52 protein-coding genes and 3 pseudogenes (1 of these 55 running past the window's edge) are annotated in these 55,127 nt (G+C 70.4%); 30 read left to right on the forward strand and 25 right to left on the reverse strand.

All coding sequences use genetic code 11. The features are described from left to right. The 8 genes from AB0F13_RS01565 to AB0F13_RS01600 all read left to right on the forward strand — a co-directional run. Positions 1–20, forward strand: the 3' end of a protein-coding gene (locus AB0F13_RS01565) for a TadE/TadG family type IV pilus assembly protein (RefSeq protein WP_362073345.1). Its footprint begins 466 nt before the window's first position; 20 of the gene's 486 nt are visible here — the last part of the coding sequence; its start codon lies beyond the left edge, outside the window; it ends in the stop codon at positions 18–20. Beyond that, a complete protein-coding gene (locus AB0F13_RS01570) occupies positions 17–1,372 on the forward strand; it encodes a CpaF family protein (RefSeq protein ID WP_362073348.1) in 1,356 nt (451 codons plus the stop codon). The genes AB0F13_RS01565 and AB0F13_RS01570 overlap by 4 nt, the downstream gene beginning before the upstream one ends. 46 nt (positions 1,373–1,418) lie before the next feature. After that, positions 1,419–2,357 (forward strand): type II secretion system F family protein, encoded by a 939-nt coding sequence (locus AB0F13_RS01575; protein WP_362074441.1) that lies wholly within the window; start codon positions 1,419–1,421, stop codon positions 2,355–2,357. A 43-nt stretch (positions 2,358–2,400) separates the two neighbouring features. Further along, entirely contained in the window at positions 2,401–3,288 is an 888-nt protein-coding gene (locus tag AB0F13_RS01580; RefSeq protein ID WP_362074443.1) for a DUF5936 domain-containing protein, read from the forward strand. A gap of 388 nt (positions 3,289–3,676) precedes the next feature. Beyond that, the gene (locus AB0F13_RS01585) at positions 3,677–3,865 is read left to right on the forward strand and encodes a hypothetical protein (RefSeq protein ID WP_362074446.1); all 189 of its coding nucleotides are present in this window, start codon (positions 3,677–3,679) and stop codon (positions 3,863–3,865) included. 80 nt (positions 3,866–3,945) lie between these two features. Continuing rightward, positions 3,946–4,695, forward strand: a complete 750-nt coding sequence (locus AB0F13_RS01590; RefSeq protein WP_362073351.1) for a pilus assembly protein TadG-related protein — start codon at positions 3,946–3,948, stop codon at positions 4,693–4,695. Positions 4,696–4,714: 19 nt separating this feature from the next. Beyond that, positions 4,715–5,281, forward strand: coding sequence for a hypothetical protein (locus AB0F13_RS01595; RefSeq protein WP_362073354.1), 567 nt, complete (start codon positions 4,715–4,717; stop codon positions 5,279–5,281). 6 nt (positions 5,282–5,287) lie between these two features. Then, positions 5,288–5,887, forward strand: coding sequence for an OmpA family protein (locus AB0F13_RS01600; protein ID WP_362073357.1), 600 nt, complete (start codon positions 5,288–5,290; stop codon positions 5,885–5,887). A 129-nt stretch (positions 5,888–6,016) separates the two neighbouring features. On the opposite strand, the gene AB0F13_RS01605 is transcribed toward AB0F13_RS01600, so the two are convergent. Beyond that, the gene (locus tag AB0F13_RS01605) at positions 6,017–6,946 is read right to left on the reverse strand and encodes an AraC family transcriptional regulator (protein ID WP_362073360.1); all 930 of its coding nucleotides are present in this window, start codon (positions 6,944–6,946) and stop codon (positions 6,017–6,019) included. A 96-nt stretch (positions 6,947–7,042) separates the two neighbouring features. Here AB0F13_RS01605 and AB0F13_RS01610 point away from each other — a divergent pair, with 96 nt between their 5' ends. The 4 genes and pseudogenes from AB0F13_RS01610 to AB0F13_RS01625 all read left to right on the forward strand — a co-directional run bounded on the left by AB0F13_RS01610 (position 7,043) and on the right by AB0F13_RS01625 (position 9,921). Then, complete coding sequence (locus AB0F13_RS01610; protein ID WP_362073363.1) at positions 7,043–8,092, forward strand: zinc-dependent alcohol dehydrogenase family protein; 1,050 nt, start codon at positions 7,043–7,045, stop codon at positions 8,090–8,092. 45 nt (positions 8,093–8,137) lie between these two features. Next, positions 8,138–8,281: pseudogene (locus AB0F13_RS01615) on the forward strand (AraC family transcriptional regulator); the annotation flags it as partial. 278 nt (positions 8,282–8,559) lie between these two features. Then, positions 8,560–8,823 (forward strand): hypothetical protein, encoded by a 264-nt coding sequence (locus AB0F13_RS01620; RefSeq protein WP_362073366.1) that lies wholly within the window; start codon positions 8,560–8,562, stop codon positions 8,821–8,823. A 225-nt stretch (positions 8,824–9,048) separates the two neighbouring features. Next, positions 9,049–9,921 (forward strand): alpha/beta hydrolase, encoded by an 873-nt coding sequence (locus tag AB0F13_RS01625; protein ID WP_362073369.1) that lies wholly within the window; start codon positions 9,049–9,051, stop codon positions 9,919–9,921. 23 nt (positions 9,922–9,944) lie between these two features. Here AB0F13_RS01625 and AB0F13_RS01630 read toward each other — a convergent pair whose 3' ends face one another. Next, entirely contained in the window at positions 9,945–10,163 is a 219-nt protein-coding gene (locus AB0F13_RS01630) for a hypothetical protein (RefSeq protein ID WP_362073372.1), read from the reverse strand. A gap of 974 nt (positions 10,164–11,137) precedes the next feature. Between AB0F13_RS01630 and AB0F13_RS01635 the strand changes: the two are divergent. Continuing rightward, a pseudogene (locus AB0F13_RS01635) lies at positions 11,138–11,491 on the forward strand (cellulose-binding protein); the annotation flags it as partial. Positions 11,492–11,679: 188 nt separating this feature from the next. Here the strand turns inward: AB0F13_RS01635 and AB0F13_RS01640 are convergent. Then, on the reverse strand, positions 11,680–11,877 hold the full coding sequence (locus AB0F13_RS01640; protein ID WP_362073375.1) for a hypothetical protein: 198 nt from the start codon (positions 11,875–11,877) through the stop codon (positions 11,680–11,682). Between the two features lie 11 nt (positions 11,878–11,888). Further along, positions 11,889–12,740 carry a helix-turn-helix transcriptional regulator gene (locus tag AB0F13_RS01645; RefSeq protein ID WP_362073378.1) on the reverse strand — a complete coding sequence of 284 codons (852 nt, stop codon included), beginning with the start codon at positions 12,738–12,740 and terminating at the stop codon, positions 11,889–11,891. 279 nt (positions 12,741–13,019) lie between these two features. Here AB0F13_RS01645 and AB0F13_RS01650 point away from each other — a divergent pair, with 279 nt between their 5' ends. Continuing rightward, on the forward strand, positions 13,020–13,544 hold the full coding sequence (locus AB0F13_RS01650; protein ID WP_362073381.1) for an ATP-binding protein: 525 nt from the start codon (positions 13,020–13,022) through the stop codon (positions 13,542–13,544). A gap of 29 nt (positions 13,545–13,573) precedes the next feature. Here the strand turns inward: AB0F13_RS01650 and AB0F13_RS01655 are convergent, their stop codons facing one another. Together AB0F13_RS01655 and AB0F13_RS01660 are read right to left on the reverse strand one after the other, a co-directional pair. Beyond that, positions 13,574–14,344 carry a hypothetical protein gene (locus AB0F13_RS01655; RefSeq protein WP_362073384.1) on the reverse strand — a complete coding sequence of 257 codons (771 nt, stop codon included), beginning with the start codon at positions 14,342–14,344 and terminating at the stop codon, positions 13,574–13,576. Positions 14,345–14,593: 249 nt separating this feature from the next. Next, positions 14,594–15,151, reverse strand: coding sequence for a GNAT family protein (locus AB0F13_RS01660; RefSeq protein ID WP_362073387.1), 558 nt, complete (start codon positions 15,149–15,151; stop codon positions 14,594–14,596). A gap of 341 nt (positions 15,152–15,492) precedes the next feature. On the opposite strand from AB0F13_RS01660, the gene AB0F13_RS01665 reads away from it, so the two are divergent. Next, positions 15,493–16,749 carry a hypothetical protein gene (locus tag AB0F13_RS01665; protein WP_362073390.1) on the forward strand — a complete coding sequence of 419 codons (1,257 nt, stop codon included), beginning with the start codon at positions 15,493–15,495 and terminating at the stop codon, positions 16,747–16,749. A gap of 83 nt (positions 16,750–16,832) precedes the next feature. Here the strand turns inward: AB0F13_RS01665 and AB0F13_RS01670 are convergent, their stop codons facing one another. Next, positions 16,833–17,183 carry a DUF192 domain-containing protein gene (locus AB0F13_RS01670; RefSeq protein ID WP_362073393.1) on the reverse strand — a complete coding sequence of 117 codons (351 nt, stop codon included), beginning with the start codon at positions 17,181–17,183 and terminating at the stop codon, positions 16,833–16,835. A 58-nt stretch (positions 17,184–17,241) separates the two neighbouring features. On the opposite strand from AB0F13_RS01670, the gene AB0F13_RS01675 reads away from it, so the two are divergent. Further along, entirely contained in the window at positions 17,242–17,958 is a 717-nt protein-coding gene (locus AB0F13_RS01675; protein ID WP_362073395.1) for an A24 family peptidase, read from the forward strand. Between the two features lie 554 nt (positions 17,959–18,512). Here the strand turns inward: AB0F13_RS01675 and mgrA are convergent. After that, entirely contained in the window at positions 18,513–19,556 is a 1,044-nt protein-coding gene (mgrA, locus tag AB0F13_RS01680) for an L-glyceraldehyde 3-phosphate reductase (protein ID WP_362073397.1), read from the reverse strand. Positions 19,557–19,666: 110 nt separating this feature from the next. On the opposite strand from mgrA, the gene AB0F13_RS01685 reads away from it, so the two are divergent. The 4 genes from AB0F13_RS01685 (at position 19,667) to AB0F13_RS01700 (ending at position 24,760) form a co-directional block, all read left to right on the forward strand. Then, entirely contained in the window at positions 19,667–20,428 is a 762-nt protein-coding gene (locus AB0F13_RS01685) for an isoprenyl transferase (protein ID WP_362073400.1), read from the forward strand. Positions 20,429–20,789: 361 nt separating this feature from the next. Next, complete coding sequence (locus AB0F13_RS01690) at positions 20,790–22,112, forward strand: PhoH family protein (protein ID WP_362073403.1); 1,323 nt, start codon at positions 20,790–20,792, stop codon at positions 22,110–22,112. 399 nt (positions 22,113–22,511) lie between these two features. Beyond that, positions 22,512–23,243, forward strand: a complete 732-nt coding sequence (locus AB0F13_RS01695) for a transglycosylase SLT domain-containing protein (RefSeq protein WP_362073406.1) — start codon at positions 22,512–22,514, stop codon at positions 23,241–23,243. Positions 23,244–23,380: 137 nt separating this feature from the next. Further along, positions 23,381–24,760: an AI-2E family transporter gene (locus tag AB0F13_RS01700; RefSeq protein WP_362073409.1), complete on the forward strand. Its 1,380-nt coding sequence runs from the start codon at positions 23,381–23,383 to the stop codon at positions 24,758–24,760. Positions 24,761–24,827: 67 nt separating this feature from the next. On the opposite strand, the gene AB0F13_RS01705 is transcribed toward AB0F13_RS01700, so the two are convergent. Together AB0F13_RS01705 and AB0F13_RS01710 are read right to left on the reverse strand one after the other, a co-directional pair. Further along, a complete protein-coding gene (locus AB0F13_RS01705; RefSeq protein ID WP_362073412.1) occupies positions 24,828–25,361 on the reverse strand; it encodes an alkyl hydroperoxide reductase in 534 nt (177 codons plus the stop codon). An 11-nt stretch (positions 25,362–25,372) separates the two neighbouring features. Next, the gene (locus AB0F13_RS01710) at positions 25,373–25,927 is read right to left on the reverse strand and encodes a peroxiredoxin (RefSeq protein ID WP_362073415.1); all 555 of its coding nucleotides are present in this window, start codon (positions 25,925–25,927) and stop codon (positions 25,373–25,375) included. A 130-nt stretch (positions 25,928–26,057) separates the two neighbouring features. Here AB0F13_RS01710 and AB0F13_RS01715 point away from each other — a divergent pair, with 130 nt between their 5' ends. Continuing rightward, positions 26,058–27,023, forward strand: coding sequence for a LysR substrate-binding domain-containing protein (locus AB0F13_RS01715; protein ID WP_362073418.1), 966 nt, complete (start codon positions 26,058–26,060; stop codon positions 27,021–27,023). A 133-nt stretch (positions 27,024–27,156) separates the two neighbouring features. Here AB0F13_RS01715 and AB0F13_RS01720 read toward each other — a convergent pair whose 3' ends face one another. Both AB0F13_RS01720 and AB0F13_RS01725 read right to left on the reverse strand, forming a co-directional pair. Then, entirely contained in the window at positions 27,157–27,387 is a 231-nt protein-coding gene (locus AB0F13_RS01720; RefSeq protein ID WP_362073421.1) for a hypothetical protein, read from the reverse strand. Continuing rightward, entirely contained in the window at positions 27,384–28,310 is a 927-nt protein-coding gene (locus AB0F13_RS01725) for an SPFH domain-containing protein (RefSeq protein ID WP_362073424.1), read from the reverse strand. Before AB0F13_RS01725 ends, AB0F13_RS01720 begins: the two co-directional genes overlap by 4 nt. A 241-nt stretch (positions 28,311–28,551) precedes the next feature. On the opposite strand from AB0F13_RS01725, the gene AB0F13_RS01730 reads away from it, so the two are divergent. Then, positions 28,552–30,831 (forward strand): transglycosylase domain-containing protein, encoded by a 2,280-nt coding sequence (locus tag AB0F13_RS01730; protein ID WP_362073427.1) that lies wholly within the window; start codon positions 28,552–28,554, stop codon positions 30,829–30,831. 98 nt (positions 30,832–30,929) lie between these two features. On the opposite strand, the gene AB0F13_RS01735 is transcribed toward AB0F13_RS01730, so the two are convergent. From AB0F13_RS01735 to AB0F13_RS01755, 5 genes are all read right to left on the reverse strand, one after another. Further along, positions 30,930–32,447 (reverse strand): catalase, encoded by a 1,518-nt coding sequence (locus AB0F13_RS01735; protein WP_362073429.1) that lies wholly within the window; start codon positions 32,445–32,447, stop codon positions 30,930–30,932. Positions 32,448–32,594: 147 nt separating this feature from the next. Further along, a complete protein-coding gene (locus AB0F13_RS01740; RefSeq protein ID WP_362074449.1) occupies positions 32,595–34,598 on the reverse strand; it encodes an ATP-binding SpoIIE family protein phosphatase in 2,004 nt (667 codons plus the stop codon). A 668-nt stretch (positions 34,599–35,266) separates the two neighbouring features. Further along, complete coding sequence (locus AB0F13_RS01745; RefSeq protein ID WP_362073431.1) at positions 35,267–35,977, reverse strand: methyltransferase domain-containing protein; 711 nt, start codon at positions 35,975–35,977, stop codon at positions 35,267–35,269. A gap of 79 nt (positions 35,978–36,056) precedes the next feature. Continuing rightward, complete coding sequence (locus tag AB0F13_RS01750; protein ID WP_362073434.1) at positions 36,057–36,743, reverse strand: DUF402 domain-containing protein; 687 nt, start codon at positions 36,741–36,743, stop codon at positions 36,057–36,059. 101 nt (positions 36,744–36,844) lie between these two features. Beyond that, complete coding sequence (locus tag AB0F13_RS01755; RefSeq protein ID WP_362073437.1) at positions 36,845–38,239, reverse strand: class II fumarate hydratase; 1,395 nt, start codon at positions 38,237–38,239, stop codon at positions 36,845–36,847. 108 nt (positions 38,240–38,347) lie between these two features. Between AB0F13_RS01755 and AB0F13_RS01760 the strand changes: the two genes are divergently transcribed. Next, entirely contained in the window at positions 38,348–39,874 is a 1,527-nt protein-coding gene (locus AB0F13_RS01760) for a ricin-type beta-trefoil lectin domain protein (RefSeq protein WP_362073440.1), read from the forward strand. A 160-nt stretch (positions 39,875–40,034) separates the two neighbouring features. Here the strand turns inward: AB0F13_RS01760 and AB0F13_RS01765 are convergent, their stop codons facing one another. Further along, positions 40,035–41,708 carry a fumarate hydratase gene (locus AB0F13_RS01765; RefSeq protein ID WP_362073443.1) on the reverse strand — a complete coding sequence of 558 codons (1,674 nt, stop codon included), beginning with the start codon at positions 41,706–41,708 and terminating at the stop codon, positions 40,035–40,037. Between the two features lie 233 nt (positions 41,709–41,941). Between AB0F13_RS01765 and AB0F13_RS01770 the strand changes: the two genes are divergently transcribed. Together AB0F13_RS01770 and AB0F13_RS01775 are read left to right on the forward strand one after the other, a co-directional pair. Next, positions 41,942–42,592, forward strand: coding sequence for a DUF1707 domain-containing protein (locus AB0F13_RS01770; protein WP_362073446.1), 651 nt, complete (start codon positions 41,942–41,944; stop codon positions 42,590–42,592). Between the two features lie 180 nt (positions 42,593–42,772). Next, the gene (locus AB0F13_RS01775; protein WP_045932326.1) at positions 42,773–43,129 is read left to right on the forward strand and encodes a WhiB family transcriptional regulator; all 357 of its coding nucleotides are present in this window, start codon (positions 42,773–42,775) and stop codon (positions 43,127–43,129) included. 246 nt (positions 43,130–43,375) lie between these two features. Here AB0F13_RS01775 and glpX read toward each other — a convergent pair whose 3' ends face one another. Continuing rightward, entirely contained in the window at positions 43,376–44,407 is a 1,032-nt protein-coding gene (gene glpX, locus AB0F13_RS01780) for a class II fructose-bisphosphatase (protein ID WP_362073450.1), read from the reverse strand. 258 nt (positions 44,408–44,665) lie between these two features. Between glpX and AB0F13_RS01785 the strand changes: the two genes are divergently transcribed. Continuing rightward, on the forward strand, positions 44,666–45,226 hold the full coding sequence (locus tag AB0F13_RS01785; RefSeq protein ID WP_362073453.1) for a DUF4245 domain-containing protein: 561 nt from the start codon (positions 44,666–44,668) through the stop codon (positions 45,224–45,226). 144 nt (positions 45,227–45,370) lie between these two features. Here the strand turns inward: AB0F13_RS01785 and AB0F13_RS01790 are convergent, their stop codons facing one another. From AB0F13_RS01790 to AB0F13_RS01805, 4 genes are all read right to left on the reverse strand, one after another. Beyond that, entirely contained in the window at positions 45,371–45,961 is a 591-nt protein-coding gene (locus tag AB0F13_RS01790) for a malonic semialdehyde reductase (RefSeq protein ID WP_362073456.1), read from the reverse strand. A 164-nt stretch (positions 45,962–46,125) separates the two neighbouring features. After that, positions 46,126–46,377 (reverse strand): exodeoxyribonuclease VII small subunit, encoded by a 252-nt coding sequence (locus tag AB0F13_RS01795; protein WP_362073459.1) that lies wholly within the window; start codon positions 46,375–46,377, stop codon positions 46,126–46,128. Positions 46,378–46,387: 10 nt separating this feature from the next. After that, on the reverse strand, positions 46,388–47,608 hold the full coding sequence (gene xseA / locus AB0F13_RS01800; RefSeq protein WP_362073462.1) for an exodeoxyribonuclease VII large subunit: 1,221 nt from the start codon (positions 47,606–47,608) through the stop codon (positions 46,388–46,390). 754 nt (positions 47,609–48,362) lie between these two features. Next, the gene (locus AB0F13_RS01805) at positions 48,363–49,739 is read right to left on the reverse strand and encodes an APC family permease (protein ID WP_362073465.1); all 1,377 of its coding nucleotides are present in this window, start codon (positions 49,737–49,739) and stop codon (positions 48,363–48,365) included. A gap of 66 nt (positions 49,740–49,805) precedes the next feature. Here AB0F13_RS01805 and AB0F13_RS01810 point away from each other — a divergent pair, with 66 nt between their 5' ends. Continuing rightward, entirely contained in the window at positions 49,806–50,804 is a 999-nt protein-coding gene (locus AB0F13_RS01810) for a 4-hydroxy-3-methylbut-2-enyl diphosphate reductase (RefSeq protein WP_362073468.1), read from the forward strand. Positions 50,805–50,833: 29 nt separating this feature from the next. After that, on the forward strand, positions 50,834–51,598 hold the full coding sequence (gene ppgK / locus AB0F13_RS01815) for a polyphosphate--glucose phosphotransferase (RefSeq protein ID WP_362073471.1): 765 nt from the start codon (positions 50,834–50,836) through the stop codon (positions 51,596–51,598). On the opposite strand, the gene AB0F13_RS01820 is transcribed toward ppgK, so the two are convergent. Beyond that, positions 51,495–52,097, reverse strand: a complete 603-nt coding sequence (locus AB0F13_RS01820; RefSeq protein WP_362073473.1) for a DUF6542 domain-containing protein — start codon at positions 52,095–52,097, stop codon at positions 51,495–51,497. The genes ppgK and AB0F13_RS01820 overlap by 104 nt on opposite strands. A gap of 187 nt (positions 52,098–52,284) precedes the next feature. Here AB0F13_RS01820 and ychF point away from each other — a divergent pair, with 187 nt between their 5' ends. Next, positions 52,285–53,373 carry a redox-regulated ATPase YchF gene (gene ychF / locus AB0F13_RS01825; protein WP_362073476.1) on the forward strand — a complete coding sequence of 363 codons (1,089 nt, stop codon included), beginning with the start codon at positions 52,285–52,287 and terminating at the stop codon, positions 53,371–53,373. 99 nt (positions 53,374–53,472) lie between these two features. Here the strand turns inward: ychF and AB0F13_RS01830 are convergent. Next, positions 53,473–53,679, reverse strand: a pseudogene (locus tag AB0F13_RS01830) (Uma2 family endonuclease); the annotation flags it as partial. Between the two features lie 493 nt (positions 53,680–54,172). Between AB0F13_RS01830 and AB0F13_RS01835 the strand changes: the two are divergent. Next, positions 54,173–54,925, forward strand: a complete 753-nt coding sequence (locus AB0F13_RS01835) for a GntR family transcriptional regulator (protein WP_362074452.1) — start codon at positions 54,173–54,175, stop codon at positions 54,923–54,925. The last annotated feature ends 202 nt before the right edge of the window (positions 54,926–55,127 follow it).

The following is a 55,127-nucleotide window of genomic DNA, read 5'->3' on the forward strand; positions in this document are numbered from 1 at the left end:
GGGCGGTGGGCATGCCATGAGCCTGCGAGCGCGCATCGTCGCCCCGGACACCCCGCCCGACGGCCGTGAGTCGGACCACCTCGTGCCCGTCTACCGCGGGAAGCTGCTCGAAGAGATCGACCTCGCCGAGATGTCCGCGCTCGCCGCCGCCGAGCGGCGCTCCCGCCTGGAACGCGTCCTGGGCCACATCATCAGCCGGGAGGGCCCGGTCCTCTCCACGGCGGAGCGCGACCGCCTCATCAGGCGGGTCGTGGACGAGGCGCTGGGGCTGGGCGTGCTGGAGCCCCTCCTGGAGGACCCCTCCGTCACCGAGATCATGGTCAACGGCCCCGACCAGGTCTTCGTGGAACGGGCCGGCCGCGTGGAGCTCGTACCCGTACGGTTCGCCTCCAACGAACAGCTGATGCAGACCATCGAGCGCATCGTCTCCACCGTCAACCGCCGTGTGGACGAGTCGAATCCGATGGTCGACGCCCGCCTGCCGAGCGGCGAGCGCGTGAACGTGATTATTCCGCCCCTCGCACTGAACGGTGCGACCCTCACCATCCGGCGCTTCCCCCGCGCCTACACCCTGCGCGAGCTCATCGGCATGGGGACCCTGGACGAGCACATGCTGATGCTGCTTGCGGCACTCGTACGGGCGAAGTTCAACGTCGTCGTCTCCGGTGCCACCGGCGCGGGCAAGACAACGCTGCTGAACGCCCTGTCGGGGCTGATCCCGGACGGCGAGCGCATCATCACCGTCGAGGACGCGGCGGAGCTGCAGTTGCAGCAGTCGCACGTCATCCGGCTCGAGTCCCGCCCGTCGAACGTCGAAGGGAAGGGCCGGATCACCATCCGCGACCTCGTACGCAACTCCCTTCGCATGCGACCCGACCGCATCATCGTGGGTGAGGTGCGCGGCGGCGAGACCCTCGACATGCTGCAGGCCATGTCCACCGGTCACGACGGATCGCTGGCGACCGTGCACGCCAACAGTGCCGAGGACGCGCTGATGCGGCTGCGGACGCTGGCGTCGATGTCGGAGGTCAGAATCCCCTACGAGGCGTTGCGCGACCAGATCAACAGCGCGGTGGACTGCCTGGTGCAGCTCGCGCGCAGCGCGGACGGCTCGCGCCGTGTCGTGGAGGTCGCGCTGCTGGACTCCCCGGACGGCGGCGGCTGGGGCGAGGGCTCCCGCCTCGTGACCGTCTGCCACTTCGACGCCGAGCCGATGGGCGCGGACCGCACCGTGCGGGGGACGTTCGCGCACTTCCCCCTCCCGGCGCGGGCGGCGGAGCGGCTCCGGCTCGCGAACGAGTCCGTGCCGCCGGCCTTCGGCGTCGCCGCGTACCCCGGCGAGCTCAACGCCCGAGAGGCCGGGCAGGGGTAGCCGGACATGAACGATGACGAGCCGACACATGGGTGATATGAGCACTATGGGCAACCTCGCTCTGCTGACCGCGGGCGCCACCCTGCTCTGCGGAGCGCTGGCCGTCGCGGGCGTACGGGCGTACGTCACCGGCCGGGACCGCCACCAGGCGCTGGTCGACCGCCTCTCCGACGCCCCCGCCCCGCCCCCGGCCGGCCGGGCGCGGTACTTCAGGCGTACGGACCGGTGGCTGCGCGCCACGCGCTTCGGCGGGCGGCTGGAGCTGCGGATCGCGTCGACGGGGCTGGACGTCACGGTGGGCGAGTTCGTGGCTTGCGTGGTGGGCGCGGCGGCGGGCCTGTGGCTGACGGCCTCCGCCGCTCTCGCGCCGTTCTTCGGCCCGCTGGCGGGGATCGTCGCCATCTGGTCGGCCCACGCCTTCCTGACCTGGCAGCGGCGCAAGCGGATCGAGAGGTTCATCAACCAGCTGCCGGAGCTGTCGCGCATCCTGGCCAACGCCACGCAAGCCGGCCTCGCCCTGCGCACCGCCCTGGGCATGGCGGCCGAGGAGATGGAGGCCCCGGCGGGCGAGGAGCTCGCCAAGGTCGCCGACAAACTCGCGGTCGGCCACTCCGTCGACGAGGCCCTGGGCGAGCTCGCCGAGCGGCTGCCCTCGCGGGAACTGGTGGTGCTGGTGACGACCCTGGTGCTCTCCAACCGCGCGGGCGGCACCGTCGTCAGCTCGCTGCGGAACCTCACGGCGACGCTGGAGGAGCGCAAGGAGACGCGGCGGGAGGTGCGTACACAGCTGTCCCAGGTGACGGTGACGGCTTACGTCGTGCCGCTGATGGGCATCGGCACACTGCTGCTGATGGACCGCATCGCGCCCGGCTCGATCGACCGGATGACGGGGGACTGGCTCGGGCAGGTGGCGGTCGTGGCGGCCTTCGGCCTGTACGGACTGGGCTTCTTCCTCATCCGCCGGATGTCGAAGATCGACGTGTGAGATCGACGTGTGAGGGGGTGAAGGGGTGGCGACGGTGGGCATCATCGGGCTGGTGACGGCACTGCTGGCGGGGGCGGCCGCCGTGGGCGCCTGCTACGGCATCGCGCTCTTCCGCAGCGAGGCCAAGTTACCGCCGGACCTGGCCCTCGCCCTGGAGGTCGGCTCCACCCGCACGACGGCCGTCGGCTCGGCCGTCGACCGGCTCGGCATGCGCTACGCGCCGCTGGTGCTGCGCATGATGGGCGACAAGCGCGTGGCGAAGGTACGGCGGCGCATCGACCGGGCGGGCAACCCGGGCGGCCTGACAGTGGACCGGTACGCGGCCCGGCGCGCCGTCTACGGCGCCCTCGGCTTCGGCGGCGCGCTGGTCGCGCTCGCGAAGGGCCGGCCGCTGCTCGCGCTGCTGCTCGTCGCCTTCGGCCTGTTCTGGATCGAGGTCGGCATCTGGGCGGCCGTCCGCGAGCGCCGCGACGCGATCGAACGGACCCTGCCGGACTTCCTGGACGTCCTCGCGGTCGTCGTGAGCGCGGGCCTGGGCTTCCGGCAGGCACTGGACCGGGTGTCCGAGCGGTACGAGGGCCCGTGGGCGGACGAGCTGCGGATCACGCTGCGCCAGATGGACATGGGCGTCAGCCGCCGGCAGGCCTTCGGCGAACTGCGCAAGCGCAACGACTCCGAGCAAGTCGCCCAGCTCGTCACCGCGTTGCAGCAGGGCGAGGAGCTCGGCGCCCCGATCGTCGATACGCTCATCGAGATCGCGACGGACATGCGCCGCACGGACGCCCAGCTCGCCCGTCGCCGGGCGGCGCGGACGGTGCCGAAGGCGACGATGGTCATCACGACGTTCATGGTCCCGGGAACGGTCATCCTGCTGATTGCGGGATTCTTTCTGGGATCAGGTACGGATTTCGGCTCCATCACGGGGGATTGAGGTGCATCGATGCGCGGACGCATGGATGCGCGGATTCATGGACGTGCCGCCGTCCATGACATGGCCTGTGAGAGGAGACCCAGCCATGCCGAATGCTTCCCAGCACATATCGCCGCACCACGCCGCGCCCTGCTCGGCGTCCGCGGCGACCCCGGCCCGTGCGCCCGGGCCGGTCGAAATGCGTAAAGACCGTGAAGGACCTTCGCGCCTGCAATCGGATGTGGGACATTCGACGTCCGAGGGCGTGGCCGAGCGGGGGTGAGACCCATGGTGTCCCAACTGCCTTGTGGGGGAAGGGAATGGAGTCGTACTCACGCAGTGACTCGTCCGCCGGGACGGACCGACCTGGCGGCCACCGCCCATGGAGGGCAAGATGATGCGGAATCCGATGCAGAAGCGCCTGTGGGAAGACGGTGGACGCCGTGGACGCCGTGGGGACGATCGCGGCCAGACCTCGATCGAGTACTTGGGCATCATCGCCGTGGTCGTGGCGATCATCCTGGTGCTGATGACGACGGACTTCGGCACGATGATCGCCACCGCCATCACCAACAAGATCTCGCAGATCACCGGCTGATACCCGGGCCGGAGCGCCGACTGGGCCACCGGCCGGGGCGCCGACTGGGCGACCGGCCGGGAGCGGGTGCCGCAGGCGGGTTGGGCGGGGGCGATGCGGGGCAGGCCTTCCCCCTGTACATCATGGCGGTGGCCGCCCTGCTCTTCCTGGCTCTCGCCTTCTTCGCCGTAGGACAGGCCGGGGCGAGAAAGAACGGTACGCAGACCGCTGCCGACGCGGCGGCGCTGGCAGCGGCCCAGGACTACCGCGAGCAGTTGCGAACGGGCCTCCTGACGGCTCTCGGCTCGGGGGACGGCGGCTGGGCGGAGTGGCTCTCGGGCCGGGGCGCGGAGCCCGGCAGGGCCTGCGAGGCCGCGGCTTCGTACGCGGAGCTGAACGGGGCCGGGCCGGCCATCACGTGCGGTCAGGGCGGGGTGCCGGGGGAGTTCACGGTGACGGTCACGTCGGCGGAGACGGTGGGGCAGTCGGTCGTACCCGGCACTGAGAGCAGGCACGCCACGGCGACGGCGAAGGCGGAGGTCGCGCCGCGCTGCACGGCGGAGCCGGTGAAGGAGGAGCCCCCGAAGGGCGGACCGGCCGGCGGATCGACTGGGGGACCGGCGGCCGGGCCGACGGCCGGGCCGACGGACGACCTGACGGACAGGCAGAAGGAGACGCCGAAGAACGGGCCGGAGGAGTCTCCCGCCCGGCCCGACGGCGCGAAGCCCACGCCCCCCGCCGCCATCGGCCTCCATCTCACCTGCGGCGACAAGGTGCTGGTCATCGGCCCCGAGCGCCCGGACGCGGTGGTGAAGGCCACGGACCTCTACGCCGTGCACCTCGCCGACTGACCAGCAAAGGAACGGACCGATGAGCTTGAGGATGGCCAGGGCCGGAGCAGTGCTCGCGGTCGTCATAGCCCTCGCGGTGGCCGGCTGCGGGGGCGAGGGCGACGACGGAGAGAAGAAGACCGGCCTCGATGCGGCGAAGGGCACCGCGGCCCCCCGCACCGGTGGCACGGACAAGCCCGTCCCTCAGCCGACGGAGACGATCGGCGAGCTCAAGGGCCCGGAGGGGATCGTCGTCACTCTCCATTCCGCGGTACGCGACAAGGGCGGCTTCGTCACGGTCAACGGAACGGTCTCGAACAAGGGCACCAAGCCCTACACCCCGCTGACCTGGCGCTCGAAGGAGACGGAGCTGAAGTCCCAGTCGTCGGTGTCCGGCGCCTCCCTCATCGACCAGGCCGGCAAGAAGCGCTATCTCGTCCTCCGCGACACGGACGGCGAGTGCCTGTGCACCACGGGCCTCGTCAACATCCGCCCCAGCGAGAGCCGGTCGGTCTTCGCCCAGTTCCCGGCACCACCCGACGACGTCAAGGAGGTCGACTTCCAGCTGCCGGCCATGCCTTCCGTCCGCATCAAGATTTCGGGGTGAAATCCGATGCCGTCGATCACCCGGGCCGTCTGTGGCACGGCCCTGGCCGCCGTCGTCCTCCTCGCCTCGGCCCCCGCGCACGCTGACGGCGGACCCGGCAGCCCCGCGAACACGACACCGCCGGTGAAGACCGACGCGAGCGCGGACGGACTCAGGCTGCGGCCGGGCGCCAAGCTGGCACCCGGCCGCGTCCTCGACATCAAGTCCGTCGTCGAGACGGACGGCGGCGACGAGCGCCGTGAGGACACCAACGTCAACGTCACCTTCGCCTTGCAGGCCGAGGTCCTCTTCGACAAGGACAGCGCCGAGCTGAGCGACGCGGCCAGCGCCCGCATCGGCGTCATTGCCGCGGAAGTACGCAAGCAGCACGCCACGGCCCTGCGCATCTTCGGCTTCACGGACAACCTCGGCTCGGCCGATCATGGCGTCGCGCTGTCGAAGCAGCGCGCCAACGCGGTGCAGCGGCAGCTGGCCAAGGACCTGGGCTCGGCCTCGGTCCGCTACGAGATCCGCGGCTACGGCGAGCAGTACCCGATCTCCGACAACGCGACGGAGGACGGCCGCCGCAAGAACCGCCGCGTGGAGGTCGGTTTCCCGCGGCGGTAGGGAGCGCGGTGCCCGCGGGGGCCGGGGCGAGTCGGCGCTCGTACCGTGCTCCGGGCCCGTCGTGCGAGGCCCCGGAGCGTGGTACGCCGGGATGCCGCCACCGGCCCTGCCCAGGGGCTGTCCGGTGGATCACGCCGGGCTTGCGGCCCCCTGCTTGCGGTACCGACCAGGTGCCACCCCGTATTCCCGCTTGAAGGCCTTGGCGAAGGCGAACTCCGATGTGTACCCAGCCTGTTCGGCGACAGTCCGCAGCGGGGCATCGCTCCCGCGCAGCAGCCGACCCGCCGTCGTCATGCGCCACCAGGTCAGATAAGTCAGTGGTGGCTGGCCGACGAGCGCGGTGAACTGGCGGGCGAACGCGGCGCGGGACAGCGCCGCCTGTGCGCCGAGTTCCTCGACCGTCCAGGGCCTCGCCGGTTCGCCGTGTATGGCGTGCAGCGCGGCCGTGACGGCGGGGTCGCTCAGGGCGGCCGCCCACCCGGTCGGTCCCTCCGGGCGGTCGGTCAGCCACCAGGTGCGCAGCAGATACAGCAGCAAGGTGTCGAGGAGCGCGGGCACGATGGCGTCGGAGCCGGGCTGGGGGTCGGCCAGTTCGGCTCCGAGCAGATCAACAGCGGAGCGCAGTCTGTCGTGGGCGCCGACGCGGGCCGGAAGATGGATGAAGGGCGGCAGATCGGTGAGGAGTGGATGGGCCCGCGACCTGTTCAACTGGTAGGCGCCGCACAGGATGAGTGTGTCATCGCCGTTGACGGGCCCGCGGTGGCGGAGTGTGGGCCAGGAGCCGTCCGGCTCCAGCTGGGCTTCCACCAGCGGGGTTTCGGGCCGGTCGGCGAGGCCGTGACCGTATCCGTGGGCCAGGAAGACGACATCGCCGGGGCCGAGACGGACGGGGTCGGCGTCCTCGGGCGGCAGCAGCCAGGCCGAGCCCTGGAGCACCACGTGGAATCCGGCGCCATCGGAGGTGGGAAAACGCACGCCCCAGGGCGCGTGCTTGACCGTGCGCGAGGAGTGGGGGCGCCCGGTGCGCATGGCGGCGATCGCATCGCTCAGTACGTCCATGACCGCACCCTACTGGCAGCAGAAAAAGACGATGGGACATAAGAGTAAGGGTTTGAGATATGGATCGTCTCCTGTCCGATCCGTACGGTCCTCCTCATGTCAACTTACTCTGCGACCACGGCGGTCACCGACAAGGCAGTCACCAAGGCAGTCACCAAGGCAGTCACCAAGGCGGTCCTCTTCCATGAGATCGGAGGGCCAGAGGTCCTGAAGATCGAGGATGTGCCTCTGGCGCAGCCCGGGCCCGGCGAGGTCCTCTTCCGCGTCGAGGCGATCGGCCTCAACCGGGCCGAGGCCCTGTTCCGTGCGGGCGCCTACTACTACCAGCCGACGCTGCCCGGGTCCCGGCTCGGCTATGAGGCGGCCGGGGTGGTCGAGGCGGTCGGCGAGGGCGTGACCGCGTTCGCCCCCGGCGACGCGGTGATGTCAGCGGCCAACTTCGACTTCGGCGTCCACGGGGTGTACGGCGAACGGGTCGTCCTTTCCGAGGGGTTCGTGGTGCGCAGGCCCGACGGCATGGACGCGGTGACCTCCGCGGCGATGTGGCTGACGTACTCGACGGTTTACGGGGGCTTGGTCGAGACGGGCGGGCTGGCCCCCGGCGATCACGTGGTGATCACGGGCGCGTCCAGCGGTGTCGGTACGGCCGCGGTCCAGACGGCCCTGCGGATGGGTGCGGTCCCGATCGCCACCACGCGCGGCGAGGCCAAACGGCAGCGGTTGCTGGAACTCGGTGCGGCCCATGTGGTCAGCACGGACTCCGAGGACCTGGTGAAGGAGGTCAAGCGGATCACGGGCGGTCACGGCGCCCGGCTTGCCTTCGACGCAGTGGGCGGCCCCGGCTTCGCGGCCCTCGGTGACGCGCTCACACCCGGTGGCACGGCGGTACTCTACGGCTGGCTGGACCCACGCCCCATCCAGCTGTCGATGAACTGGCCGCTCACCGTGCACACTTACGCTAATGGGGTCCTCGCCCGCGAGGAAGACTTCCGCCGCCGCGCCGCCGCCTTCATCGGCTCGGGCCTGACGAGCGGCACGCTGGCACCCGTGATCGCTGAGGCCTTCGATGGCCTGGAGCGCATCACCGACGCGCACCGCCTGATGGAGTCCAACGCCCACACCGGCAAGATCGTGGTGAAGGTGTGAAGTGTCCGGCTAGGTGCTGACGGTCAGGTCGGCCGCCGGCTCGCCGATCCCGGGGTTTCCGTCCACGCCATCGCCGAGCGGTGCAGATTCCGAAGCGCGGCAGGGTTCAGCCGGGCCTTCCGCAGCGAGTACGGGATGACCGCCACGGACTTCCGCGGCATGACGGGTTCGCCCGTCGCGCAGCCGTGAGATGCCGCGCGGGGGAGGCACTCGGCGCGCCGAGTGCCTCCCCCGCCGTTAGCGACGGGCTCGCTCAGCGACGATCCTGGTCTCACCTTCCGAGCGATGGGGCCGACCGGTCCCCCTTCGATGCCCCGGCCGTCGGGCTGGCCATCACCTTGCTGGATGAGGTTGGCTTCGGTCGTTGGCGAGGAGTGCGGGCTTTCTTTGCAACGAGTGCAACAGATAGCGATGTTGTGGCATCCGGAAAGGGAGCGGTGCGAGTGGATACGCGAGTGGATACCGGCATGGAAGGCAGCAAGGCTAGCGAGGGGACGTGGGGTGTGCCCCTGCTCGCCCTCGTGCCGGTCCCGTTGATCAGGTTCCTGACCGGCCTCTCCACGCCGTGGTTGGTCGCGGCCTGGTCCGTGCTGGCACTTGTGGCGGTACTGACGGTCGTGGGGTGGATGAGCGTGGTCCGCGGTGGCGTCCGCGGTGCCAAGGGATGGGGCGCGTGCGTGCTGCTCCATGCCGGGATCGCGCTGCAGGTGGTGGCCCTCGTGTCGCGCTGAGCCCCCGGTTGGTCCTGGGGGCGGCCCGGCTGTCTCCCGACAGAAGGCTCGGCGTGTCGTCATGGAAGCCTCGCCCCGGGCAGGTGCGGGGCGCCAGGCGTTTGATGTGGCCGGAGTCCGGACCGGCAGGGAATCGGCTGTACATGCATGGGTCATGCGCTACATTAGAAACGAGACGCAACGTTGCGTCTAGATGTGATGTGTCGCGGCTACGAAAGGGACACCATGGAGCACTTCGTCGAGGCAGCACCCGGCATACGCCTGTGGGCGGAAGAGCGCGGCGCCGCCGATGCCTCGCCGCTGCTGCTGATCATGGGCGCGCAGGCATCCGGCATGGGCTGGCCGGACGACCTGGTGAACGCGCTCGCCTCCCGGCACCGCGTGATCCGCTACGACCACCGTGACACCGGCCGTTCCCCCTGGGCCTTCGACCAGCGGCCCTACTCCGTCACCGACCTCGCCGAGGACGCGATCGCGGTCCTGGACGGCCTCGGTGTCGAGCGTGCCCACGTCGTGGGCCTGTCCCTGGGCGGCATGCTGGCCCAGCTCCTGATCGCCGACCACCCCGACCGGTTGCTCAGCGCGACGTTGATGGGGACCTGTGCGCTCAGCACCGCCCCCTACCTCCATGCGGACGGGACCAGGACGCCGCCGGCAGAACTCCCGGCCATCGCCCCCCACGTGCTGGAGATGTGGGCCCGCCCCGTCGAGGACCGGGGCCTGGAGGCCGAGCTGGACCGGCGGGTCGAACACTGGCGGGTACTGGGCGGCGATCGGCTGCCCTTCGACGCCGAATACTTCCGCACCCTGGAGCGGAAGGTCATCGAACACACCGGGCACCACGCCACCAACACCGCACACGGCCGTGCCGACTACTCCGGCATGGACCGCACCGAACACCTCGCGAGGACCGAGGTGCCCACCCTCGTCGTCTCCGCCCCCGCCGAACCGGTCTTCCCGCCCCCGCATCCCCAGCACACCGCCCAGGTGATCCGCGGCGCGCGCGTCGTCGAGGTCCCCGGCATGGGCCACGCGCTTCCCCGGGAGGTCCTTGCCCCGCTCACCACCGCCATCCTGAACCACACCGCCGGGTCCTGACATCCGGCGACCGGCGGCGCCCATCAGTCGATCAGGGCGTTGAAGAACGCCACCGCCACCCCGAATGCGGCCGCCCCCGCCAGGAAGCCCTCAGCTGGGTTGGCTCCGCCGAGCCAGGTGAGCACCCCGGCCCCGATGCCGGCGAGCGTCCCCAGCAGCAGGATGAACGCCGCCCGTAACGTCAACAGGGGACCCCCGCCGGTGCCGGTTCCGTTGCCGCCGCCGTTGCCATTGCCGTTCATTCCGGCTCCCTTCTCCACCACCACTCTGGTGGGGCGGGCCGGTGTTGCGTAACGGAAACGTCTGGTGTTTCCGCAGGTGGCAACACATACAGCGCGGTAGGCGCAGCGCGTTCGGCAACATTCCGACACTGTGGACACGTACGGGAGTCGGCCGGGGAGCGACCGCAAGGAGGACGGGGTTGAACGGGGACCGCGGCAACGGAGACATTCCCTTCGAAGGGGCAGGCGACGTCAAGGGGCTCTCTGCGCTCCGGACCGATCTTCAGCCCGAGACCCGCGAGTTCGTCACCGCCATGCGCCGTCTGTTCGCGCAGACCGGAAAGTCGGTACGGGGGTTCGCCGCGTACCACCACTTCAGCGCGGCATCCGTCTCGCGCTACCTCAGCGGCGGGCGGCTGCCGGACAAGGTTTTCGTCGACGCTCTGCTGAAGTCGGCCTGCCAGGCGCGCCGAGTGCAGCTTGTCCCGGAGATGCAGGAGTACGCCTACCGGCTCCACCGCGAGGCGCTCTTCACCGAGCAGCCGGCTCGCTACCGGCTCCAAATGGAGAGCGACAAGCTCGAAGAGGCCCTCCTCGCGGCGGAGCAGGCGGAACTCGCGATCGGCGAGCTGAAGTCCAGTGTTTCCGACCAGAAACACGAGCTGGAACGCCTCGAACAGCAGAAACGTGAGCTCACGCGCGCTGCCGCCAGGGAACGGGAACACAGCTCGGCACAGATCGCGCGCTACCGGGGCCGCGAGCGGGACCTTGAGGAGCAGTGCGGCGAGCTGCGCGAGGAGATCGACCGTCTGGAAGCAGCACTGTCGCAGGCGGAGTACGAGCGCGACGAGGCCGAGGCAAGGTGCCGGGAACTGGAGGATAAGCTGTCGCTCGTCGAGGAGGACGCCGAGCGGGAGGAACTCCAGGCCCAGGTCGACGAGGTCCGCGAAGAGATCTCCGCCGCCGAGGCCCAGGCGGCGGCACGCCTGGACGACCTCAAACGCGCGGAGTCGGACGCGGAAGCGATTCGTCGTCGGGCCGAGGCGGATGCCCTTGCCAAGCGGGAGGAGGCGAACAGCCTCTTCGAGGAGACCCGCGCCAAGGCCGCCCAGGCGGCCGCCGACTTCGAGACGAACCTCGCCAAGCGGCGCGAACAGTCCGAGCGCGACCTCGCGGCACGCCAGGCGAAGGCGGAGGAGCGGCTCAGCGAGATCGAGAGCCGCGCGGAGCAGCTGGGGGTGAGCCTCGCGTCACTGCAGCCGCGTGACGATGCGGAGCCGGTGGTTCGAGACGCCGCGACGTTTCCGCGGCAGCCCGAAGCCACAGTCCACGAAGCCCAGGGGAAGGCCATCGAACCGTTCTGGTTCGCCGTACCCGAGGCCCGCTGGGCCAGGCCCAGCGAGGGCCAGCCCTTCCTGCTGGCCCCGGGCACGTGGTACCTGGCGGTGGGGTGGCGGGGCAAACAGCTGATCGCGGAGGACAGGGCCACGGGTGCGCGTGGCGTTCTGACGGAGACGGAAGGAATCCAGCGCGCGTCCTACTGATCGAGCAGGTGGTCGGCCTTACCGGCTTTGATGTCGCGGATGAGGGTGCGCAGGGCTTCGCGGGTGTCGGTGAGGTAGTGGTGTTCGGCGCCGTTGACGGCGATGTAGGCGTTGCCGACGTCGTCGGTGCCTATTCGGAAGCAGTTGTTGCCTTCTCCGCAGAAGGCCTCTTCCCAAACGATGTGGTTCATAGGTGCCTTCCTCAAAGGTCTCGCGCGACGGCGTGAATGAAATCTCGCGACTGGTCGGGGTCTAGAGCGGCTGTTTCCATCCAGTCCAGGTGCACACGGCACTTGGCGAGCTGTGTTTCCGCGTGCAAGAACTCTGGTCCATGTGCGGAGTCAAGCTGAACCGTGTCGAGTTGGGCCACAGGCCCCTCGGCGTACAGCGAGGCATGCCCAGCGCCCGGGAACGCTCCTGTGTCGACAGGAAGTACACGCAGTACGGTGCCGTCGCGTTCGGACACCGTCAGGAGGTAGTGCAACTGCTCCTTGGTCACCTTCTTGCCGCCGAACTGCATGCGCAACGCTGCCTCGTGGACGTATCCCACGTAGGCGAGCGGATCGGCTCGCTCAAAGACTTGCTGTCGTTGCATCCGGTGAGCCACCCGGAGCTCTACCTCCAGTCTGGGCAGGCGTGGAAGCACCGCATCGAAGATCGCGCGGGCATACTCCTCGGTCTGGAGTAGCCCAGGGAGATGCATTACCTGTGAGGTTCGTACCCGCACCGCGTGCCACTCCAACTCCGCGATGTCCAGCAGTCCGGCGGGCAGCGTGCCACGAAACTGCTCCCACCAGCCACGCCCGCGGTCTGTGGCCATGGCCTCAAGAGCGGCGATGTACGCCTCGTCCGTGCACGCGTAGTTGCAGGCGAGGGTTCGTAGTCGGTCGGGGGTAATGACGCGCACGCCCGATTCGATGTTGGAGATCTTCGCACGGTCAATGCCGAGCAGCCCGGCGGAGTAGTCAGTCGAAAGGCCCGCAGCCAGCCGCATCTTGCGCAGCTCGACCCCTAGCCGCTTCTGTCGTTCGGTGGGCGTTTTCCTGGGAGGCATGGCTCATTACTACAGCGGTCCAGGTTGCGGCCTGTGAGCAGTGAGCCAAGCTTCACTCGATCGAGTCGTGAGCCACCAAGGTTGTGGCACTGGTGCCACGCCGTCGTTAGTTTCGGTAGCGCACCGCAAAAACGCACGGCGTCAGCCGGAAGCGCATCGCGCGAGCGTGCCCGCATCCTCCTGCCCTGGGAGAGGCGTGCTCGCGTCAGGGAGACAGGCCACCGGCGTCAGCCGAGGCGCGTGCGAACCCCACACCCCACCCCACTCGGGAGCTGCCGCATGTCCGTATCCGTCAGCCTCTGCCCCATGGTCACCCCGGCCGCGTACGAACCGGCCGACCACCTCCGCCACACCCCCACCCTGCGGGAACCGTCATCGCTCGCGTACAGCTACGCCATCCCCGGCGAACCGCACGCCGCGTCCGTGGCGCGCGGCAACGTCCACAACGCCCTACGGGCGCACGGCCTCAGCGAGCTGGAAGCCTCCGCTCTGCAGGCGGCAGGCGAACTCGTCGCGTGTGCGGCGCTGTTCGAGCCGGGAAAGATTCTGTATCTGTCCCTCGGCTGGCTGGGGGACGGCGTGCGGATCGTGCTGTGGGATCCGCACACGAATCATGCCGATCCGCAGTTCACAGCTCAGTGCACCGCACGCCGGAACAAGATGCTGTACCTGCTGGCGTGCGTGGTGCACGAGTGCGGCGGCAGCTGGGGCATCGACAAGCCCGCACCGATGCGCGAGGGCACCAGGGTGTGGGTGAACCTGCCACGTGCCGGTGCGGCCTCCTTCGCGAAGGCTCGCTGCTGAAGGAGGCCGCACCGGGAGAAGGAGAGGGATCAGCCGAGCTTCTTCACCTGGGCGTCGATGACGCCCTTCGGCTGCTCCGCCTTGCCCGCGAGGCTCTGGGCGTGGAAGGTGGCGAGCGTGCCGCCCTTGCGGACCACCACCAGGTGGGCCGTGCCGGGCGTGCCGTCGAGGTCCGCGGTGAGGGTGAAGGCGACGGACTCGTCGCCCGCGGTGTAGGTGGCGGGCTCGACCTTGGTGAACTTCGTCGTGTCGCCGCCGGCGATCAGGGCGAAGCCGCCGGCGCAGTCCGCGCCTGCCTTCTTCAGCGCGGCGAAGGCGTCGACGGCGGCCTTGCCGTCGTAGGAACCGAGCGTGTCGGCCGTGGCCGTCGCGCCGAGAGCGCCGAGACCGGCCTTCATCTTCTCCTCGGCCGAGGCGTCCGCAGCAGGCGCCTGGGGGATCGCCACGATCTTGCGGGTCGCGGTCGCGGCGGGGGTGCCGGTGCCGCGCAGCGCCATGACGTCGACGAGCGGCTTGCACGCGGCCTTGTCGGTGGTGACGGTCTTGGCGGCGGCGAGGTCCGCCGGGGTGGCCCCGGCGATCTTGTGGTTCTTGAGGTCGGCCTCGGTCAGCATGAGCTTGTCCAGCTCGGCCTGCGAGAGGGCCTTCGCGTTCGGGGCGGCGGCCGGCGCGCTGGACGACCCCTTGTCCTTCGGCTCGTCCTTCGCGGCGGACTCCTTCGAGCCGCAGGCGCCGACGAGCAGGGCCAGGGAGAACGCGGACGCGGCGACGGCGGTACGGCGGACAGTGGTGCGACGCATGAAACAGCTTCCTTTGGGTCGGTGAACAACGCTCCCCCGCGCGGAGTTCACCCACCAGTGATCACGCGGAATCGTCTTTGCGGCGCAAATCTACGTCCCGTACTGATCGAAAGATCAACATATTTTGACCGTGCTTCAATCGTGACGGCGGCGCAATCACACGTGTATCCGATCGAGACGCTTACGTGACGGTGCGATCCATCAGTGGTCGCATTTCACTCGTCGGTGCGCTCGCCCCTCACTCGCCCCTCAACGGGTGCTGTGCGCGGAACGCCACTCGGGTGCGAGCACCGACCAGATTTCGGTGTCCTGCCGTACGCCCCGGTAGAGGTCGTTCTCGCGCAGGACTCCGTCGCGGCTCATGCCGAGCCGTTTGGCCACGTTGATGCTCGGAGTGTTCCCGGAGGCCACGTGCCACTCCACACGGTGCATTCCGCGCTCCTGGATCGCCCAGTCGATGATCAGGCGTACGGCGCGGGTGACCAGGCCCCGTCCGGCGGCGGCCGGTTCCAGCCAGCAGCCGGCTTCGCAGTTGCCCGAAGCCGCGTCGAAGACCCTGAAGAGGACGCCGCCGACGAGGAGCCCGTCGAGCCGGATTGCGTAGAGCCGTCCGGTGTCGGCGGCGGTCTTGTCCGCGTACGACTGGAGCCAGCTCCGCGCGGAGTCGAGGTCGGCTGCGACGTCGGGAAGCCCGACGTACCGGCCTATGTATTCGCGGCCGCGGTCCATGTGGGCGAGGAACTCCTCGGCCTGCCAGGGTTCCAGCGGCCGCAGCTCGGCTCCGTCACCCAGGGAAATCGCGAACATTTTTCTCGTCCTCCACGGTGGTCGTGCACGGTCTCTGGATCTTCGCACGGCCACCTGCGCGTACCGGTGGCGTCCAAGGGCCGGGACGACCGAACCCTGCCTGCCGTGCCCCGGCGTGCTGGAGGCGCTGCGTGCGCAGCTGGGCACCCTCGCTGCGGCGACCCGGGCCAGCGGTCGGCCGGGGTCGCCGCGGCGCGGGAGGTCCTGCGGCGGACCGTCGCCGTGAGCGAGGCTGCGGCAACCGCCGTGCGCTGAGCGGCCGGAGACGGTCGCGCACCCCCCATGTACCAGGGCAGGATGGGCCGCCCGGAGGGGTGGGGGAGTGGTGAGGGAGGCGGGACATGAGGGGCGGGCTCGTCGCGATGGCGGCGGCGTTCGGCGTGTTCGTGGGGGGAGCCGGTCAGGCGGTGGCCGTCGAGTGGGCCGTCGAGGGGGCCGAGGGCCTGACGGCCTACCGGATGGCCCCGGGCGCGATTGCGGTGCGAGGGGCGGGCGGCAGCGCGGACGGGCCGCTGCTCAAGGCGGGCGCCAGTACGTATACGGACAGCATCGGGCCCCGTGAGAAGAAGTACTACACCGTCGAGCTGGACGGACAGTCCAGTGCCTACGTCTCCGCCGTCGCCGTGCCGGCGCCCGGCGCGACGATGGGGCTGCGGGACGGCATCGACGTCTCCTTACAGGCGGCGGACGGCACCTCGTGCGGTCCCGGGCGGCACCGTTCGTTCCTGTCGGCCGGGGGCGCGTACCCCGTCGCCGACTACGCCGAGCGCATCGTGAAGGCGGGCGGGGCGTGCGGGGCTGCCGGGGTGTACCGGTTCGTCGTCGAGCGCGGTGACGCGGATGGCGGTGACGGTTCGCCGGTGCCGGTGGAGCTGAAGTATGTGGCCGAACCGGCGCAGAAGGGGGACAGCGACGGCCCGACCGCCCCGGGGGCCTGGAGTTCGCAGGCGCCGTCGAAGCCGCCGCAGGGGGAAGGTGAGCACATCACGGGCGGCACCGGGTTCAACGATGCCGCCGAGGTGCGAGCGGGGTTATGGAAGGACGAGCTCCGGCCCGGTGAGACCCGGTTCTACCGGGTCTCGGTGGACGCGGGCGAACAGCTCTTCGCGGACGCGGAGTTCGGGCAGTCGCCCGGTGCCGGGCCGTTCGTGGTAAGTGGCGTGCGGGTGGGACTCAGCAACGCCGCCCGGGGGTACGTCATGAACAGGACGGGCCCCTACCAGGGCAAACCGGCCACCGTCTCCCTGGCCACGCCCCCGGCGGCGTACGGCAGCGGCGGCGGCGGTGAGGCCGCCCGCGGCATGCGCTTCGCGGGCTGGTACTACCTGCAGGTCAGCCTGAACCCGAAGGTGCGGCAGGGCACGCGGGGCGGCGGCGTGCCCGTCACTCTGCACGTCGACGTCGCGGGCGCGCGCAAGGCCGATCAGGGGCGCGGAAAGGCGCAGGACGGCGGGGCCGGGAGCGAGCTCGTCGCGGCGACGGGCGGGCGGCGCGACGAGTGGATGAGGATCATCGGCTATGCGGGCATAGGGACCGGATCGGCGCTGCTGGCGGGACTCGGGGCCTGGATGCTGATCGCGCGCCGCCGGGACGGCTGATTCACCTTGTTCCCCTGTTTCCCCTGTTCCCCTTGTTCACCTCGTTCACCTTGTTCACGCGGTTTGTCCGGGGTTCCCCTGATTCATCGGTGGACGCCGACGCGCAGGCCCGGGCGCAGGCCCCACCGCGTCATCGCGCCCGCTTCCGCTTCCAGGACGTGGCGTGCTCGTGGGCGTGGCGCGCCGAGTCTGCCGGGGCGCATGGTGCGTACGGACAGCACGGTGAAGTCGCGGGAGAGGTAGGCCACATCGATGGGGAAGCGCATGCGGAAGGTGTGGACGCTGCTCGCGGGGGTGAGCAGCAGGGCGCCTTCCACGGCGTCGCGGCCGAGGAGGCCGCGGGTGCGGGCGCGGTAGGAGGCGGCGATCTCCAGGGGGATCAGTGGGCCGCCCGGGATGCGGAGCCGGGCGAATCCGTCCTGCGAGTCGGCCATGCCGCCAGGTTATCCACAGGCATCGGCGGGAGGCGGCGATCGTACGTAACCTCGGGGCATGTACTGGCTGTTGATCGCGGTCGGCGTGCTGTACGGCGCCGTCGCAGGGGGTTTGGTGCCGCGCGCCCGGTACCGGCTGGCTGTGGAGCCGGAGGAGGAGTGGCGTTCGGTGGGGGCGTGCGGCCACCGGATCGAGGGCTGGGCGGGGGCGGCCGCCTGCGGTGTGTGCGGGGGGAGGTACGGGCCGGGGGCGCTGTGGCCGTCGGCTGTGGTCGCGGTGGTGTGCGGCGCTCTCGCGGCGGCAGTGGGGGCGCGGCCCGAGCTGGCGGTGTGGTGGGTGGCGGCGCCGGTGGGTGTGTTGCTGGCGGTGGTGGACTGGTCGGTGCGGCGGCTGCCGGACGTACTGACGGTGCCGCTGGCCCTGGGGGCGGCCGGGCTGCTGGGCCTGGCGGCGCTCATACCCGGGGCGGCGGGGTCGTGGCCGAGGGCACTGCTGGGCGCGGCGGCGTTGGGGGGTGCCTACCTCCTGCTGTTCCTGCTGCGGCCGAGCGGGATGGGCTTCGGGGATGTGAAGCTCGCGGTGGGAGTGGGGTGCGTGCTGGGGTGGTACGGGTGGTGGGTGCTGGCCCTGGGGGCGTTCGCCGGGCTGCTGCTCGGTTCGCTGTACGGGGCGGTGCTCATGGTCACGCGGCGGGCGGAGACGATGCCGCTGGGGCCGTTCATGATCGCGGGGGCGTGGCTGGGGCTGCTGGGAGGAGGGTTTTGGACTGGTTGATCCAAACGAGGGCTGGCTGATCCAAACGGGGGTCGTCTCCTGGTCGGCGGAGAGCTCCCCTGTGGCGAGGGCGAACGAGTGAAATATCCGGCGAAAGCAGGCAGAAGCGGATGAGTCCGGCGTGATCGGTGACGCGCTGCTCACCCGTGTGGCGTCAATGACGCCGGGAACCACGTCAAGCCGGTGATGAATTCGCAAGAGATTTTCTGAGGGTGCGGAGAGCGGGAATCCAGTCGATACCGAATGGCTGGTTCTGTGCGTCAGCCCAGCGCTGATGGGCTCGACGGACCTCGAAGCCCCCTTGTGCGCCGCCGCGTTCAAGATCAATTGGGTGGCTCCAAGTCAGCGCGCCACGCATTGTCACCCCCGTCGATGCGTGAAGGACGGCCTCGGACCGGTTATGGTGGAAACCCCCCCTCGGGCCGGTCCGTATCCCCCCCACGGACCGGCCCGTTTTTTGTCCCCCCTGGTCACTCTCCGTGTCCAAGCGTGCGGAGCTCGCGAGCCGATCGTGAAGACACGCCCGGCCGGCCCCGTGTCGGGCTTGAGTTGATCTAGGAATCTCCGCGGCGGGCCCAGATGTTGACGCCCTCGGTGCTGACCGCCAGGGCATCGATTTCGGCCAGCTCCGCCTTCTCCAGCGGCGCCGCCCGCAGCGCGGCGATGTTCGCCTCCAGCTGGCCCACGCCGGACGCCCCGATCAGTGCCGAGGTCATGCGCTCGTCCCGCAGTACCCAGTTCAGCGCGAGCTGCGCCAGCGACTGCCCCCGCCGCCCGGCGATCTCGTTCAGGCCGCGCAGCCGCCGTACGACCTCGTCGGTCAGCAGCCCCGGGTCCAGCGACTTGCCCTGGGCGGCACGCGAGCCCTCCGGGATGCCGGAGAGGTACTTGTCGGTGAGCAGGCCCTGGGCGAGCGGCGCGAAGGCGATGCAGCCCATGCCCTCGTCCTCCAGGGTGTCCAGCAGCGCGTCGTCCTCCGTCCAGCGGTTGATCATCGAGTAGGACGGCTGGTGGATCAGGGCCGGTACACCCATCTCGCGCAGCAGCCGGGCGGCTTCACGGGTCTGCTCCGCGCTGTACGACGACACGCCCGCGTAGAGCGCCTTGCCCTGCCGGACGGCGGACGCGAGGGCGCCCATCGTCTCCTCCAGCGGTGTATGCGGGTCGAACCGGTGCGAGTAGAAGATGTCGACGTAATCGACACCCATCCGGGCCAGTGACGCGTCCAGCGACGACAGCAGGTACTTCCGCGAGCCCCATTCCCCGTACGGGCCGGGATGCATCAGATAGCCGGCCTTCGTCGAAAGGATGAGCTCGTCCCGGTAGGGGCGGAAATCCTGGGCAAACACCTTGCCGAAGTTCATTTCGGCGGAACCGGGCGGCGGCCCGTAGTTGTTGGCCAGGTCGAAGTGGGTGACGCCCAGGTCGAAGGCGCGGCGCAGAATGGCCCGCTGCGAGTCGAGGGTGCGGTCGTCGCCGAAGTTGTGCCACAGTCCCAAGGAGATGGCGGGCAGCTTGAGCCCGCTGCGGCCCGTGCGCCGGTACTCCATGGAGTCGTAGCGTGCTCCGGCCGCGCGGTAGAGCGAGGGATCGGTCATGTGCATCTGACTATCACGGTCCTGTGACAGGCCGAGTTGGGTCCGCGCGACACGCTGGCAGTAGTGTGGCGCCCTCGGGGCGACCGCCGTGGCATGGAGGGGCAGGAAGAGTGAAGTTGCGCGACCTGGTGTACAGGCTCTACGCACGCCGGGTGGAAGGCCGCCTCGACCACGACCAGGTGCCCAAGCACATCGGCGTCATCCTCGACGGCAACCGCCGCTGGGCCCGTGCGGACGGCCGCACGCTCGAGCAGGGGCACCAGGCCGGCGCCGACAAGATCTCCGAGCTGCTCGGCTGGTGCGCGGAGACCGACGTCGAGGTCGTCACGCTCTGGATGCTCTCGACGGACAACCTCGACCGCCCGGCCGACCAGCTGGGCCCGCTGCTGAACATCATCGAGAACACGGTGCGCGGCCTGGCCGCCGACGGCCGCTGGCGCGTGCACCACGTCGGCACCCTCGACCTCCTGCCGGACCGCACCCAGTCCGTGCTGAAGGAGGCCGAGCAGAACACCGACCGCGTCGACGGGATACTGGTCAACGTCGCCGTCGGCTACGGCGGCCGCCAGGAGATCGTGGACGCGGTCCGCTCCCTGGTCCTGGAGGCCGCGGACCACGGCTCCTCGTTCGAGGAGCTGGCCGAGAAGGTGGATGTCGAGCACATCACCAAGCACCTGTACACGCGCGGCCAGCCCGACCCGGACCTCATCATCCGCACCAGCGGCGAGCAGCGGCTGTCGGGCTTCATGCTCTGGCAGAGCGCGCACTCCGAGTACTACTTCTGTGAAGTCTTCTGGCCGGCCTTCCGCAAGGTCGACTTCCTGCGCGCCCTGCGGGACTACGCCGCGCGGCACCGGCGGTACGGGAACTGACGGAACGCCGTTCCGAACAAGGGTGGCACGGCAGTACGAGTAGTGGTGGACAAATCGTTCACCTGCTCGTCGCATATGCCGTTGCATGGGCAAGCGGTCCAGCGGGAATATCCCCTGCAGGACGACGGCCGGAACTGGGACCGTCGCTCTGCCAGCGGGTGGCATGGGGCCGCCCGCCCGGGAGGCCCTTTGCACCAGGACGACGACCGTACGGACCGAGCGGAGCCCGGAGCCCGCGCGGCCGACGCGGCGGGCCGGTCGCCGGCCACCTGGAAGGGCATGGACCCGGCCCATTCCCCGCGCCCCCGTTCTTCACGACGGCGGTGCGCCCTTACCTCTGCACGAGGGGGTTCGTCCACCCGTGGTGACCAGCAAGAAGCGCCGTGAAAGCGACCGGCGCACCTACGTCCTCGACACCAGCGTCCTGCTGGCCGATCCAGGCGCCATGTCCCGCTTCGAGGAGCACGAGGTCGTGCTGCCCGTGGTGGTGGTCACGGAGTTGGAGGCCAAGAGGCACCACCCCGAGCTCGGGTACTTCGCCCGCAAGGCCCTGCGCCTGCTGGACGAGTACCGTGTGCAGTTCGGCCGGCTCGATTCACCGATCCCGATCGGCGAGCTGGGCGGCACGCTCCGCGTGGAACTCAACCACTCGGACCCGGGCATACTGCCGGCCGGCTTCCGCCTCGGTGACAACGACTCGCGCATCCTCGCGGTCGCCCGCAACCTCCAGGCCGAGGGGTACGACGTCACCGTCGTCTCCAAGGACCTGCCGCTGCGGATCAAGGCGTCGTCCGTCGGACTGCTGGCCGAGGAGTACCGCGCCGAGCTGGCGATCACCGACTCCGGCTGGACCGGCATGGCGGAGCTCGCCATCACCGCCGGTCAGGTGGACGAGCTGTACGCCGACGAGCGCGTGCACATCCCCGAGGCCGCCGAACTCCCGGTGCACACCGGTCTGGTGCTGCAGTCCGAGCGCGGCAAGGCGCTGGGCCGGGTGACGGCGGACGGCTCGGTGCGGCTGGTGCGGGGCGACCGCGAGGCGTTCGGGATCCATGGGCGCAGCGCCGAGCAGCGCGTGGCGCTGGACCTGCTGCTGGACCCCGACATCGGGATCGTCTCCATGGGCGGCAGGGCCGGTACGGGCAAGTCGGCGCTGGCGCTGTGCGCCGGGCTGGAGGCCGTCCTGGAGCGCCGCCAGCACCGGAAGGTGATGGTTTTCCGGCCGCTGTACGCGGTGGGCGGGCAGGAGTTGGGCTACCTGCCGGGCAGCGAGGCCGAGAAGATGAGCCCGTGGGCCCAGGCGGTCTTCGACACGCTCTCGGCGGTGACGAGCGCCGAGGTCATCGAGGAGGTCGTGGGGCGCGGCATGCTGGAGGTCCTGCCGCTCACCCACATCCGCGGCCGGTCGCTGCACGACGCGTTCGTCATCGTCGACGAGGCGCAGTCGCTGGAGCGGAACGTCCTGCTGACCGTGCTGTCGCGGATCGGCGCCAACTCGCGGGTGGTGCTCACCCATGACGTGGCGCAGCGCGACAACCTCCGCGTGGGGCGGTACGACGGTGTGGTCGCCGTGGTCGAGAAGCTCAAGGGACACCCCCTCTTCTCGCACGTCACGCTCACGCGCTCGGAGCGTTCGCCGATTGCGGCGCTGGTGACCGAAATGCTGGAGGACGGCCGAATCTGAGGTGACTTGGGCGGTAAGAACAGCGGCAGCGCGCGGCAAAGTCATTGAGTTTAGCCGCGCGTTGTCATGCCGTGCCGATGTTTCCGTGAAAGCCCAGGAGTAAACGAGGTGTGAGCTTTCCCACGTGACCGGGAATTGCCTCGGAGCGGACCGTTCAGGCAGAGTCTGGGTCCTGTCAGGCCCCGCATACGGCACTTGAGCCCCTCTGGGGGCAGTGCGGAACAAGCACAGAACTGAACAGCGTTGCCGTATGCCGCCCGAGCACATGCGGACCTCCTTCGCGGGAGGGCCCACCGGGTCCGTGCCTCCAGTGACCGGCCGGTCCCGTCCGCGGGCCCGGTGCAATCGGAGGCCAGTGCCAGGGGCACGATCGCGTCCGCGAGGTCACCTATGCGGGCGATGCTGGAAGGAAAACGTGTGAGCCGGATTTCTGTCCGGGGATTCGCCGTGGCTTCTGCCACCGCGGTCACCACCGTAGGCGCCGTCGTGGGTGTCGCCGCGGGCAACGAGCAGGGCGCGACCGACCGGGTCGAGGCCACCGCTGCCGACGCGACGCTCCTCGCGGACATCCCCGCAGGACAGAACGTCCAGGCCCAGACCGCTTCCCTCACGCAGCAGGCGGACACGCAGGCCGAGGCCGCCGACACCGCCGCGAAGAAGGACGCCGAGGAGGCCGCGCGCAAGCAGGCCGCCGAGGACGCCACCGCGAAGAAGGAAGCCGCGGCGGAGTCGGCGAAGAAGAAGGAGGCCGAGGAGAAGGCCAAGGAGCGCGAGAAGGAAGAGGTCAGCAGCCGTTCGGCAGCGCGTGACGCTTCTTCTTTCGCGGTCAAGGGCTCCTACTCGGTCGCCGAGGTCCAGGCGATGGCCCGGCAGATGATCCCCTCCGACCAGTTCCAGTGCTTCAGCAACATCGTGAACAACGAGAGCACCTGGGACTACACGGCCACCAACGCCTCCTCCGGCGCCTACGGCCTCGTCCAGGCGCTGCCCGGCACCAAGATGGCCTCGGCGGGCGCCGACTGGCGGACCAACCCGGCCACTCAGATCAAGTGGGGCCTGAGCTACATGAACGAGCGCTACGGCAGCCCCTGTGGCGCCTGGTCGTTCTGGCAGGCCAACCAGTGGTACTAGGCGTCACCGCCGTACCTCTCCTTGCTCCGTATTGCTGTCGAAGCCCCCGGCCCGAACCGGCCGGGGGCTTCGTCGTGTCCCGGTAGGGGTAACGTCGACGCCGATGGTCGCGGGGGAGTGGGGGTAGAGGAAGAAGTATGTCCAGATTGCCACGATGGGTCGGAAGCTTCGGGGCGGGGCTGATACGGCTTGCCGAGCGGCTCGACGCCCGGAAGGCGGGTACGGTGCCCGAAGGCGCACCCAGACCCGCACCCAGACCCGCGCCCAGGGCCGTGCCCGTACGCCCGTCAGCTCTCGACCCCGACCCGGATCCGGCCGTCATGCCCGTACCAGAGCACGTACCCGCGCCGCCTCCCGCCGCGCCCGCCGCGACCCCGCGGCCCGACCCGGTCGCCGCCGTCCCGTGGGGCGTGCGCGTCGCGGCCGAGGTCAGCTGGCGGCTGCTGGTGCTGGCCGGAACGCTGTTCGTGCTGATGCGGGTGATCAGTGCGGTGCGGCTGGTGGTGCTGGCCTTCGTCGCGGCTCTGCTGATCACGGCGCTGCTGCAGCCCACCGTCGCCCTGCTCAAGCGGCACGGCGTGCCGCGCGGCCTGGCCACGGCCATGACCTTCGTCTCCGGCTTCGTCGTCATGGGGCTGGTCGGCTGGTTCGTGGTGTGGCAGGTGACGGAGAACCTCGACGACCTGTCCAAGCAGGTCCAGCACGGCATCTCCGAGCTGAAGCGCTGGCTGCTCAACAGCCCGTTCCACGTCACCGAGGACCAGATCAACAACATCGCCGACAAGCTCAGCGAGGCGATCGGCACCAATACCAAGGACATCACCTCGGCCGGCATAGAGGGCGTCCAGGTCATCATCGAGGTGCTGACGGGCATTCTGCTCGCGATGTTCAGCACGCTCTTCCTGCTCTACGACGGCCCCCGCATCTGGCAGTGGCTGCTCAAGCTGGTGCCGGGCGCGGCCCGCGACGGCGTCGCGGGCGCGGGCCCGCGCGCGTGGGCCACGCTGACGGCCTATGTGCGCGGCACGGTGATAGTGGCCCTGATCGACGCGATCTTCATCGGCATGGGGCTGTTCTTCCTCGACGTGCCCATGGCCGTGCCGCTGGCCGTCTTCATCTTCCTCTTCGCCTTCGTCCCGCTCGTCGGTGCCGTCGTCTCCGGCGCGCTGGCGGTCGTCGTGGCGCTGGTGACGCGTGATGTGTTCACAGCGGCGATGGTGCTGATCGTGGTGCTCGCGGTGCAGCAGATCGAGGGGCATGTGCTGCAGCCCTTCATCCTGGGCCGCGCCGTGCGCGTCCACCCGCTGGCGGTGGTCCTGTCGGTGGCGGCCGGTTCCATGGTCGCCGGCATCGGCGGCGCGGTCGTCGCGGTGCCGCTCGTGGCGGTGACCAACACGGTCGTCGGCTATCTGCGGGCGTACGCGAAGGAGAACGCGGCCCGGGAGCGGCTGGAGGTCTCCTCCGAGGAGGCGGCAGCGGTGGCGGCCCCACCGCCGTCACCCCCGCCCTCCGCATGACGAAGCGGGCCCCGACCGTAGAGGTCGGGGCCCGCTTCGCAGGTCGAGCCGGATCGATCGAGCCGGATCAGTCGGCCAGCACGGCCTCGGCGTCCAGAGTGGCGCCGACGGCCTGGAGGACCGCGGCGATCTTGAACGCTTCCTGGATCGTCTCGCGCGAGACGTCCGCCTTGCGGAGGACCTGCTCGTGCGAGTCGAGGCACAGGCCGCAGCCGTTGATGGCCGAGACGGCCAGCGACCACAGCTCGAAGTCGACCTTCTCCACGCCCGGGTTACCGATGACGTTCATCCGCAGGCCCGCGCGCAGGTTGCCGTACTCCGGGTCCGACAGCAGGTGCCGGGTGCGGTAGTAGACGTTGTTCATCGCCATGATGGCGGCGGCGGACTTGGCGGCCTTGTACGCCTCGGGGGAGAGGTTGGCCTTGGCCTCCGGCTCCAGCTCGCGCAGCACGATCGGCGAACGGGTCGCGATCGCGCAGGCGAGGACGGTGCCCCACAGCTGCTGCTGCGGAAGGTCGGAGTTGCCGATGACCGAACCGAGGTTCAGCTTCAGGTCCTTGGCGTAGTCCGGTATGGCGGACTTCAGTTCATCGAGGGCCATGGGGTATCAGCTCACTCGCCCGCGAGGAGCTTGACCGCGTCGAGGGTGTCCTCGCCCTTGGACCAGTTGCAGGGGCACAGCTCGTCCGTCTGCAGCGCGTCGAGGACCCGCAGGACCTCCTTGGGGTTACGGCCGACGGAACCGGCGGTCACCATGACGAACTGGATCTCGTTGTTCGGGTCCACGATGAAGACGGCGCGCTGGGCGTAGCCGTCCTCGCCCTCGACGCCGCAGGCGGCCATGAGCTCGTGCTTGGCGTCGGCCAGCATCGGGAAGGGCAGGTCACGCAGGTCGGCGTGGTCCTTGCGCCAGGCGTGGTGGACGAACTCCGAGTCACCGGAAACGCCGAGGATCTGGGCGTCGCGGTCGGCGAACTCGTCGTTCAGCTTGCCGAACGCCGCGATCTCGGTCGGGCACACGAAGGTGAAGTCCTTGGGCCAGAAGAAGACGACCTTCCACTTGCCCTCGTAGGTCTTGTGGTCGATCTGTGCGAAGGCCTTGTCCGCGTCGAGGTCCACACAGGCGGTCAGGTCGAACTCGGGGAACTTGTCACCGACAGTGAGCACGCGCTCTCCTTGCAACGAGGAATCCCGGTTTGCTGGGATTCCTGCGGGTTGGACGAGAACCACAGTGCCACAGGAGGCATTGATAGTGGAAATAGCTAAACTGGGTCGTGTTGATCGGAGGTGGTTATCAATGACGTCGTCCATAGCCCAGGCCGTACCGCCGGCCAGGCCCCGCCAGCCCAGCCTCGCGCAGCTCCGCGCGTTCGCCGCCGTGGCCGAGCACCTGCACTTCCGGGATGCGGCGAGCGCCATCGGCATGAGCCAGCCCGCCCTGTCGGGGGCCGTCTCGGCGCTGGAGGAGCTGCTCGGGATTCAGCTCCTCGAGCGTACGACGAGAAAGGTACTGCTCTCTCCCGCGGGTGAGCGGCTGGCCTCCCGGGCCCGTACGGTCCTGGACGCGGTCGGCGACTTCATGGAGGAGGCCGACGCGGCCCGCGCGCCCTTCACGGGCGTCCTGCGGCTCGGCGTCATCCCGACCGTGGCGCCCTACCTGCTGCCCATCGTCCTGCGCCTGGTCCACGACTCCTACCCGGACCTCGACCTCCAGGTCCACGAGGAGCAGACCTCCTCACTGCTGGACGGCCTCACCCAGGGGCGGCTGGACCTGCTGCTGCTCGCCGTGCCGCTCGGCGCGCCCGGAGTCACCGAAATCCCCCTGTTCGAGGAGGACTTCGTCCTCGTCACGCCGTGCGACCACTGGCTGGCCGGGCGCGGTGACATCCCGCGCGACGCACTGCGCGAGCTGGACCTGCTGCTGCTCGACGAAGGACACTGCCTGCGCGACCAGGCCCTCGACATCTGCCGCGAGGTGGGGCGCACGGAGGGGGCCCCGGCGACGACGAGCGCCGCGGGGCTGTCCACGCTGGTGCAGCTCGTCGGCGGCGGTCTCGGGGTCACTCTGCTGCCGCGCACGGCCCTGCGCGTGGAGACCGGGCGCAGCGACCGGCTCGCCACCGGGTACTTCGCCGAGCCGGCGCCCTCCCGGCGGATCGCGCTGGCGATGAGGTCGGGGGCCGCGCGGCAGGGGGAGTTCGAGGCGTTCGCGGACGCGCTGCGGGGCGAGCTGCGGCGGCTGCCGGTACGGATCGTCGGCTGACCTGTCACGTCATACGAGTAAGGGGCGTCGCCCATGGACGACGGCCCTTACTCTCGCCGGACGGCCTGGAAAACGTTCTCAATCGCCGGACGGGCTGGAAATCCCAGCCCGTCCGGCGATTGAGAACAAGCAATCAGGGGCTCTCTTCCGCCTTCGGCGGGCGGCCGCGGCGGCGGATGGCGCCGACGTCGCCCGGCAGGCGGCCCGCGTCGGACAGGGCCTTGCGGAGGAGGAACTCGATCTGCGCGTTCGCGCTGCGCAGCTCGTCGTTCGCCCAGCGGCTCAGCGCGTCGTGGACGAGCGGGTCGAGCCGCAGCAGCACCTGTTTGCGCTGCTGCGGTCGCCGGGGCCGGTCCTCCGTCACTGGTAGAGGCTGCCGGTGTTCAGTACGGGCTGGGCGGCCCGGTCACCGCACAGCACCACCATCAGATTGCTCACCATGGCCGCCTTCCGTTCCTCGTCCAGTTCCACGATGCCCTGCTCGCTGATCCGCTCCAGCGCCTGCTCGACCATGCCGACCGCACCCTCGACGATCAGCTTGCGGGCGGCCACGACCGCGCCTGCCTGCTGGCGCTGCAGCATGGCCGAGGCGATCTCGGGAGCGTAGGCGAGGTGCGTGAAGCGCGACTCGATGATCCGGACGCCGGCCGCCTCGACCCGTGCGTGGAGCTCGACGGCGAGCTTCTCGGTGATCTCCTCGGCGTTGCCGCGCAGGGACAGGGCGTCCTCGTCGTGCGCGTCATAGGGGTACTCGATGGCGATGTGCCGCACGGCCGCCTCGGTCTGGGTGGAGACGAACTCCTGGAAGTCCTCCACCTCGAACATCGCCTGCGCCGTGTCCTCCACCCGCCACACGATGACGGCCGCCAGCTCGATGGGGTTGCCGTACGCGTCGTTGACCTTCATGACGGCGGTCTCGTGGTTGCGCGCCCGCGTCGAGAGCTTCTCGCGGCTGGTGAACGGGTTCACCCAGCGCAGTCCCTCGGTGCGGATCGTGCCGCGGTAGCGGCCGAAGAGCTGGACGACCTGGGCCTGGCCCGGGGCGACGGTGTTCAGCCCGCACAAGCCGATGATCGAGGCGATGCCTATGAGGATGCCGACGGGAACGAGGGCGACGGACACGGGCTTGCCCAGCACGGCCCCGGCGACGATGGCGCCGGCCCCGGCGAACAGGCCCACGAGGCCGAGCAGGAGGGCGAGACCGCCGCCGATGTCATTGGCGGGCAGCTCGCGGACCGGCGGCCTCGACGGGGCGTCCGGCGTGGTGCCGGGAGTGGTCTCGGACATGGGAAGTCCCCCTGGTTCGTGCTGGGTGCGCGGCGGGCGGTGCACGCCCGACGCCGTCTATCAAAGTGATAGCACATTATCGCCCTGTACGGTTTCCCGCACTACTCCGTACCGGGTTCCCGCCGCCCGGGGTGCTGTATGTCACGTCCGTTATTGCCGTGATCGATGGGCGTTTGGCGCAGGATGCGGTGTTAGCTTCGTGAGCTGGGTTGGGGGCGGACGGACTGGAGCTACGGGAGAGATGGGCCGAGCGGAAGCGCGACGAGCGCAGAAGAAGGGCAGTCGCCCAGCAGACGGCGGCAAGAAGCCCAAGAAGACCGGCATACGCCGCTTCTTCACCTGGAAGATGCTGCTGGCCTACTTCGTGGCCGTGATCGCCCTGGGGGTGGGCTCGTTCTACGCGCTCTACCTGTACGTGGACGTGCCGGGTAAGGGCAACGACGCCGCGAAGGCGCAGAGCAACGTCTACAAGAACCAGAAGGGCGAAGTGATCGCCCGCCTCGGCGAGGTCAACCGCGAGGAAGTCCCGCTGGCGAAGGTCCCCCAGGACGTCCAGCGCGCGGTCGTCGCCGCCGAGAACAAGAACTTCTGGACCGACCCCGGTGTCGACCTGAAGGGCACCGCGCGCGGCATCATCAACACCGTCATGGGCCGCGGCAAGCAGGGCGGCTCGACGATCACTCAGCAGTACGTCAAGAACTACTACCTGGACCAGCGGCAGACCGTCACCCGCAAGGTGAAGGAACTGATCATCTCGCTGAAGGTCCAGGACAAGAAGCCGAAGGAAGAAATTCTCGCCGGCTACCTGAACACCAGCTACTTCGGCCGCAACGCCTCCGGCATCCAGGCGGCGGCCCGCGCGTACTACGGCAAGGACATCGACAAGGTCACCCTCGAAGAGGGCGCCTACCTCGCCGCGTTGCTCCAGGCCCCCAGTCAGTACGACTGGCAGGCGGCCAGCGACGCGGGCAAGAAGAACGTCGAGGCCCGCTGGAACTACGTCCTCGACAAGATGGTCGAGAAGAAGTGGCTCGACCCGGGCAAGCGGCAGTCGATGAAGTTCCAGCCCCCCGGTCAGCCGAAGCCCCCGGAGGGCCTCACCGGCCAGAACGGCTACCTGGTCCAGGCGGCCCGGCAGGAGATGATCCGGGACCTCAAGCGGCAGGGCCGCCCGGAGGGCGACTTCGCCGCCGGCGGCTGGACGATCACCCTCAGCATCGACCCGAAGAAGCAGGCCGCGCTGGAGAAGGCGGTCAAGAAGCAACTGATCGACGACCTGGACCCGAAGGCCCGTGAGGTCGACGGCCATGTCCAGGCCGGTGCCGCGTCCGTGGACGTGAAGACCGGTCAGGTCGTGGCGATGTACGGCGGCCAGGACTTCATCAAGCACCAGACCAGCAACGCCACCCGCGGGGACTACCAGCCGGCCTCCACCTTCAAGCCGCTGATCCTCGCCTCCGCGCTGCAGAACGGCTCGAAGACCCAGGGCCGGAAGCCGATCACGTCCTCCAGCCTGTACGACGGCACCGACAAGCGGCCGGTGGTCGACAAGGGCGCCCCCGTCGGCTTCGCCCCGGAGAACGAGGACGGCTACTCGGAGAACCCGGTCACCGTCCAGAAGGCGATGAACAAGTCGATCAACTCCGTCTTCGCGCAGATGGCCGTCGACGTCGGCCTCGACAAGGTCAAGAAGACCGCTGTCGAGCTGGGCATGAAGGGCGACTTCGAGGAAGTTCCCTCCATGTCGCTGGGCTCCATGGGCGCGAGCCCGCTGGAGATGGCCGGCGTCTACGCCACCCTCGACAACCACGGCAAGAAGATCAACCCCAGCATCATCAAGTCCGTGTCCTGGAAGGGCGAGGCCTACAAGCTCCCCAACCCGGTCACCGACGAGCGCGTGGTCTCCCGCAACACCGCCGACGGCGTCACCGGCGTCATGACCGGTGTGGTCGAGGACGGTGACGGTACGGCGAACGTCGTCAGCAGCGGCCAGTACCAGGTGGCCGGCAAGACCGGTACGTCCGACGACAACAAGTCGGCCTGGTTCACCGGCTACACCCCCGGTCTCGCCACCTCCGTCGGCATCTTCGGTGAAGGCCCCGGCGGAAAGCAGGTCACCCTGCAGGGCACCGGTGGCGAGGGCCGTGTCAACGGTGGCAAGCAGCCGGCCAAGATCTGGGCCGCGTACACCTCCTCCGTGTTCGACGACGACGAGGACAAGTCCAAGTTCGACCTGGACACCGAGGACGGCTTCGTGCCGCCGCAGGCCCCGGCCGGGACCCCGTCGGCGGCAGCCAGCGCGGGCGCGAGCCGCACCCCGTCCGCCACGCCCTCGACGCGCAGCCAGTCGCCGTCGTCGACGCCCTCGCGGCAGACCCCGTCGGGCAGGCCCTCGTCGCCGACCGGCAGGCCGACCCAGCCGACGCCGCCCATCCCGCCGTCGCCGGGCCCCACGGGTTCCTCCGGCGTCACCGGCGACATCGGCGGCGGCACCCGGCCCAACGGCGGTACGAAGCCCTGAGCCGACGGCCGCCGCATCGGCGAAGGACCGGCCGCCCTCCCCGCACGGGGAGGGCGGCCGATCCTTTGTGCGCGTTCATGAGCTCGCGGGCGCCGGACTCAGCCGCCGTTGACCTTCGTGGCGATCCGGTCGCCCACGTTCTTGTCGATGTTGCGCCAGTACTGCAGCGCCCGGTCCAGGACGGGCCTGCTCACGCCCGCCCGCAGGTGGCCGCTGACGTTGGAGACCAGCCGCTCGCGCGCGGCGTCGTCGAGAACCTGGCGGACCATCGTGCCGGCCTGGCCCCAGTCGTCGTCCTCGCGGTGCAGCCGGTACGCCTCGCGCACCATCTCGCCCGACGCCGCCCACCCCGCGATGTCGCCGAAGCGCCCGGTGTCCGCCGCCGGGCCGCCGTAGGAGTTGGGCGCGTACGGCCGGGCGACGTTCGCGGGCTCGTAGCGCATGGGGCCGTCCTTGGCGTAGGAGGCCAGGGCAGAGTGCGGCCGGTTGGGCGGCAGCTGCGTGTAGTTCGGGCCGACGCGGTAGCGGTGGGCGTCGGGGTACGAGAAGAGCCGCCCCAGCAGCATCTTGTCCGGGGACGGGCCGATGCCGGGGACGAGGTTGGACGGCTCGAAGGCCGCCTGCTCGATGTGGACGTGGAAGTCGTCCGGATTCCTGTCGAGCGTCATGCGCCCGACCTCGATCAGCGGGTAGTCGCCGTGCGGCCACACCTTGGTGAGGTCGAAGGGGTTGAAGCGGTAGTCCGCCGCTTCCTCGAACGGCATGACCTGCACATGCATGGTCCACGAGGGGGCGTCGCCGCCCTCGATGGCTTCGAACAGATCGCGCCGGTGCTTGTCGGCGTCGTGCCCCGCCAGCTCGTCGGCCTCCTCCTGCGTGAGGAACTCGATGCCCTGGTCGGTCTTGATGTGGTACTTGACCCAGAACTTCCGGCCGCCGCCGTTGACCCACATGAACGTGTGCGAGCTGTAGCCGTTCATGTGGCGCCAGGTCCTCGGGACGCCGCGGTCGCCCATCAGCCACGTGACCATGTGCGCGGTCTCCGGGGACAGCGTCCAGAAGTCCCACTGCATGTCGTTGTTGCGCAGGCCGGTGCGCGGGTGGCGCTTCTGGCTGCGGATGAAGTCCTGGAACTTCTGCGGATCGCGGACGAAGAAGACCGGGGTGTTGTTGCCGACGAGGTCGTAATTGCCGTGCGCCGTATAGAACTTGAGAGCAAACCCACGGGGGTCGCGCCAGGTGTCCGGCGACCCCTGCTCGCCGGCCACGGTGGAGAAGCGGGCCAGCATCTCCGTCCGCCTGCCCGGCTGGAAGAGGTCTGCCTTGGTGAACTCGCTGACGTCATGGGTCACCTGGAAGGTGCCGTAGGCGCCGCCGCCCTTGGCGTGGACCACCCGTTCGGGCACCCGCTCACGGTTGAACTGGGCCATCTTTTCGATCAGGTAGTGGTCCTGGAGCAGGATGGGACCGGAGTCGCCGATGGTGAGCGAGTGTTCATCACTCTCCACCGGGATGCCGGAGTTGCTCGTGGTGTACGGGGTGTTCGGGGTGTTCGGGGTGTACGGGCTGTTCGGGCTGTTCGGGGTGTACGGGGTGTTCTGCGCCGAGTCGGTCATGAGACGCCTCCCGGTACGGAGAATGTGAGGGCGCGCAGCTGCCGCCCTCCGCCCGAGCCAGTGAACTCCTGCCGACAGCGTGTCGGCAACAGGGGTTCGGACACTGTCCAGAACTTCACCCCGTACGGGCCGGCCGACCGCGACGCCTCAGCGCCCGTGCGTCGGCAGGGCCAGCTCGAACCACACCACCTTCCCCGTGCTCAGGCGGGTGGCGCCCCACCGCCTGGCCAGCTTGTTCACCAGGTACAGGCCCCGGCCGCCCTCGTCGGACGGCCGGGCCTGGCGCAGCCGCGGCAACTGCGGCACGTCGTCGCCGACCTCGCAGCGCAGCACGTCCGTACGCAGCAGCCGCAGGGTTATCGGGCGTTCCGCGTACCGCACGGCGTTGGTGATCACCTCGCTGACCAGCAGTTCCACCCCGTCCGACAGCTCCTCCAGGCCCCAGCGCGTCAGCGCGCGCCGGGCCAGCCGGCGGGCCTGCCGGGCGGTCTGGGGTCGTGGGTCGAGGAACCAGTACGCGACGTCGCTCGGGGCGATGCCCTCGAAGCGGGCCGCGAGCAGAGCGATGTCGTCGTCCCGGTCACCGGGGCCGAGCATGCCGAGCACCTCGTCGCACAGCGGCTCCAGCGGCGGCGGGTTGGGGCCGGTCAGCCGGGCGGTTTCGATGAGCCGCTCGCGCAGCTGCTCTATGCCGGTCCACACGTCCCGTATCCGGGACTCGACGAGGCCGTCCGTGTACAGCAGCAGCGTGGCCCCGGCCGGTGCGTCCAGCTCCACAGCCTCGAAGTCAACCCCGCCCACGCCGATCGGCGCGCCCGGCGGGACGCGCAGCACCTCGGCGCGGCCGCCGCGGTGCAGCAGTATGGGCGGCGGATGGCCCGCGTTGGCGATCACGATGCGGTGGGCGACCGGGTCGTACACCGCGTACAGGCAGGTGGCCATGCGGTCGCTGCCCAGGCGCTGGGCCTGCTCGTCGAGGTGGTGCAGCACCTCCTGCGGCGGCAGGTCCAGGCCCGCGAGGGTCTGCGCGGTGGTCCGCAGCTGGCCCATGATCGCGGCGGAGGTCATGGAGTGGCCCATGACGTCGCCGACGACCAGCGCCACCCGGTTGCCCGGCAGCGGGATCGCGTCGTACCAGTCACCGCCGACGCGGGCGGTCTCGGCGGCCGGGAGGTAGCGGCTGGCCAGCCGCACGCCGGTCGGCTGGGGAAGGGAGTCGGGAAGCATGGTGCGCTGCAGCTCGTCCGCGATGTAGACCTCGCGGCCGTAGAGCACGGCCTTGTCCACGCCGAGGGCGGTGTGCGTGGCCAGCTGCGCGGCGACGAGCAGGTCGTCGCCCTCGAAGGCGGGCCGGTCCAGGCGGCGGATGAACACCGCCGCGCCGATCACCCGCCGCCGGCCGCGCAGCGGCGCCAGGATCGTGCGGTGCCGTTCCGGTACGTGCCGGCCTTCGCCGAGCAGCTCCGGCAGGGCCGCCCGCGCGGCTGAGGAGTCCCCGAAGACGGGTCGGACACCCCGCAGCACCTCCGCGAGCGGCCCGCCTATGCGTACCTCGCAACGCTCCGCGGCCTCGACGGCCAGCTCGGGCCCCGGGTCGGGGCGCTCCGGCGGGCCGTCGGCGTCGTCGAGACCACGTACGTACTCGGGCAGCCGGTCCGTGCGGCGCAGCCGCAGCACAACCGGCCCCACGGGCCGTTCGTCGCCCACAGGCAGGGGGTCGCGCAGATAGACGAGGATCGCGTCGGCGAACGTCGGCACGGTCGCCCGGCACAGCCCCAGCACGATCTCGTCGAGGTCGATCCCCCGGGCGATGCGCCGTGTCGCGGCCCCGACGAAGCGCAGCCGCTCACCACCGCCGGAAGTGCCCGTGGCGGCTCGCCCCGCACCGGCGGTCCCGGTCCCGCCGCTGCCGGTGCCGTCGTGGAGCGGCACGGCGTGAGCGGGCTCGCCCGCCCCGGACGCGTCGCCGCGCCGCCGCGGCCCGTCGATGGCACCGTCGGACCCGGCCGACGCGTGAGCCTCACCGTCCACGCCCCGCGCCTTCGCCCGGGAACCACGCCCATGCCCGGCCCCCCGCCGGCCCGCCCGGCGGGCCCCGCGCCCGCCCGGCTTGGCCCCGGGGACGCTGCTCCCCACCGCAGCGCCGACCACGTCTGCGTCAGCCGCGAGCGGTCCACTGCCCGTGGACGCGGCGTCGGTGGGGGCGTGTGTCGCGTGGGCTTCGGCGGTGTCACCGGTGGCGCCGGGCGCGTGGGGCCCGACGCCTGGGGCCCTGCCGGGCGTGGGCGGTCCGCTGTCTGCGGTCGTGGGGTTGGCGGGGGCGTGTGCCGCGTGGATTCCGGACGCGTTGCCGGGGCCGCCGGTGGTGAGCGGTCCGCCGCTCGTCGTTGTGGCGTCGGCGGGCTCCTGTGCCGCGCTGGTTCCGGACGCGTTGCCGGGGCCGCCGTCGGGCGTCGTGCCGGCACGAGGAACGCGGGCAGCACCGGGTGCGGCGGCGTTGCCGGCGGTGTCGGGTGCGTGCGTCGCGCCTTCCGTCGTGTCGCCGGGCCCGGCCGGCGCGTGCGTGGGTTCGCTCTCGGCCGGGCCGGCCGGTTCGGGGTGGGCGTCGCCGCGGGCCGGGGTGGGGCAGGCCTCGGCCCGGCCGCGCGGCTGCGCGTCGGGGCGGTCCGTGCCGTCCGCCTGCCGGGGCAGCCGCGCGCCGACGCCGGGCGCGTCCGCGCCCGTGCGCGGCGCGGCGGCGGTGCGCTGTCTTCCGTGGGAGTTGGGATGCTCCGTCACGCGTGGGGTTCCATCCGTCGGGGCCGTGCGCACGCGCACGGTCAGGCGCGGCGCAGGTTGAGGAAGAGCTGGATCTCGGGTGGTACGTCCGTACTCGCCGGGGCGTACGCCAGCGAGCTCTCCCCGGCGATGTCGAATCCCGCGTCACGCACGACCTGGCGCAATTCGTCCCGCAGGTAACCGGATACCCGGATCGTGCTGCCCAGGAACGGGATCGCGTAGTCGTCCACGTCGGCCTCGACCATCGAGAGCGCCAGCAGCCCCCCGGGTCTCAGAAGATCCCGCAGCATGCGCAGCGCATGCGGGATCTCGGGGCGAGGCAGCATCAGCAGGGTGAAGAACGCGGCGATGCCGTCGAACGCGCCCATGCGCCCGTCGCGCAGATCGGCGAGGTCGCCCAAGTGGAAGCTGGCCTCCGGCACATGGCCGCGGGCGAGGTCGAGCATGCCGGGGGAGATGTCGGTGCCGACGACCTCGTGGCCGGCCGCCACGAGCTGGCGGGCGGTCGGCAGGCCCGTGCCGCAGCCGACGTCGAGGACGCGGGAGCCGGCCGGCAGCGAGGCGGCCAGCCAGGCGCCGGCCGTGAGCTGGCCCTCCTTGTGCGGGAAGGCCTCGTCGTAGCGGTCGCCGATGGCGTCGAACGCCTCGGCCTGGCCGCTGCGGTCCAGGCCTAACCGGGCGTAGCCGTCGTAGTCCCGCTGGTCGTCACCGCTCACGGCTCCGCCCTTCCTGTGACTGTGACTGTCTTTCATCGTGCCGTGCTGTGCAGTATCGCGGAGGCCGATCCTACGGTTGTTCCGCGGGGGATCGGCAAGCGGTTCACGCCCCGGTTCACGCCCCGATGCGCGCCGGAGTGCGGTCCCAGTCGTCGGGGAGGGCCGGTACCGGCCAGGCCGGGTCGGGCCGCCAGCTCTCCCACCCGGCGGTGAACGGCGGGCCCCAGGACTCGATCAGCCCGACCGCCGAGCGGCCGGCCGCCCGTACCTTCTCGGCCTGGGCGGCGGACATCAGGCCCGCCCGCTGCGCCTGCGCGAACTCGTCCTCGTCCTTCCACTCCCAACTGCGGTCGGGGTAGACGGCGATGTCCAGGAAGTGGTCCTCGGAGTCGACGCCGCCCTCCCAGCGCGCGAGCGGTTCCTCGAGATTCACGTACCAGTTCCGGAAGCGCCAGTCGAGGTCCCAGAAGAGCCAGACCGACCAGGGCTCGCCGGGCCGGGCGAGCTTGAGCACGCCCGGGCCGAACCAGCGGGTGACCGCGGTGGTGCGCGGCTTGGTGTAGCGCGTGGCCAGGGGCTCGCGGTGGACGGGGGTGCCGTCGGCGAGCAGCGGCTTGACGCAGTCGGTGCCGGGAGCCATCCAGACGGCGAGCAGCTCGTCGGTGTCCTGGACGACGGTGACGGGACGACAGATGTGGAAGCTGCCGGTGGCGTTCCCGCGGTAGCGCCAGAGAATGTGATCCCCGGGTGCCCAGTGGGCGCCGCCTGCCGTCCCCGTCGTATCCGTCGTCTCCTCTGCCATGCGCAGATCTTAGGTGCCCGTGCCACGAATGCGCCGTGATGTGCGCCGCAAAGGTATGGTCCAGAGGCGCGCGCCCGGGGCTCGCGGGGGCTCGCGGGGGGTTACGGGCGCGTCATGCGCAGGACGTCCAGGGCCTCGTCGAGCTGCTCCCTCGTCAGCAGCCCACGGTCCACATAACCCGATTCGAGGACGACCTCGCGGATGGTCTTCCGTTCGGCAAGGGACTTCTTGGCCACCTTCGCGGCCTCCTCGTAGCCGATGTACCGGTTGAGTGGAGTGACGACGGAGGGGGAGGACTCGGCGTACTCGCGGGCCCGCTCGACGTTGGCGGTGATGCCGTCGACCGTGCGGTCGGCCAGCAGCCGGGAGGCGTTGGCGAGCAGCCGTACGGACTCCAGCAGGTTCTTCGCCATCACCGGGAGCATCACATTGAGCTCGAAGTTGCCGGCGGCCCCGGCCGTGGCGACGGTCGCGTCATTGCCGGTGACCTGGGCGGCGACCATCAGGACGGCCTCGCAGATGACCGGGTTGACCTTGCCCGGCATGATCGAGGAGCCCGGCTGGAGGTCGGGCAGGTTGATCTCGCCGAGGCCGGTGCGCGGGCCGGAGCCCATCCAGCGCAGATCGTTTGCGATCTTGGTGAGGCCGACGGCGACGGTGCGCAGCTGGCCGCTGGTCTCCACCAGGCCGTCGCGCGCGCCCTGCGCCTCGAAGTGGTCGCGGGCCTCGGTCAGCGGCAGCCCGGTGGTCCGGGCGATCTCGGCGATGACGGCGCCCGAGAAACCGGGCGGGGTGTTGATGCCCGTGCCCACGGCCGTACCGCCCAGGGGGAGTTCGGCGAGCCGGGGCAGCGAGGAGCGCAGCCGCTCGGTGCCGTAGCGGACCTGGGCGGCGTAACCGCCGAATTCCTGGCCGAGGGTGACGGGCGTGGCGTCCATCAGGTGCGTGCGGCCGGACTTCACGACCGTCGCGAACTCCTCGGCCTTGCGCTCCAGGGCGGCGGCGAGGTGGTCGAGCGCCGGGATGAGGTCACCGGTGACGGCGGCGGTGGCCGCGATGTGGATGGAGGAGGGGAAGACGTCGTTCGACGACTGGCTGGCGTTGACGTGGTCGTTGGGGTGGACCGGCCGGCCGAGCCGCTCGGTGGCGAGGGTCGCGATGACCTCGTTGGCGTTCATGTTCGAGGACGTGCCGGAGCCGGTCTGGAAGACGTCGATGGGGAAGTGCTCGTCCCAGCGGCCTTCGACGACCTCGTGGGCGGCGGCGCCGATGGCGGCCGCGACGTCCTCGTCGATCACGCCCAGGCCGGCGTTGACCTTCGCCGCGGCGGCCTTGATCCGGCCCAGCGCCTCGATGTGCGCGCGCTCCAGGCCCTGCCCGCTGATGGGGAAGTTCTCCACGGCGCGCTGGGTCTGGGCCCGCCACTTCGCGTGGGAGGGCACCCGCACCTCTCCCATCGAGTCGTGTTCGATCCGGTACTGCCCACTGTCGGTCATCGTCTTCTACCTCCTGACAAACACAGCGTTTGTCTCGTTCCCCCTGTTCCCAAAAGCCGCTACCGACTAGTAAATACCGCGAGTAACAACTGAACTCGTGGAGGCTTCATGACACGCAGACCCACCCTGCGCTGTTCCCTCGCCGCCCTCGCGGCCTTCGCCGCCGCACTGGGCACAGCGGCCACCACCGGCCCCGCCGCCCACGCCGCGCCCCGCGCCACGGCCGCCACCGTCACCCCCCTGTCCCCCGAGCTGGAGAGAATTCGCGCCACCGAGGCGGCCGGGCTCTACGGCGACAGCGCCCAGCGCCCGCTCCAGGAGCGCAAGACCTCGCTGGTCTCCCTGGGCGACAGCGAAATATCCGGCGAGGGCGTCGGCCGTTACGAACCGGGCACGAACGGCCCCACCAACTGGTGCCACCGCTCGCCCGACGCCGCCATCCACCGCACCACCATCCCCGCCGACGTGACGTACAACGTCGCCTGCTCCGGCGCCGCCACCGGCAACATCCGCATCGGCGGCAGCAAGCAGTACGCGGACGAGCTCGTCCAGAGCGACAACCTCGCCGTCAAGGCCCGCAACACGCGCGTCAAGATGGTGCTGCTGGTCGCCGGAGCCAACGACGACCTCCAGTTCGGCCCCGTCATGACCGACTGCGTCACCCGCTACCTGACGCTCCAGGGGCCCTGCGAGCCGAAGTACGCCCCGGGCTGGCAGTCCCGCGTCGACGCCCTGGTGCCCAAGGTCGAACAGACCGTACGGGACCTGCGCAAGGTCATGACGGACGCGGGCTACGCCGACGGCGACTACAAGCTCGTCATCATGGGCTACCCGAGCCCCATCGGCCCCGACTTCGAGGACAACCCCGCCTTCCCCGGCAAGATCCCCGGCGGCTGCGTGGGCCACACCTCGGACTCCGCCTGGGGCCGCAACACCGCCGTCCCCGCCTTCGAGCGCGGCATGGCCCGGGTGGCGCGCAGCACCGGCGCCCACTTCCTCGACAACTCCCGCCTCTTCCACGGTCACGAGGTGTGCATGGAGGACGCCTGGGCCCGGGGCCTCTACATCGACCTGACCAATCCCATCCCGCCGAACGAGAACTCCGTACGGCAGTCCTTCCACCCCAACGCCCGCGGCCACGCCGCCTTCGCGTCCTGCCTCACCCAGCTCTACGGGTCCGGCTACCGCGAGGCCGGCTGCGCCGACCCGGCGAGCACCGGGCAGCCGGTGCTGTACCAGGGCGGCTGGGACGAGGCGTACCGGCCGCTGAAGAGCGAGGCGACCGGGACGTGCGTCGACGCGTACGGGGCGGCCTCCGCCAATGGGACGCAGGTGGGGGGCTGGCCGTGCGGCGGGAGCCGCAACCAGCAGTGGTGGTACGACGCAGGGCGGAAGTCCCTGCACAGTGCGCTGACGCATGACCGGTGCGTGGACGTGCCGGGGGGCGCGTATCGCGCGGGCACGGCGGTCGCGCTGTGGAACTGCCACGGTGGCGCGAATCAGCAGTTCGTGCGGAGCGGTGCCGGCCTCCGGCCGGCGGCGGCGCAGGACCTGTGCCTGACGCTGGCGTCGGCGAAGGACCCGCTGCGCCTGCAGAAGTGCGACGGCTCGGCGGGTCAGCGCTTCGCGTCCTAGCCCCGGGGCTCCGCCCCGGACCCCGGTCCTCAAACGCCGGACGGGCTGAAATTCGCGCCGGTCCGGGCAAAAGCAAGCCCGTCCGGCGTTTGAGGACAAAGGGGGTCTGGGGCGGAGCCCCGGTTTCGGGAAGGGGCGGGGAGGGGAAAGCCCCGCAGGGCTACTGCTGCCGCACCGGAATGCTCATGAACGTCGGCGCCGGCGCCGGGTCGACGAAGAAGTCGTTGCCCTTGTCGTCCACGACGATGAACGCCGGGAAATCCTCGACCTCGATCTTCCAGACCGCCTCCATGCCGAGCTCCTCGTACTCGACGACCTCGACCTTCTTGATGCAATCCTGCGCGAGGCGGGCCGCCGGGCCACCGATCGAGCCGAGGTAGAAGCCGCCGTGCGTGTCACAGGCGTCCGTGACCTGCTTGCTGCGGTTGCCCTTGGCGAGCATGACCTTGGAGCCGCCCGCGGCCTGGAACTGCTCGACGTAGGAGTCCATGCGGCCGGCCGTCGTCGGGCCGAAGGAGCCCGAGGCGTAGCCCTCGGGGGTCTTGGCCGGGCCGGCGTAGTAGACCGGGTGGTCCTTGAGGTACTGCGGCATCTCCTCGCCCGCGTCCAGCCGCTCCTTGATCTTCGCGTGTGCGATGTCGCGGGCGACGACGAGCGGGCCGGTCAGGGAGAGTCGGGTCTTGACCGGGTACTTGGTCAGCTCGGCGAGGATGTCGTCCATGGGACGGTTGAGGTCGATCCGCACCACGCCCTCGTCGGACAGGTGCTCGTCGGTGGTCTCCGGCAGGAAGCGCGCCGGGTCCGTCTCCAGCTGCTCCAGGAAGACGCCCTCAGCGGTGATCTTCGCGACGGCCTGGCGGTCGGCCGAGCAGGACACGGCGATGGCGACGGGCAGCGACGCGCCGTGGCGCGGCAGGCGGACGACGCGGACGTCGTGGCAGAAGTACTTGCCGCCGAACTGGGCGCCGATGCCGATCTTCTGCGTCAGCTCGAAGACCTTCTCCTCCAGGTCCTTGTCCCGGAAGCCGTGCCCGAGCGGGGAGCCCTCCTCGGGCAGCTCGTCGAGGTAGTGCGCGGAGGCGTACTTGGCGGTCTTCAGGGCGAACTCCGCGCTCGTACCGCCGACGACGATCGCCAGGTGGTACGGCGGGCACGCGGCGGTGCCCAGCGAACGGATCTTCTCCTCCAGGAACTTCATCATGGAGGCCTCGTTGAGGACTGCCTTCGTCTCCTGGTAGAGGAAGGACTTGTTGGCCGAGCCGCCGCCCTTGGCCATGAAGAGGAACTTGTACGCGCCGCCGTCGGCCGCGTAGAGCTCGATCTGCGCGGGCAGGTTGGAGCCGGTGTTCTTCTCGTCCCACATGGTCAGCGGGGCCATCTGCGAGTAGCGCAGGTTCAGCTCGGTGTACGCGTCGAAGATGCCGTGCGAGAGGGCCTTCTCGTCGCCGCCCTCGGTCAGCACGTTCTGGCCGCGCTTGCCCATGACGATCGCCGTGCCGGTGTCCTGGCACATCGGCAGCACGCCGGCGGCGGCGATGTTGGCGTTCTTCAGCAGGTCCAGGGCGACGAAGCGGTCGTTGGCGGAGGCCTCGGGGTCGTCGAGGATCTTGCGCAGCTGGGCGAGGTGCGCCGGGCGCAGGTAGTGAGAGATGTCGTGCATCGCCTCGGCGGCCAGCTTCCGCAGCGCCTCGGGCTCCACCTTCAGGAAGGTGCGGCCGTCGGCCTCGAAGGTGGACACGCCCTCGGAGGTGACCAGACGGTACGGAGTGTCGTCCTCGCCCAGGGGCAGGAGGTCCGTGTAGGCGAACTCTGAGCGGGCGGACTGGGCAGACATCGCGGCGTTTCCCTCACTCTGCGGATGGTGTTGCCGGCTTCCTCGGCGGCGTCAACCAGGGTAGGCCGCCCGGCGGCCGGTGAGTTTGTGAGGTAAGGCTCAGTACGTGACGCGATGCGGCCCGCTATCGCGATCTATCGCGTTTGGCTACGCTGCTCGGTGTGGACGCTGTGGACAAGTCATCACGCGAAGAACGAGTGTCGATGGAACGAGTGTCGCTGGAACGAGTGTCGATGGAACGAGTGTCGCTGACCAAGAGCCCGGACCCGGGCGCCGGGCCCGCGCTGCGCGCCTCGGACGCCGACCGCGACCGGACCGCCGAGATCCTGCGCGAGGCGCTGGCGGAGGGGCGGCTCACCGCCGAGGAGCACGCCGAGCGGGTCGGGGCGGCCTACGAGGCCAGGACGCACGGCGAGCTGGAGCCGCTGGTGCGCGATCTGCCCACGGGACGCCCCGGGACGGCCGGTTCCGCCTCTGTGCGCCCGTACGACGCTTCCGTGCGCCCCGCCGTGAGCGAGGCCGAGAACCTGATCGCCGTCTTCGGCGGCGCGGCCCGCAAGGGCCGCTGGCGAGTGCGGCCGCGCACCAACGCGTTCGCGCTGTTCGGCGGGGTGGAGATCGACCTCACCGAAGCCGTCTTCGAGCAGCGGGAGATCGTCATCAACGCCTTCGCCGCCTTCGGAGGCGTCGACATCAAGGTCCCGGAGAACATCTCCGTGCGCTGCACGGGCACCGGCGTCTTCGGTGGCTTCGACGTCAAGACGCGCGAGGCCGGGGACCCGGAGGCGCCTGTTGTCGTGGTCACGGGCTTCGCCGTCTTCGGCGGCGTCGAGGCGCGGACGAAGCGGGGCAAGCGGCTGAAGAACCTCCGCGCGGCCAACTGACCGCAGCGCCACGGAAACCGACGGCATTCCGCTCATGGCAACGGTGTGAATAAGCTCGCGCACAGCGGGTAAAGCTTGGTGCATCGTCTCTCGTACGGCTGCGGGTGCGAATGGCCGTGCATGTCGAGGCGGGCAAAGGTGACTCAATCGGCCAAGCAAAGCCGTCGTCAGGAGTGGACCGTGCTGCTACCGCATCAGCCCCTGCAGGAAGCCGCCGTACCGTCCCAGCGGATTTCCGCTCGGGAACAGGCCGGCCCCTGGCATTCGGAGGCGGTGTGCCGCCGGGATGAAGCCGGGCTCTTCTTCGCACCATCAAAGGAACCCACGGCCGCCCGGCTTTCGCGTGAGGAGGCCGCCAAGCGCGTCTGCGCCCGTTGTCCGGTCATGGTCGAGTGCCGGGAGCACGCGCTGCTCCAGCCGGAGCCGTACGGCGTCTGGGGCGGGCTCACCGCTGCCGAGCGCCGGGTCGTGCTCGCCCGCCGCCGGCGGCGCGAGGCGGAGCTGCAACGCGCCACGCGTATCGCCGCGGCGGGCTGAGTCCGCTGCGGTTTGCCGGGCTTGTCTGTCCTGTGTCTTGTCAGGCTTGTCGATCACGATCGCTGCCACCACGATGGCTGCCACCACGATCGTTGCCACACGATCGCTACCAATGGGCCGGGCCCCGCCGTGAGACGGCGGGGCCCGGCCCATTGCTGTGTGCTGTGAGTGGTGTGCTGTGGTGCCTGATATGCCGTGCGCCGGTGCGCCGGCCGGGGTGCGTCAGCTGGGGCCGGCCGGGGTGCGTCAGCTGGGGCGCTCGAAGTCGACCGAGCTGTAGGCGCGCAGCTTCGACAGCCGGTGCTCGGAGTCGATCAGGCGGATCGTGCCCGACTTGGACCGCATGACCAGCGACTGCGTGGTGGCGGTCTCACCCCGGTAGCGCACGCCGCGCAACAGCTCGCCGTCGGTGATGCCGGTCGCCACGAAGAACACGTTCTCGCCGCTGACCAGGTCCTCGGTGTGCAGGACGCGGCCCAGTTCGTGGCCGGCGTCGAGGGCGCGCTGCCGCTCCTCGTCGTCCTTCGGCCACAGCTTGGCCTGAATGGTGCCGCCGAGGCACTTCATCGCGCAGGCCGCGATGATGCCCTCCGGCGTGCCGCCGATACCCAGCAGCAGATCCACGCCGGTGCCCTCGCGGGCAGCCATGATCGCGCCCGCCACGTCGCCGTCGGAGATGAACTTGATGCGGGCGCCCGCCTCGCGGATGTCCTTGACGAGGCCGTCGTGACGGGGGCGGTCCAGGACGACCACCGTAACGTCCTCGGGGGAGGAACGCTTCGCCTTGGCGATGCGGCGGATGTTGACGCCGACGGGAGCGTCGATGTCGACGAAGTCGGCGGCCTCGGGACCGGTGACGAGCTTGTCCATGTAGAAGACCGCGGACGGGTCGAACATGGTGCCGCGCTCGGCGACGGCCATCACGGACACGGCGTTGGCCATGCCCTTGGCGGTCAGCGTGGTGCCGTCCACGGGGTCCACGGCGACGTCACACTCCGCGCCGGTGCCGTCGCCCACGCGCTCACCGTTGTAGAGCATGGGGGCGTTGTCCTTCTCGCCCTCGCCGATGACGACGACACCGTTCATCGACACGGTGTGGATCAGCGCGCGCATGGCCCGCACGGCCGCGCCGTCCGCGCCGTTCTTGTCGCCGCGGCCCACCCAGCGGCCCGACGCCATGGCGCCCGCCTCGGTGACCCGGACGAGCTCGAGCGCCAGGTTGCGGTCGGGTGCCTCCGGGCTGACCTCGAGCTGGGACGGCAAGTGATGGTCGCTCATCGGGGGGCACCTTTCTGTACGGCAACGGCCGTGGGGCCCCTCCTTCCCCGAGTGGGCCAGGAGGGTGAGGGTGCTCATGACTTTATCGGTTCATTGCCAGAGTGAGCAGGGCGCCCCACGCATGAGCGGCGTGCAGGTCGGTGCGGAGGTGGCAGGCAGGGGCGCAGGTAGGGGCGCAGGTAGGGGTGCACGTGGGGGCGTTTCGCCTGCGTGAAGGTCGGCGTCAAGATCCATCAGGGCATGGGGGACGATGGGGGCGTGGCAGGTAGGAACGGCAAGACGCAGACGATTCGGAACATGCTGCTGTCGATGGCGGTGATCGTCCCCGTTGCGGGGCTCAGTTACCTCTTCATCCCGCACGACGAGAGCAAGGACCCGATCCGGACGGTGAACTACCGGGTGGAGCTGGACACGGCCCGGCGCGCGGCGCCGTACGCCGTGGCCGCCCCCGAGGGCCTGGGCGGCGACTGGCGGGCGACCTCGGTCTCGTACAAGGCGCACGGCAGGGAGGGCTCGGAGTGGCACCTGGGCTTCCTCGACCCGCAGACGCAGTACGTGGCCGTGGAGCAGAGCGACGGCCCGGCCCGGTCCTTCATCGACAACGTCAGCCGGCGTGCGGAGAAGACCGGGAAGGCGGAGCAGGTGGCCGGCGCCACCTGGCAGCGCTACGAGGGACCGAAGTACAACGCCCTGGTGCGTGAGGAGAGCGGCGTGACGACCGTGGTCACGGGGACCGCGTCGTACGAGCGGCTGACGGAAATGGCCGCCGCGCTCAAGGCCCGGAAGGCGGACGCCGGAAAGGCGGACACCTCGGGCTGAGCACGGCGGCCGGGGCCTGTCCGCCGGGGGGAGGGCGGACAGGCGGGTCTGCCGCCCCGGGGGGGTAGGGCAGCAGACGGTCGTGAGCGTCGTGACTGACGTGACGTGACGTTCGTGTCGTGACTGTCGTGACGGCTTGGTTGATCAGACGGTCGTGACGGCCTGGTCGTAGGACAGGCGCGGCGAGCGCGGGTAGAAGGCGTCCTCGGCCGGCTTGCCGATGTTGACGACCATCAGCGGGGTGTGGTCGCCGTCCAGGAACTCCTTCTGGACGCCCGCGAAGTCGAAGCCGGTCATCGGGCCGGCGGCCAGGCCGGCGGCGCGGATGCCGAGGATGAAGTAGCCGGCCTGCAGCGTCGCGTTCGTCGCGGCGGCCTGCTCACGAACCGGGCGCTCGCTGAAGAAGAGCTCCTTGGCCTGCGGGAAGTGCGGGAGCAGCGACGGCAGCTCCTCGTGGAACTCGTTGTCCGCAGCGAGGATCGCGACCAGCGGCGCGGTGCGCGTCTTGGCCTGGTTGCCCTCGGCCATGTGCGCGACCAGGCGCTCGCGGGCCTCCGCGGAGCGGACCAGCACGATGCGCAGCGGCGACTGGTTGAACGCGGTGGGGGCGAGCTTGATCAGCTCGTAGATCGCCTGGACCTGCTCGTCGGAGACGGGCTCGTCGGTGAAGGCGTTGGCCGTGTGGGCCTCACGGAAGAGAAGGTCCTGGGCGGCGGTGTCAAGGGCGAGAGTCATGGCACCACTGTAGGGACGAGGTGTATGAATTTTCAACTAAATTGGGGGCGTGGGAGACGTACCTCACAAGGGTGGGTGCTTTGTGAGTGTGGTGTGTGGTGTGTGTGGGGAGGGGGGCGGCCTGAGCGTGATGCCGGTGGCGCGGTGGCGCGGTGAGCCCGTCTTTACTGGCTTCCGCCGGAGTCCCGGTCTTCCGCGCCCTCTTCCTCCGCCAACGCTGCGTCCAGCCTGGCCCGGGCTCCGTCCAGCCAGCGGCGGCACACCTTCGCCAGATCCTCGCCGCGCTCCCACAGGGCCAGCGACTCCTCAAGCGTCGTACCACCGGCCTCCAGCCGGCGCACCACGTCGATCAGCTCGTCCCGCGCCTGCTCGTAGCCCGGCGCATCCGCCGCATCCGCGTCCATTGTCGTCGCCATGGCCCACAGCCTAGGCGGGCGGTGTGACAACGGCCCGCACCGCGAACTCGCCCTCCGCCACCCGTGCCCGCAGCTCCTCCTCCGCCGTGACCTCGTCCGCCGCCCGCACCACGGACCCGTCCGCGTGCTGCAGTACGGCGTAACCGCGGCGCAGCGTCGCCGCCGGGGACAGCGCGACCACGCGCGCGTGGGTGTGCGACAGCTCGGAGACGGCCCGGTCCAGCAGGTGCCCCAGCGTGCGGCGGCTGCGCGCCGTGAGGGCGGCGATCTGCTCCTCGCGCTCGTCCACCATCCGCTGCGGCCGCTCCATGCAGGGCCGTGCCCGCGCCGCCGCCAGGCCGCGCTCCTCGCGCTCCAGATGCGCGGTGACGCAGCGCAGGGCCCGGTCGCGCAGATGCCGTACGCGCGTCAGCTCCTCGCCGACGTCCGGTACGACCCGCTTCGCGGCGTCGGTGGGTGTGGAGGCGCGCAGGTCGGCGACCAGATCGAGCAGCGGGGTGTCCGGCTCGTGCCCGATCGCGGACACGACGGGTGTCCGGCAGTCGGCCACCGTGCGGATGAGTTGTTCGTCGGAGAACGGCAGCAGGTCCTCCACGCTGCCGCCGCCGCGCGCCACGATGATCACATCCACGTCGGGGTGGTCGTCGAGCTCCTTGACGGCCTCCACGACGGACGGCACCGCGTGCACGCCCTGGACGGGGACATTGCGGACCTCGAAGCGGACGGCGGGCCAGCGGTGGCGGGCGTTCTCCAGTACGTCGCGCTCGGCGGCGGAGGCGCGGCCGCAGACCAGGCCGATGAGCTGGGGCAGAAACGGCAGGGCACGCTTGCGCCCGTCGGCGAACAGGCCCTCGGCCGCCAGGGCCTTCTTCAGCTGCTCCAGGCGCGCCAGCAGCTCGCCGACGCCGACCGGCCGGATCTCGGTGGCCCGCAGCGACAGCTGGCCGCGCGGGGCGTACCACTCGGGTTTGGCGAGGACGACGACGCGGGCGCCCTCGGAGACGACGTCGGCGACGCGGTCGAAGACGGTGCGGTAGCAGGTGACCGAGAGCGAGATGTCGTGTGAGGGGTCGCGCAGGGTCAGGAAGACGACTCCGGCACCAGGGCGACGGGAGAGCTGGGTGATCTGCCCCTCGACCCAGATCGCGCCGAGCCGGTCGATCCAGCCGCCGATGAGGCGGGAGACCTGGCCGACGGGGAGGGGGGCGTCGGGGGAGGTGTTGGCGGCCATGGGGGCGAGCCTAGTGGTGGGCGCTGACACCCGTGGTGGGGCGGGGCCGGGGTGGGGTGGGCCCTTCTGGGGCTGGATTATTTACGGCCGAGCCCAACGCAGGAGTTGCCCGGAAAGCCGCCGCAAATAACCCTGACGCCCCTGCCAGGGCCCACCCCACCCCGGCCCCTCCGGCCGGTCCACCGCCGACGGGCGAGCGGTCCGGATCACCCGCCGCGGGCCGGTCCCCCGCCGACGGGCGGGCGGGATCCCGCGCCGCGGAGCGGCTGCCCGCTGCCCGCGTCCGCGGTTCCGGTAGCGGGTGGGCTGCCTGCCTGCCTGCGGGCCGGTTTGCTGTCGGTGGTGCGTGCGTGGCATGGGTGGCGGTTCTGTCCGCGGTTCCAGTAACGGGCGGGCTGTCCGTCCGCGGGCCGGTTCGCTGTTGATGGTGCGTGCGTGGCATCGGTGGCTGTTCTGTCCGCGGTTCCGGTAACGGGCGGGCTGCCTGCCCACGGCCGGTTCGCCGCCGATGGCGCGTACGTGGCACCGGTGACGGTTCCGTCCGCCGTTCCAGTAACGGGCGGGCGGGTGGGATCGACCCGCCGCGGAGCGGCGGGCCGCCCACGGCCCCGCGGGCCGCCGATGGGCGCTGACCCGGCACGGGTGACGGTTCCGCCCAAGGGCCTGGGCCGCCGACGGTGCGTACGTGGCACGGGTGACCGTTCCGTCCACGGTTCCGGTGGGATCGACCCGCAGCGGCGCGCGGCACGGCAGGTCAGCCCGGCCCGCGCGGCAGCCGCAGCCGCAGCCGCCGCCGCAGGCACTGCGCGGCCAGGACCGTCAGGCCGGCGGCCAGCCACACCGCACCGACCAGCTGTGCCGTCCACGACGCCTCGACGATCACCGCGATCACCACCGCCAGCCCCAGCACTGGCACCAGCACGTGCCGGACGACGCCCACGCGCTCCGCGCGCTCGCGGACCCCGAACCACCCGATCACCGAAAGATGCAGCAGGCTGAAGGCGCAGAGGGCCCCCACGTCGACCACCGAGACCAGCCGGTCCAGGCCGTCGTCGCGGCGCGCCGCCCATACCGCCGCCACCAGCGTGACCGTCGCCGCCCCCAGGAGTGCGGGGCGCGGCGCGCCGGAGCCCGGGTCCACCTTCGCGAGAAGGACGGGCAGCCGGCGGTCGCGGGCCATCGCGAAGAGGAGCCGGCCCGCTGCCGCCTGTCCGGCCAGGGCCGCGAAGGCCGCGCCGATCGCCTTGCCGGCCGCCACCAGGTCGTGCAGCCACGTGCCGGTCGCCGAGTCGACCGTGTCGTAGAAGGCCGGGCCCTGGCCCGCCGGCTTCGCCGCCAGTTCCGCCGGGGACATCGGTGCCAGCAGCGCGGCCAGGTACGTCTGGAGGACGAACAGCACGCCTGCCACGGCCAGGCATGCGATGACCGCCCGGGCCACCTTCCCGGAGCCGCCCGCCGACTCCTCCGCGAAGGCGGCGATCGCGTCGAAGCCCAGGTACGACAGCACCGCCACGGACACCGCCCCCATGACTGCCGCCAGGTCGAAGCCGCCCTCCCCGGTCAGCGGCGACAGCCACCCGCGCCGGGCCCCGTTCCCGGTGAGTGCGACGGCCGCCGCGACGACGAAGACCAGCAGGACGGCGATCTCCAGGGCCAGTACCAGGAAGCCGGCCAGTGCGGCGGCCCGGACGCCCCACAGGTTCAGACCGGTGGTCGCGACCACCGCGATCGCCGTCCACACCCATGGGGAGACGGCCGGTACCAGCGCGTGCATCGCGATGCCGGAGAAGAGGTACGCGACCGCCGGGATCAGCAGGTAGTCGAGCATCGCCATCCACCCGGCGATGAAGCCCGCCCCGTCGCCCAGCCCCACCCGCGCGTAGGTGTAGACCGAGCCGGCCTGCGGAGCGACCCGCACCATCTGCGCGTACGAGCAGGCAGTGAAGGCCATCGCGGCCGTCGCCACGACGTAGACCAGCGCGACCGCCCCGTGCGACTTCGCGTCGAGCGTGCCGAAGACGCCGACCGGTGCCATGGGGGCGATGAACAGCAGGCCGTAGACGACCAGGTCACGGAAGGAGAGCGCGCGGCGCAGGGAACCGTCGCCGCCTGTGGGGGCCGGTGCCGTCATGCGGCCAGTATTCGGCCGCCGCACCGGGCGGCGGCCGGGCCACGCCGGTGGGGCGGGGCCCTTACGATGGACGGCATGACTGCTACGCCCGCCCGTAAAGTCCTCCTCGCTGCCCCTCGTGGTTATTGCGCGGGCGTGGACCGTGCCGTGATCGCCGTCGAGAAGGCGCTCGAGCAGTACGGTGCCCCCGTCTACGTACGGCACGAGATCGTCCACAACAAGTACGTGGTCAAGACGCTGGAGAAGAAGGGCGCGATCTTCGTCGACGAGACGGAGGAGGTGCCGGAGGGCAACATCGTCATCTTCTCCGCGCACGGCGTCGCCCCGGTCGTGCACGAGGAGGCCGCGCGCGGCAAGCTCGCCACCATCGACGCCACGTGCCCGCTGGTCACCAAGGTCCACAAGGAAGCCGTCCGCTTCGCCAACGAGGACTACGACATCCTCCTCATCGGTCATGAGGGCCATGAGGAGGTCGTCGGCACCAGCGGTGAGGCGCCCGAGCACATCACGATCGTCGACGGGCCGGACGACGTGGCCGACGTCGAGGTGCGCGACCCGGACAAGGTCGTGTGGCTGTCGCAGACCACCCTGTCGGTGGACGAGACGATGGAGACGGTCGACGCCCTCAAGGGCCGCTTCCCCAACCTGATGTCCCCGCCCAGCGACGACATCTGCTACGCCACGCAGAACCGCCAGATCGCCGTCAAGCAGATGGGCGCCGAGGCCGACCTCGTCATCGTCGTCGGCTCCAAGAACTCCTCGAACTCCGTCCGCCTGGTCGAGGTGGCCCTGGGCGCCGGTGCGCGCGCCTCCTACCTCGTCGACTACGCCGAGGAGCTCGACGAGGCCTGGCTGGAGGGCGTCTCCACGGTCGGTGTGACCTCGGGCGCCTCGGTGCCGGAGATCCTCGTCCAGGGCGTGCTGGAGTGGCTCGCGCAGCGTGGCTACGAGGACGTCGAGGTGGTCACGGCCGCCGAGGAGTCCATCACCTTCTCGCTGCCCAAGGAGCTGCGCCGCGACCTGCGTGCGGAAGCCGCCGGACTGGTTGCCCCTTCCGAGGGGTGACGGCCACGGCCACCCCGTAGCGTGGCGGTATGAACGTATTCGGCGTGGACATCGGCGGATCGGGCATCAAGGGCGCTCCGGTGGACCTGGAGCGCGGCGAGATCGCGGAGGAGCGCTTCAAGGTGCTCACTCCGCATCCGGCCACCCCGGATGCGGTCGCCGACTGCGTCCGTCAGGTGGTCGCGCACTTCGGCCGGCCGTCCGGGCCGGTCGGGGCGACGTTCCCCGGCGTGGTCGTCGGCAACCGGATCCGTACGGCCGCCAATGTCGACAAGGACTGGATCGGCCGGGACGCCGCCGAGCTGCTCGGCGGACTGATCGGTGCGCCGGTGACCCTGCTGAACGACGCGGACGCGGCCGGGCTGGCCGAGGTGACGTTCGGGGCCGGCCGGGGCCGCACGGGGACGGTCGTCGTGCTGACCTTCGGCACGGGCATCGGCAGCGCGGTCTTCACCGGCGGCAGGCTGGTGCCCAACACCGAGCTGGGCCATCTGGAGCTGCACGGCCACGACGCGGAGACCCGCGCCTCGACCCGGGCCAAGGAAGCCGAGGACCTCAGCTGGGGCCGCTGGGCCAAGCGGGTCGGGCGGTACCTGGCTCATGTGGAGATGCTCTTCTCGCCCGAGCTGTTTGTGATCGGCGGCGGCGTCAGCCGCAAGGCGGAGAAGTTCCTGCCGCTGATCGAGGGCGTCAGCGCCGAAATCGTCCCCGCTCAGCTGGAGAACAACGCGGGGATCGTGGGGGCCGCGATGGCTGCTTCCGCAGCTGGATCCGCGCTCGTCTGCGCGTCCTGATCAGCATGATCCTTCGCACCAGCGCGATCAGTGCGGCGAGCAGTGTGCCCGCGTAGAGCCATCCGGCGTTCAGCGACAGCAGCGTGACCAGGCTCATCACCCGGCCGCCGAAGCCGTTCGTGCCGTCGCTGAGAGGCACCGCCCCCACGGCGAAGGCGATCGGCACGCTCACGGGCGCGGTCATCAGATCCGCCGGCCGCACCCACAGGGCGCAGGCCGCACTGGCGAGCACGAAGAACACCCCGTACACCTGGGCGTTGCCGCCCAGCAGCGCGGAGTCCCCGGCGCCGATCGAGAGCATGGCCAGCGATGTGAGGAGCCCGCTGCCCAGCCCGGTCAGGCGCAGGGCCGGCAGGCGGCCGGCAGGCGGGCCGGAGCGGCCGGGGCGCGCCCGCCGGAAGGCGCCCCCCTCGCGTTGCCCGACGGGCGCGGCGGGACGGGGCACGGGGGACCCGCGGCGGACCTTGCGCTGGGGGATACGCGTGCTGGGTTGCTCCACCCGACCAAACTAGGCGGGCGGGGAGCAGGAATCCGGCGTTGGACACGCCGTTTGAGCCACCTTGGCCATGTGTTCGAGGAATCGTCCGTCCGGGGCCGGTGTGCGGGCGGGACCCGTAGACTGGATGACCGGGCGCGTCACGGGGCGCGGAACCCTCGCTACTACGGGAACAACGGGAAGTCGCCACGTGTCGCTCACGATCGGAATCGTCGGCCTGCCGAATGTCGGCAAGTCGACCCTGTTCAACGCCCTGACCAAGAACGACGTGCTGGCGGCCAACTACCCGTTCGCCACGATCGAGCCCAACGTGGGCGTCGTCGGCGTCCCGGACCCCCGCCTGGCCAGGCTCGCGGAGATCTTCGGCTCGCAGAAGATCCTCCCCGCCACGGTCGACTTCGTCGACATCGCCGGCATCGTGCGGGGCGCCTCCGAGGGTGAGGGCCTGGGCAACAAGTTCCTCGCGAACATCCGCGAGTCGGACGCCATCTGCCAGGTCATCCGCGCGTTCAGGGACGAGAACGTCGTCCACGTCGACGGCAAGGTCTCGCCCAAGGACGACATCGAGACCATCAACACCGAGCTGATCCTCGCGGACCTGCAGTCGGTGGAGAAGGCGGTCCCGCGCCTGACCAAGGAGTCGCGCCTGCAGAAGGAGAAGGTCGCCGTCCTCGCAGCCGTCGAGGAGGCCAAGGGCATCCTGGAGTCCGGCCAGACGCTGTTCTCGGCGGGCATCACCAAGGGCACCGAGCGCGGTGACCTCCTGCACGAGCTGCACCTGCTCACCACCAAGCCCTTCCTCTACGTCTTCAACGTGGACGAGGACGAGCTGGTCGACGAGGACTTCAAGAACGAGCAGCGTGCGCTGGTCGCCCCGGCCGAGGCCATCTTCCTCAACGCCAAGATCGAGTCCGAGCTCATCGAGCTGGACGACGACGAGGCGCTGGAGCTGCTGCAGTCCATGGGCCAGGACGAGCCCGGCCTGGCCACCCTGGGCCGCGTCGGCTTCGCCACCCTGGGCCTGCAGACCTACCTCACGGCCGGTCCCAAGGAGACGCGCGCCTGGACCATCAAGAAGGGCGCCACGGCCCCCGAGGCGGCCGGTGTGATCCACACCGACTTCCAGAAGGGCTTCATCAAGGCCGAGGTCATCTCCTTCGAGGACCTGGTCGCCACCGGCTCCGTCGCCGAGGCCCGTGCCGCCGGCAAGGCGCGCATGGAGGGCAAGGACTACGTGATGGCGGACGGCGACGTCGTGGAGTTCCGCTTCAACGTGTAGTCGTCCCGTTACCGCATGTTCACGTGCAGGTCAGAAGGGGTTGGACCCTGACGAGTCCGACCCCCTTCTGCATTTCTGTGCCGACTTGGTGCTGACTTTTCAGCTCCTTCGGGGCGGCGTGAGCTTGTCGAGGTCCAGGCTGACTTCGAAAGGCACCGGGCGCTGGAGCGTGCCCCGGAAGATCCCGGCGGGCGCGTATGCGCCAGTGGGTTCGTCGAGCTCGTAGACGTGGACGACGGGTGCCCCGTCCTCGTCCTCGATGCACCAGTAGTGCGGGATGCCGGCCTCTGCGTACTTGTGCACGCGCGGCGGGCGCATCCAGTCGGGCAGTGCGGTCATGGCTTCACGGTAGCGGCCCGCAGCTCAAGCTGGAGAGCCAATGATCCCGGCCGGAGGTTTTCGGCAACTTACCGCGCCGTCACAGGCCACCCACCTAGCATCCGGCCATGAGCGACTGATCGGTCCAGATCACCACGGTGGCCATCTCCTTGGCGGCTCTCGCCTTCTCAAGGCGAGCAGGCGGATTCTCAAGGCGAGCAGGCGGAGCCGTACGTCATCGTCGACATCAGGCCTCGTATCCCTGGCTCATCGCTGCTCGTGGTGAGCTTGTCGGGATGGAGGGGCCGGTGCATAGTTGCGGGTTTGCCGCCGGTGAGTGCTTGGCGCATGTGCCGATGGATCTCAACTACGCGGTCCTGAGCTGCGATTCACCACATCCAGTGATTCCTTGGCCTAGAGTTGCGGATCGCAACCTACGGTTGCCAAGCTGTTGCGGACTGTCAACCCCTTGGGAGTGGACGTGGCCTTCGGTGACCAGCCCGCATACCTTCGCGTCGCCGGCGATCTCCGCCAGAAAATCGTCGCCGGCGAGCTGCCGCCGCACACCCGGCTCCCCTCCCAGGCGCGCATCCGGGAGCAGTACGGCGTCTCCGACACCGTGGCCCTGGAGGCCCGCAAGGTCCTGATGGCCGAGGGGCTCGTCGAGGGCCGCTCCGGGTCCGGGACGTACGTGCGGGAGCAGCCCGTGCCGCGCGCCGTGGTGCGTACGGGGTACCGGGCTGTGGGCGAATCCACGCCCTTCCGGCAGGAGCAGGCCGACGACCGGGTCAAGGGCACCTGGGAGTCCCGCAGCGAGCAGAGCGTGGCCGACGCCGCCACCGCCCGGCGGCTGCGCATCGCGCGCGGCGACCGGGTGATGCGCACCGACTACCTCTTCCGGTCCGCGGGCGAGCCCTGCATGCTCTCCACCTCCTGGGAGCCCCTGGCGCTCACGGGCCGTACGCCCGTGATGCTGCCGGAGGAGGGGCCGCTGGCCGGGCGCGGCGTGGTCGAGCGGATGGCCGCCATCGACCTGATCGTCGACAACGTCACCGAGGAGGTCGGCGCGCGCCCCGGGCTGGCCGAGGAGACCCTCGCCCTCGGCGGGGTGCCCGGTCACTGCGTGGTGGTGGTCTCCCGGACGTACTGCGCGGGCGGCTGTCCGGTCGAGACGGCCGACGTGGTCATGCTCGCCGAGCGCTACCGGGTCGCTTACCACCTGCCGGTGAAGTAGCCGTGAGCCGCACATGAACTGACCCGGAAGTCAGTTCTGCGCCGCCCGGAACCCCCACCCGCTGGTCCGTACCAGCGGGTAGAAACTGTGCGCTTTGCCCCGCTACGCCCAGTTATCAAGTGGGCGACTTCGATGTTGCAAACCTCACATAGGCCCTGGTCAGAGGCTTTTGGCGGAACCAACTCGTCCAAATCGCTCGTAC

This window comes from Streptomyces sp. NPDC026206 (assembly GCF_040638465.1).
Lineage (GTDB): Bacteria > Actinomycetota > Actinomycetes > Streptomycetales > Streptomycetaceae > Streptomyces.

Excerpts from the sequence above, each read along its gene's own strand:
- AB0F13_RS01570 (WP_362073348.1), top strand. The coding sequence starts at position 17 with ATGAGCCTGCGAGCGCGCATCGTCGCCCCGGACACCCCGCCCGACGGC.
- AB0F13_RS01575 (WP_362074441.1), top strand. The coding sequence starts at position 1,419 with ATGGGCAACCTCGCTCTGCTGACCGCGGGCGCCACCCTGCTCTGCGGA.
- AB0F13_RS01585 (WP_362074446.1), top strand. The coding sequence starts at position 3,677 with ATGCAGAAGCGCCTGTGGGAAGACGGTGGACGCCGTGGACGCCGTGGG.
- AB0F13_RS01595 (WP_362073354.1), top strand. The coding sequence starts at position 4,715 with ATGAGCTTGAGGATGGCCAGGGCCGGAGCAGTGCTCGCGGTCGTCATA.
- AB0F13_RS01600 (WP_362073357.1), top strand. The coding sequence starts at position 5,288 with ATGCCGTCGATCACCCGGGCCGTCTGTGGCACGGCCCTGGCCGCCGTC.
- AB0F13_RS01605 (WP_362073360.1), bottom strand. The coding sequence starts at position 6,946 with ATGGACGTACTGAGCGATGCGATCGCCGCCATGCGCACCGGGCGCCCC.
- AB0F13_RS01610 (WP_362073363.1), top strand. The coding sequence starts at position 7,043 with ATGTCAACTTACTCTGCGACCACGGCGGTCACCGACAAGGCAGTCACC.
- AB0F13_RS01620 (WP_362073366.1), top strand. The coding sequence starts at position 8,560 with ATGGAAGGCAGCAAGGCTAGCGAGGGGACGTGGGGTGTGCCCCTGCTC.
- AB0F13_RS01625 (WP_362073369.1), top strand. The coding sequence starts at position 9,049 with ATGGAGCACTTCGTCGAGGCAGCACCCGGCATACGCCTGTGGGCGGAA.
- AB0F13_RS01630 (WP_362073372.1), bottom strand. The coding sequence starts at position 10,163 with ATGAACGGCAATGGCAACGGCGGCGGCAACGGAACCGGCACCGGCGGG.
- AB0F13_RS01640 (WP_362073375.1), bottom strand. The coding sequence starts at position 11,877 with ATGAACCACATCGTTTGGGAAGAGGCCTTCTGCGGAGAAGGCAACAAC.
- AB0F13_RS01645 (WP_362073378.1), bottom strand. The coding sequence starts at position 12,740 with ATGCCTCCCAGGAAAACGCCCACCGAACGACAGAAGCGGCTAGGGGTC.
- AB0F13_RS01650 (WP_362073381.1), top strand. The coding sequence starts at position 13,020 with ATGTCCGTATCCGTCAGCCTCTGCCCCATGGTCACCCCGGCCGCGTAC.
- AB0F13_RS01655 (WP_362073384.1), bottom strand. The coding sequence starts at position 14,344 with ATGCGTCGCACCACTGTCCGCCGTACCGCCGTCGCCGCGTCCGCGTTC.
- AB0F13_RS01660 (WP_362073387.1), bottom strand. The coding sequence starts at position 15,151 with ATGTTCGCGATTTCCCTGGGTGACGGAGCCGAGCTGCGGCCGCTGGAA.
- AB0F13_RS01665 (WP_362073390.1), top strand. The coding sequence starts at position 15,493 with ATGAGGGGCGGGCTCGTCGCGATGGCGGCGGCGTTCGGCGTGTTCGTG.
- AB0F13_RS01670 (WP_362073393.1), bottom strand. The coding sequence starts at position 17,183 with ATGGCCGACTCGCAGGACGGATTCGCCCGGCTCCGCATCCCGGGCGGC.
- AB0F13_RS01675 (WP_362073395.1), top strand. The coding sequence starts at position 17,242 with ATGTACTGGCTGTTGATCGCGGTCGGCGTGCTGTACGGCGCCGTCGCA.
- mgrA (WP_362073397.1), bottom strand. The coding sequence starts at position 19,556 with ATGACCGATCCCTCGCTCTACCGCGCGGCCGGAGCACGCTACGACTCC.
- AB0F13_RS01695 (WP_362073406.1), top strand. The coding sequence starts at position 22,512 with ATGCTGGAAGGAAAACGTGTGAGCCGGATTTCTGTCCGGGGATTCGCC.
- AB0F13_RS01700 (WP_362073409.1), top strand. The coding sequence starts at position 23,381 with ATGTCCAGATTGCCACGATGGGTCGGAAGCTTCGGGGCGGGGCTGATA.
- AB0F13_RS01705 (WP_362073412.1), bottom strand. The coding sequence starts at position 25,361 with ATGGCCCTCGATGAACTGAAGTCCGCCATACCGGACTACGCCAAGGAC.
- AB0F13_RS01715 (WP_362073418.1), top strand. The coding sequence starts at position 26,058 with ATGACGTCGTCCATAGCCCAGGCCGTACCGCCGGCCAGGCCCCGCCAG.
- AB0F13_RS01725 (WP_362073424.1), bottom strand. The coding sequence starts at position 28,310 with ATGTCCGAGACCACTCCCGGCACCACGCCGGACGCCCCGTCGAGGCCG.
- AB0F13_RS01730 (WP_362073427.1), top strand. The coding sequence starts at position 28,552 with ATGGGCCGAGCGGAAGCGCGACGAGCGCAGAAGAAGGGCAGTCGCCCA.
- AB0F13_RS01735 (WP_362073429.1), bottom strand. The coding sequence starts at position 32,447 with ATGACCGACTCGGCGCAGAACACCCCGTACACCCCGAACAGCCCGAAC.
- AB0F13_RS01745 (WP_362073431.1), bottom strand. The coding sequence starts at position 35,977 with ATGAAAGACAGTCACAGTCACAGGAAGGGCGGAGCCGTGAGCGGTGAC.
- AB0F13_RS01750 (WP_362073434.1), bottom strand. The coding sequence starts at position 36,743 with ATGGCAGAGGAGACGACGGATACGACGGGGACGGCAGGCGGCGCCCAC.
- AB0F13_RS01755 (WP_362073437.1), bottom strand. The coding sequence starts at position 38,239 with ATGACCGACAGTGGGCAGTACCGGATCGAACACGACTCGATGGGAGAG.
- AB0F13_RS01760 (WP_362073440.1), top strand. The coding sequence starts at position 38,348 with ATGACACGCAGACCCACCCTGCGCTGTTCCCTCGCCGCCCTCGCGGCC.
- AB0F13_RS01765 (WP_362073443.1), bottom strand. The coding sequence starts at position 41,708 with ATGTCTGCCCAGTCCGCCCGCTCAGAGTTCGCCTACACGGACCTCCTG.
- AB0F13_RS01770 (WP_362073446.1), top strand. The coding sequence starts at position 41,942 with ATGGAACGAGTGTCGCTGACCAAGAGCCCGGACCCGGGCGCCGGGCCC.
- glpX (WP_362073450.1), bottom strand. The coding sequence starts at position 44,407 with ATGAGCGACCATCACTTGCCGTCCCAGCTCGAGGTCAGCCCGGAGGCA.
- AB0F13_RS01790 (WP_362073456.1), bottom strand. The coding sequence starts at position 45,961 with ATGACTCTCGCCCTTGACACCGCCGCCCAGGACCTTCTCTTCCGTGAG.
- AB0F13_RS01795 (WP_362073459.1), bottom strand. The coding sequence starts at position 46,377 with ATGGCGACGACAATGGACGCGGATGCGGCGGATGCGCCGGGCTACGAG.
- xseA (WP_362073462.1), bottom strand. The coding sequence starts at position 47,608 with ATGGCCGCCAACACCTCCCCCGACGCCCCCCTCCCCGTCGGCCAGGTC.
- AB0F13_RS01805 (WP_362073465.1), bottom strand. The coding sequence starts at position 49,739 with ATGACGGCACCGGCCCCCACAGGCGGCGACGGTTCCCTGCGCCGCGCG.
- AB0F13_RS01810 (WP_362073468.1), top strand. The coding sequence starts at position 49,806 with ATGGACGGCATGACTGCTACGCCCGCCCGTAAAGTCCTCCTCGCTGCC.
- ppgK (WP_362073471.1), top strand. The coding sequence starts at position 50,834 with ATGAACGTATTCGGCGTGGACATCGGCGGATCGGGCATCAAGGGCGCT.